This window comes from Blastopirellula retiformator (genome assembly GCF_007859755.1).
GTDB lineage: Bacteria > Planctomycetota > Planctomycetia > Pirellulales > Pirellulaceae > Blastopirellula > Blastopirellula retiformator.
Map to the genome: position 1 here is coordinate 1 of NZ_SJPF01000009.1, position 57,671 is coordinate 57,671.

Genomic DNA, 57,671 nt, shown 5'->3' on the forward strand with positions numbered 1-57,671 from the left:
GGCTGAAGTTGATGTCGGCGTTTCCTTTGCGGATGCGGCTTTGGTCCTCGCCGAACGTTACGTCGAGTTGCCAGTGGAGCGAATTCTCGATACCCCAGTGACCGCGGACCGCTTCGGCGAAGCGTTTTCCCGTGAGGTATTTGCTAACGATATAGTAGCGGACGTCGCTTGTCTCTTTGCCGTTTTGCTTGACGATGTTGATCGTCATGCCGATCGCCTTCAGGCTCTTCCACTTGCTCGCGTACGGAAAATCATCCGCATCGATCGGGCAGAGATAATAGTAGCGCGACTCCTCGCGGCCATGCCCTTTCTCGTGNGTNTCGTGACGATGAACTTTCAGCTTCTTGAAGTCGANTTCCATCGCGGCGACGAAGTGATCGCGAATCGCNTGNTGCAGNTANCGCTGATTTCCTTTGATCGCCAGGCAATAATCGCCGCCTGCGTCGACGATCTTGGCGGCGATNTCTTTCTGACAACCCATCGCGTCGATCGTCACCAAACAGCCGGAAACCTCGATGATTTCGAGCAATTTCGGAATCGCCGTGATCTCGTTACTCTTGGCGTCGGTCGCCACTTGACCGAGGCTCACATGATTAGCGGTCGCCCAGGCGCTGACCNTGTGAATCGCCGCCTTGCTGCTGGCGGCGTCGAAACCGCGCCGCAACGTCTTGNCGTCGATCGCGATGATTTGTCCGTCGGTGATCTCTTGCAGCGCCGTGATCCAACTCAGCAAACACTTNTCGAACTCGGCCGGCTTCAGCGCGCCGAGAATCGCGTTGAAACGATCATGCGAAGGGACGCCGCTGCTCATGTCGAGAAACTTCGAAAGCCACTCCTTCTTATCCTCCGCCCAATCGGCGATGGCGACGAAATCATCCGCCCCGCCGAGCACGGCGCAGAGCGACATCGTGACGATGTTGACCAGCGGATAAGTCACCTTCCGCGTGCGCGGATCGGTCAGGTCGGCAAAGTGCTGTTGAATCGAAGCGGCCGAAGAAGACATGCGGAAGACCTCCCTGCAAAGCGAACGCCTGGCGGCGAAACGGACGTCGCAAAAACGCCAAGACGTACTTGCCGGATTATTGCAGATTGCCCATCATGGCGCAATCGCCGTGCCACGAGAAGTCACATCACGCTATACGATCTTCAACTTGACTTTTTTAAAGTCCTTACATATGCGAGCACTATCAAATTTTGACGCATCCTTTAAAATAGGGATTACCCCATTCGTACATCTTTCATCTTGAATAAGGGTTCTGGTCATGTCTCGTTTCAATCTGGTCATTGGCGCCGTTCTCGGCCTTTCGGCCGTTCTATCGGGCGCCTTGCTGGATAAGTCGGTCAAATCGCAACTTGACGACGACCTGAAGGAGAAGGCGGTTCCGATTCCGGCGGTCTACGCGCCCGATGGCACGAAACTGCGTGACGCTTCGTCCGAAATCCCAGTGCTCGATCGTCGCGAAAGCGACGAAAAATGGGCCCAATACCAGAATGGCAATCGCTATCTGATGCTAAATGGAATCGCGTTGATCTCGCTCGGTCTGATCGGACGCTTTCCCAATGTTAACCCGCGGACTTCGGCGATCGGCGGAGGCTTGTTCGTCGTCGGCACGCTTTTGTACGCGGTCGGCATGACCGCTGCGATTCTGTTTAAGATGCCGATCATAGCGACATTCGCGCCGATCGGGGGAATCTTGCTTGCCGGCGGATGGGGATGCCTGGCTATAGCGGCATACCAAGCCAAGCAATAGAACTAATATCATTCACATGCAAACATAATAGCGGGGAGCGAATGCCAGGATTTGCTCCCCGCTATATTTTATTGCAAGCCAAGTTAGCGACGCCGCCGCGTGGATCGCGTCAGCTCAAAATTGACGTCAGTCGCATCTTCCGTCACGTTCGCGGTGATTTCCGAACCGGAAATGTAGTGAAACGGGATCGGCTTTTCATTGCCGGCCAGCCCCGCGAAGCGGACGTATTTTTCTCCGGGCAGGCTTTCGACGGCATAAGCGCCGTTTTCAATGCGTCCGGTTGCGATTTGGTCGGCGGTGCCGACCACCGGCGCAAACATGATCGTCGCCTTTTCGACCGGCATCCCATCGACGGTGACCGTCCCCGAAATGTCAAATTTCTGCGGACCGCGTGAGCAGCCCGACAACAGCAAAGCGGTCGTCGCACCGAAGCACGCAACCGCCACAGCGCGTTTAATTCGATTCATACTGGATATACCTCTTGGGCGAGAAGTCGCCGCTGAATGCTAAGGAGAAAACGATATTCCTGGGCCGCATCGCGCAGCTGGAACGTGCGCGATGCGTTTCGTTTTTCTTCGTACGCCAGCGCGCTTCCTAGAAAGCGCGAATAACGTTTCCGTCCTTACGGTTCCCCAAGTTCATCATCGTTTCGATGCTGACCGTGTCCGGCAGGAACGACACCGAGGCGTCCGCTCGATTGATCATGACGCCTCCCGGATGATAACTACGCATGCAGAAGATCGAAATCGTCGGCCCCGCATAGATGGCCGGCTTCTTGTCGGTCGACACGACATTTCCCGAGGCGTTCATGTCGGTCATGGCGCTAGGCCCGGTCGAGTTGATCGGCCAACTTCCAATCATGCACAGCGATTCGCCAGCGGTGCTGTTCCAGTAATTGCCAGTCGTATCCCAAGTCGAGGCGCTGGGACCATCCGCTTCCCCCTGCACGCATTCGGCCAACATGATGGTGTTGCTGGTTCCATCGGTGATGTCGCGAAACCTGATGTGCGACTTCGAGAAAAACAGGCCGGTCGCGATGCCGGGATCCGCGGTCAAGCCGGCGTGCAGCCCTTGATCGTTGCAGTTGCCCATGTAGTTTCCCTGGAAACCGTCATGACCAATCTTTCCGCCGTTCGGATCCGAAGGGCAAACGAAGGCGCTGACCGCCGTGCTGCGAACGTCCAGATCGACGTTTGCCATCGACATCGACAGCATGTCGGTCTTGATGGCGTCGTACATTGCCGATTGTTCGACAAACGGCAAGATGCCCTGGAACCAAGTGCCGTTCTGCGGGTATTCGTTCGGATCGTCTTCACCGACGCCCGGGATCTGAAACACCCCGTAGGTCGTCTGTCCCGGCGGCAACGATTTGTACGTGTCGTGATAGTTGTGCATCGCCAGGCCCAACTGCTTCATGTTGTTGGTACAGCTAATGCGACGAGCCGCTTCGCGGGCCTGCTGAACGGCCGGCAGAAGCAAGGCGATCAATGCGCCGATGATGGCGATCACCACCAACAACTCGACCAGAGTGAAGGCGCTGCGGCGATGACGACCGAACCATGAAAATTGCATTGTGAGCGTCCCCTAAGACTTGAGAAAAATGAATAATCCAACCTGTCGCACGTGCGCTAGGCGGTATTGGATTCACAAGCGCGGGCATGATGGGGAAGCGCTGTAAGTAGTGGGTGGGCAAGACATAAACTACGAATGACGCCGAAACACATCCATACTGCCCATTGGGGGCACGACCCTGCGAAACATGGCGCCCGCAAAATTCCATTGTTCTTTTAAAAACACGATCGCCACAGCAACCCAAGTCCGACTAGCATCGCCTGATGCCCCAATCTACTTACTCTGATTGGGTTTGCGACAATCACCCCGATCTGCGGGAGTAATCGAGGCGCGAAAGGCGAGTCGAAAGAAACGCTCAGTCATGCCTCTTTTTCCTAAGGCTACGAAGCAATTTAACTCGGGACAATTTCCATATTTTTTCCATCCGCCGACGATCCAGGTTTGAAGAAATTGAATTCGGCTCCCTTGCAGAACGTATTTAGCCGACTGAGGTGGAGAATCACCCAGCCGTAAGAAATCAGCCGCAACCCAACTTTTCGCTAGAGCGTTTTTCTGATAGCTGTAGCGTTTCTGGCGTTAGTGAGGCAAGCTGGTCAAGGCGACCGAAGCAGGCGAATCCTCAAGGATTCGTCAATGCAGGTCAACGCCGACCAGCGCGGCCGCAATCAGCCAGAACGATACAGATGGAAGAAAACCGCTCGAGACATGCCGCGATTGCACGCGAAACTCCGCAAGAATCTCTTGCGCCAGAGCGTGTCACCTCGATGCCCCTTACGGAATAAAGTGAGCGCCCAACGCGCGTGCGTCAGGCGGGTCTTTCGCAAACCCAGGCATGATAGGGGCGAGAAACTATTGTGTGCAAAGTTACGGGGTAGTGGCCCCTTACAACTTCCCGGCCGGCGTGTCCGCCTTTAGCGCCGCGATCATGTCGCTTGTCGCGGCGGCGCTCGCCTCCTGCCAACGGGCAGGTCCAAACGTCGTCTTGTACGGCTCTTTGGCGAACGCGAAGTTAATGCCGCGAGAGTTATTGATCAGCGCACCCAAACCATCGGCGTCAAACGACGCGGCGACGTCTTTCGGCCCGCCCCCTTGGCTGCCAAAGCCCGGCACCAAAAGCCAGGCCGACGGCATCACCTCGCGCAGCTCCGACAGTTGCGCGGGATAGGTCGCCCCGACAACCGCGCCGACGGCGCCATATTGTTGTCCCGTCGCCTTGGTCGCCGCGGCGAGCGACTCGACATGCTCGGCCATGCGGCGATAAATCGTCTTGCCGTCGATCGACAGGTCCTGCAGCGTGCCGCTACCTGGGTTCGAGGTCTTCACCAGCACAAAGATGCCCGAGTCGGTCGCCGTGCACTGATCGACAAACGGCGTCAGGCTGTCGTCCCCCAGATAGGGAGAAACCGTCAGGCAATCGGCGCCCCAGGCGCTCTCATCCCCCAGATACGCCTTGGCGTACGCTTCGGCCGTGCTGCCGATGTCGCCTCGTTTGCAGTCGAGGATTACCAGCAGCCCTCTTTCGCGGGCATAGCTGACCGTCTTGCCTAGCGCCGCCATGCCGAACGGCCCCAGCTGTTCGTAGAACGCCGCCTGCGGCTTGACGACCGCGACCTGATCGGCGACGGCGTCGATCAGCTCACATGAGAACTTCGCAAACGCGGTCGCTTGGCCCGACGGGGAGCTGTCAGTTTGCAGCGCCGGAGGAAGTTGCTCAAAGCGGGGATCGATGCCGACCAAGGCCGGAGTCCCTTTTTGCCGGACCGCCGCCGCCAATCGTTCTGCAAAGCTAGCCACTTTGAACTCCTTCCTCTCTTAGTTCTTTCTTCCAAGCCTGCAAGATTTGCAGCGCCTGCATGGGGGTCGTATCGTCGACATCGACCTCGCGGATTTTTTCTAACAGCGGATGCTCGTGCGGACCAAACAGACTCAGCTGCAGGTCGCTCTTCGGCCGCCGCTCCTTCTTGACGGTGATCTTCGCGTTTCCGTCCAGATGCTCTGATTCTAGCTGATTCAAGATCTGCTTGGCCCGCTCGTTCACTTCCCGCGGCACGCCAGCCAAACGGGCGACATAGATGCCGTAGCTCTTGTCGGCGGCGCCTGGCACGATCTTGTGCAGGAAGATCACCTTGTCGTCCCACTCTTTGACCGCGACGTTTAAATTGACGACGCCGCTGAGCGAACTCTTCAGGTCGGTTAGTTCGTGGTAATGGGTGGCGAACAGCGTGCGGCAGCCAATTCTGTCGTGTAGATACTCGACGATTGACCAGGCGAGCGAAACGCCGTCATACGTGCTGGTGCCGCGGCCGATCTCATCCAAAATCACCAGGCTGCGATCGGTCGCGGTGTTCAAAATTCGGGCCGTCTCGGTCATTTCGACCATAAACGTACTTTGCCCACGCGACAGTTCGTCGCTGGCGCCTACCCGAGCGAAGATGCGATCGACAATGCCGACCTGGGCTTCTCGCGCCGGCACAAAACTGCCCATCTGCGCCATCAGCGAGATCAGCGCCACCTGGCGAATGTAGGTGCTCTTACCTGCCATATTCGGCCCAGTGATCAAGCCGATGAAGCCTGACTCGTTGTCGAGCTGAGCGTCGTTTGGGACGAAGCCCCCTTCGATCTCTTTCAGATCGAGCACCGGGTGGCGACCGTCCAAGATCCGCAGCACGGTCGATTCGCCCACCTGCGGTCGGCAGTAGTTCCGCTCTCGCGCGAGTTCGGCCAGCGACAACAGGCAGTCCAGATTGGCCAGCACATCGGCCGTTTGCTGGATTCGCTTGGCGTCGGCCTGAACGGCGTCGCGCAGTTGGACGAAGAGATCGTACTCCAGGTCCTTCGCCTTCTCGTCGGCCGACAGCACCTTCTCTTCGTATTCTTTCAGCTCGGGCGTGACGTAACGCTCGGCGTTTTTCAGCGTTTGCTTGCGAATGTAGTCAGCCGGGATCCGCTCGCGATTGACGTTGGTCACTTCCAGGTAATAGCCAAACACCTTGTTGAAGCCGACCTTCAAGTTGGCGATCTCGGTCCGCTCGATCTCTTTCTGCTGGTACTCGGCGATCCACTGCTTGCCGCCGGCCGCCAGTCCGCGGAGATGGTCGAGGTCCGAGTGGAAACCATTCTGGATGACGCCACCTTCCCGGGGCGAAATCGGCAGGCTTTCGTCGAGCGCCGCGCTCAGCTGCGAGCGAATCTCGGGACAAAGATCGAGCCGCTCTTCCAGCAAGCGCAACATGCTGCTGCGGCGCGAGGTAATCTTGGCCTTGATATGCGGCAGTCGCTCCAGCGTGCGGCAGATGTATCCGAGGTCGCGAGGCGACGCCCGGCCTGTCATCACGCGAGCCAACAACCGCTCGAGATCGTAGACGTCCTTTAAACTGTCGCGCAGGTCTCGGCCAAGCGCCGGCTCTTGCACCAGTTCTTCGACCCCATCCAAACGCCGCTGAATCTCTTCCAGATCGGTCAGCGGGTTCGAGAGCCAATCGCCCAGCAGCCGCCCTCCCATCACCGTCACGCAGCGATCGATGGCGCCCAGCAGCGAACCATCGCGGCGCCCATCGCGCATCGTGCGGGTCAGTTCCAACGAGCGGCGCGTCGCCTCGTCGATTTCGAGCGTCGAGCTGGCCCGGTACGGCGTCAAACGCTCGATATGATGCAACGAAGTCCGCTGCGTTTCTTCCAGGTACTCGAGCACCGCCCCGGCGGCGCAGACCGCCAGCTGATCCTCGTCGCCAAACCCAAAGCCTTCCAGCGTCTTGGTCTCAAACTGCCGCTGCAGCACCTCTTTGGCGCCATCCTTGCCGAACGCCCAGCCGGGGCGATAGGTCATCAGAATCGCCTCGTGCAGGTGAGTCGGCACGACGTTCGACTCTTCCGGAACCAGGCACTCCGACGGCGCGATTCTCGCCAGCTGATCCCCCAGCCGAGCCGTCGGAAATACGCCGGCATAAAAGCGGCCGGTCGACATCTCGACCCAGGCTACGCCCACCTCGGCGGCGGTTTCCTTCTTGCCAGGCAGCGCGACCGCCGCCAGGTAGTTGCTTTCTCGCGGCTCCAGCAACGCGTCGTCGGTCAGCGTGCCGGGCGTGACGATCCGGGTGATCTCGCGCCGGACGATCCCCTTCGCCTCTTTGGGATTCTCGACCTGGTCGCAGATTGCGACCCGATAGCCCAGATGGATCAGCTTGCCGAGATAGTTGTCAAGCTGATGATGCGGAAAGCCGGCCATCGGGGTGGCGTTTTCCCCTTTGTCGCGGCTGGTGAGGGTCATCCCCAACACCCGCGCAGCGGTTTTCGCATCGTCATTAAACAGTTCGTAGAAGTCCCCCATGCGAAAGAAGAGGATCGCGTCGCCGCACGCTCCCTTCGCCTCGAGGTACTGCTGCATCATCGGGGTGACGTTCATCGCGACAATTTATCACGATGCGAAGCGAGCATGAAGGGGCGAGCGGGGAAAGAAATTGGGGGTGGGTTTGCGGATTTGGGAAGAGGTTTGGTTATCCCCCAGACAAGGGTCGAAGCTTAACCCCGGAAAAGCGCGCCTTTAGAGAGGATCATTTTTTGCTTTCGACTACCGCACCCACACGACGCTGGCCTATTGAGGCAGAAGTCAGGCATGCGATTGGAGGGTACAATAAGAACTCGCGCATCGATGCCGAAAGACAGGCGCCCATGTACGACAAATCCGATCTCGAAATCGTCACGTCGATTGAACACATCCGTGAGCGTCCCGAAATGTATCTGGCCGGCGGCGACGTCAGTGCCGACGCGTTGGCCAATCGCTTGCTGCTTGATCTTCAATCGATGCCGACTGCGTTGGTCGTCTACCAACAGTTTGGCGATTGGCGCATCTTGGGAAGTGATCGCAACTGGGTTGGCGATGTCGCGGAACCGCACGATGTTTTCGAGCGAATCGTCACCTATCATCGCAATCAGCGAACCAGCTTTCACGCCGAAGTGCTGCTCGCGGCGTTCGCGCGAGACGTCGTATTATTCTCTGGCAGCGAGCCTGAACGAATCCAAGGAAATGCGAAAATTCCCGCCGAATTGATCGAATTCACACGGCGGTATCCGCAACTTGTGCGATGCACTGTGTTTTCGTCGGAGGCGTAACGCTATACAGGCACGGCTCACAGAGCCGTGGCGCACTCACGTTAGTCCGGCACAGCCGCCTTCAACTGATGCTCAAAAAACGCCACCGTCTTCACTAGCGCCTGGATGGCAGTGCCGGCGCCGAAGCCGTGTCCGTCGTTCTCGTAGATCACCAGCTCTGACTGGCAGCCGGCGTTTTGCAGCGCTTCGTGCAGGGCTTCGACTTGCGATGGAGGAACAAGCTGATCTTTGCCACCTTGAAGAATCAGGAAGTTGGCGCTCTTGTCGTCGACGTGCAGCGTGGGAGAGGCCGCCTTTTGGTTTTCGACGTTTCCTTTGCCCAGGAAATTGTCGATCATCCCCTGCACGGCGACGTTGGCGTCGATGTCGTACTTCGTCCAATCTTTCGTCAGATCGCCGGGGCCGTAGATGTTGACGACTGCCTGAACGCGGGTCGAGGTTTCCCCTTCCTTCGCCACATCGGTCGTGCCAAGGAGCGACACCAGGTGCCCGCCGGCCGAATCTCCGGCGGCGCCGATCTTCGTCGCGTTGACGCTTAGCTTCTCGGCATTCTCGCGAATCCAACGCACCGCCTGACGGCAATCGTCGATCGCGGCGGGCCACTGGTTGGCGATCTTGCCGTCGCCAGCCGGTTTGACCAAGCGATAGTTGATACTGACGGCGACGAAGCCGCGCTGCGCGAGCCCATTGCCGATCGCCGTGACGCCGCCGGCATTCTTGCTGCCGCCGCGCCACCCGCCGCCGTGGATCAACAGGACCACGGGACGCGGCTCGTTCGACTCTTCGTCCGGCGAATAGACGTCAGCCAACAGTTTCTCGCCGTTGGCTGTGCCGTATACGACGTCCTTTTCGACCTTCGCCTGCGCAGCTTGGGAAGCGACTAGCGAAACGGATACAGCGACCAGGGCGAGCAGAAAGAACTTTCGCAACATGTTGGGGCCTTTTGCGAGGAGGTTTCGACAGAATGCGACGAGACGCACCCGACCTTCGATTGACGCGCCGTTGTCTACCACGGCTGCCGCTACATGCCGTACCAATCGACCAACCAATGTTCGACGCAACGACATCCAGAACTCATTAGAATTGGTCTCCCCGCCGTTTGCGACCAGTCTTCCCACCACTCTTGTCCACAAGCGGGGCAATACCAATGAAGCTTCGGTGGAGCGTCAGAACCGGGCGTCCACTGAAGAATTACGCCGCGAACGATACCGGCAACTTCCTCCGTCACCTGAACATACCTTCGCTTGCAGTTCTGTGGAATTCTCCAGCGACGAATGACTTGGTCTCGATCGATCCCGTAACCAACGCTCCGGCCATTGCGAACGGCCGTATAGAGCGTGAATTCTGTTGTTACAAGCTTTGACATAATCGCCGTGGACATCCACTGCGCCACAAGGTTCGCGCTGACCGGTAGATCATTTATCACCTCACGGCGAATCCCAACGAATGGAATCGACCACTACTTCAGCTTCCCGCTGGGATAGGCCATTTTCAGACGCAAGCGAGCGGCAGCGCGATCGATTCCTTCTCGCGTTAGACGGTCGACTACCATCGGCTGAATGGCGTCTTTGTCTTCGGTCGTGACCAGGAAGAAGCAGTAGAGCATCTCGTCGTTGGTCCCTTCGCCCCACGTGACCCGCTCTGGCGGAGAGCTGGGGTTGGACGGGTTATCCTCGGAGTTGTCATAGGTGGCGTACGAGACAATCTTCGTTCCCTTGGGCAGCTCGAACGGCTCGGCATAGACGTACTCGTCTTGCCAATTGAAGTCCCACTGCGGCATGTGCAGCAGATCGCGGGTCGAACCATCCGGCAATTCGGCGACGACGTTCATCGTCTGTCCCAGCAAATGCATGTGCGGGATGATGCTGAGCATCGTGACGTCTTCGGTCAACGTGTAAGCGGCCCGCAGCTTGTAGTCGTTTTCGCCCGGCGGAATGTCATGCAGGAACGAGGAAGTCCAAAGCGCGAACGCCTCTTGCTTCGGCTTGTCGACAAAGTAGATGCCGACCTTCGAGCGATCTTTCTCAACCTTGCCGCTGGGATGATAGTGGATCTGCATCACCAGGTCCGAGCCCTTGCCCAGCAAGCGTCCCAACCCTTCCGGCAGCTTGCGCGGCATCTTCCCCGGCGACCAGCCGCCGATGCTGCCGGTCGGTAAAAAGCCGGGTCCGCCAAAGGTGCCGTAGCCCGGCTCCGGCGTCTTTTCGTCGAGCTTACGAGCGGCGCCGTTCTTGTCCAGATAAAGCAGCGAGTGATGCACCACGCTGGCGGCGCCTGGCTTGAACTCGACGGTGGCGACGTATTTGTCTTCCGGAATGTCGATCGGGATGACGAAGTTCTGATAGAGATCGGGACCGTCGGCCGGCACTTCAAACTCGACCGGCATCTCGACAATCAGGTCAGGCTCGCCCAGGTACCATCCTTCGGGAAACTTCGGCAGCTCTGGCATCTCGGCCAGATCTCCCTTGGCGCGGTTCGTAGCGGCCCATTGTTTCAGTGTGGCGATCTGCTTGTCGGTCAGGGTTCGTTGGCCTTCAAACTCGCCGTGACGCTCGGCCACTTTCCACGGAGGCATCAGCCGCGAGTCGCAAACCCGCGCGATCTGCCGGGCCCGCTTAGCGGCGTCTTCGTAGGTGACCAGCGGAAACGGTCCCACTTCGCCTTCGCGATGACACTGCACGCAATTGGCGAACAGAATCGGCGCCACGTCGCGGGTATAGGTGATGTCGGCGACTTCGTCTTTCAGCGGCCCGTATGATTCGTAGTAGCAACCAATCGCGGCGACTTCGGCCGAGTTGACCGGCTGGCCCGCGACGACTGCCGCGACGGCCTCTTCCAGCGTGTTCTCGGTCGCTTCAGGACGCTTGCGGCCGATCTCGCGATACTTGTCATCGATGCGACCGCGGTAGACCAGTTGCCCTTCGCTATCGAGCACAAACGCCTCCGGCACGATCTTGGTGCCGAATCGCTGGCCCAGCTCTCCGTCGCGATCGACCAGAATCGGCAGATCGATCGAGAACTCTTGGGCGAACTTGCGAATCTCAGCCGGCGAGTCGGTCACGTCGGCCCAAACCGCCTGCAGCGAAACGGGACTGTCCGGCGTGTTCCACTTTTCATCCAATCGACCCAGCAGCGGAAAGTAGCTGCGAGAGATCGGGCACTCGCCGGTCACGAAAACGAAGACCCGAGCCTGTTTCTTTTTGGAAATCGTCGCCAACGAATGAATCTGACCGGTCGCGTCGAGCAGCGAGATATTTTCGGCCAGCGGCTTCGTCGGCTTGGTCTCGTCCGCATACAAGCCTTGCCCAACCAGGGCCAGCGAAAAGAGCGCCAGGGGGACGATGGCAATTCGGTCGGTACTCAAGATCTTCACTCCCTTATGCGACTGGCGAAACCTGCAATCAGCACCAGCAGGCTTGATCCTCTAGCGTTCACTATAGACTTACCCAGGCCCAGAGGGCAAAGGTTGCATCGCGCGGCGATTTTCCAGCAGATTGTCGCATTATACCGCGACCGCCATAACATGCGGAAAAGAGGGAGCGCCGACCTATGGACTTTCACGCCCGACGACGCCGCAAGCGGGGCAAGAAACGGAAGCGGCGCCCGCATTTGGCTAGGCGCCGCTTTGTCATTCAATGGTTGGCGGTGACGCGATTACTCGTCGTCAGCACGCATCCACGGGGTCAGGCTCAGCGTGCAGTCGCACAGTTCCGCCTCGGTGAAGTAGAGGGCGATCTCGCGAGCGGCGGCTTCGGCGCCATCGGAGGCATGCACCAGATTCATCTGGCGGCTGCTGCTGAAGTCGCCACGGATCGTGCCGGGGGCCGCTTTCAGACCGCTGGTGGCGCCCAGCATTTCGCGGACCACGCCAATCGCTTCCAGGCCTTCCAGTACCATCGCCACGACCGGCGAAGCGGTGATGAACGATTCCAGGCCCGGGTAGAACGGCTTGGAGACATGTTCGGCGTAGTGTTGTTTCGCCAGATCGGGGGTGATCTGCATCAGTTTCATCCCGACGATGTTCAGCCCTTTGTCTTCAAAGCGGCTGATGATCCGGCCGATCAGGCGGCGCTGGACGCAGTCAGGTTTCAGGAGAATAAGCGAGCGTTCCATATCTGTATTATCTCAAAAGGGTTTGGCTAAACCGGGCGATTTTAGAAAATCCTCGCCATCCGCTCAACCGCCAAACCCCAGCCAGAGGAAAGAAAATAGGCCAGCTGTGCGGGCTGGCCTATTGACATTTTTCAGCAAATTTCGTTAGTTCTGGCCGGCATGGTCGAAGTCGGCCTCTTCGCCCGCTTCGGTAACGGCGCCCGGGTCGCGGAAGCGATAGCCGACGCCGCGAACCGTTTCGATCAGTTCCGCTTCGTCCGCCATCTTGCGACGCAACGCGCGGATATGGACGTCGATCGTCCGCTCCATCACCACGGTGTCTTCGCCCAAGGCGGCGTCGATCAGCTCCGAGCGTTCAAAGACGCGGCCCGGCTGGCGGGTCAACGTTTCGAGCAGGCGGAACTCGCTGCGGGTCAGTTGTAGCGGGCGACCGCTGGCGGTGGCGCGATGACGGCGACGATCGATCGTGATCCCCTGGCTGGCGATCACGTCGTCGTGCGAGTTGTCCGAGCCCCGTTTGCGGCGAACCAGCGCCTTGATCCGCTCGAGCAGCACCTTCACGCTGAACGGCTTGGTGACGTAGTCGTCGGCGCCCAGCGAGAACCCGATCAGCTGATCCGACTCTTCCGACTTGGCGGTCAACATCAGGACCATCATGTCTTTGGTCGACGCGTCGGCACGCAGGCGGCGGCAGACTTCGTGCCCGTCGATGACCGGCAACATCAGGTCGAGAATGACCAAATCAGGCGTCTTGATCTGGGCCTGGGTCAGTCCGTCTTGTCCATCGTAGGCCGAGATCACTTCGTATCCAGCTTGACGCACGTTGTACGCCAAAACGTCGGCGAGCGAGCGATCGTCTTCGACGATCAGAACCTTCAAACGGGCCATCGGCAATCAATCCTCAACGTTACGTTGCAATCAAAAAGGTTGTAGGGAACGGCAGTCGTCTTAACTCGGGAGGCCCGGCTGATGCCGGACGATTTCGCCTTCGACCAGGTAAATGACGTCCTCGGCGATATTGCTGGCATGATCGGCGATTCGCTCGATATGGCGACTGGCCGAGAAGCAGTGCAAGCCCGGCTCGATTTCGGCCGTGCAGGCCTTCATCCGATCTTGCAACTCATGAATGATTTCGCGATTGAGCGTGTCAACGTCGTCGTCGAGATGACGGACGTTCATCGCGGCTTGACTGTCGAGCTGAACGAAGGCGTCAAGCGCCCCGGCGACCATCTTCCGCGTGACGTCGACCATCCGCTCCATGCGGCGCGGGATCTCAAAGTTGGGATATTGGCCCAGGCACTTGGCTCGCTCGGCGATGTTGACCGTCAGGTCGCCAATCCGCTCCAGGTCGTTGTTCACTTTCATCACCGTTGCGATCCGACGCAGGTCGACGGCGACCGGTTGGTGAAGGGCCAGCATCTTCAGGCACTCTTCTTCGATCAGCACTTCTTTCTGGTCGGTCAGCTCGTCAGCGGCGATCACCTCTTCAGCCAACGGAAAGCTCCGCTCGAAGAGCGACTGAATCGACTTCTCGATCATCTCTTCCACCAAGCCAGACAACGACAGAATCTCTCGGTGAAGAGAATCGAGGTCGCGTTGCAAGTGGCGGCTCATTCGGGGCGTTTCCAACCGGGGGATCGGTGACTTCACCAGCGGCGAATGCTGCTGATGGGTTAAAAATTAACCACCGATCATTAAGAATACATTAACTCCAGGTGAGCGAGATCGTTAATTTGTAAAACTCATCCCCGGGGAAGCCGCACCGTAAAGGTGCTCCCCTCCCCTACCTGACTTTGCACGGTCACCTCTCCCCCCATCGCCTGGGCGGTATGCTTGACGATCGACAGCCCCAGGCCCGTCCCGCCCATCTCTCGTGAGCGGGCCTTGTCGACCCGGTAAAACCGCTCAAAGATCCGCTCCAGCGACGCCTGCGGGATGCCGATACCGGTGTCTTTGACGGTGATCGCCACGTGCGAGCCCTCTTCGCCCCACGCCACGTCGACCGAGCCTCCCTCGATCGTGTACTTCACCGCATTGTCGATCAGGTTGCTCAAGATCGTCCGCACCCCTTCCTCGTCGCCCATCACCGAGATCTCCGCTTCCGGCGGATGAATCCGCAGGGCGATCTTGCGCGTTGCCGCTGACCCCCGCGCCGTCTGCAGAATCTTGTCGATGACGCCGGCGATCGACACATCGGTAATGTCGAACGCCTCTTCCCGCGACTCAATCCGGGCTAGATGCAGCATGTCATGAATCAGGTCATTCAGCCGTACCGACGACTGCATGATCTGCTCCAGGAAGTTATCCCGAATCGCGAGATCCTCGACCGCCCCCATCTGCAGCGTTTCGGTGCAGGCCTGCACCACGGCCAACGGCGTCTTCAGTTCGTGCGAGACGCTGCTGACGAACTCCCGCCGCATGCTCTCTAGCCGCCGCAATTCGGTCACGTCATGCAGCACCATCACGACGCCGGGGCATGGTTCGCCCGGCAAGCGGTTGGCGTGCAGACTCAGCGTCCGCCTGGGCGTGGTCGACACATCAAACTCGTGATGGTACGGCTCTTCGCTTTCGATCGCGGCGCGAAATGAATCGTCGAGCGAGCGATTCCGCGTCAGCTCGAGCAGCGGTCGCCCCACCACGTCGTCGGGCCGAATGGCGAGCAGCCGCCGCACCGCGCCGTTGGCCAACAGCACCCGCTGCTGTTCATCGACCGCGATCACTCCTTCAACCATGCTGCCAAGCACCGTCTTCAAACGATTCGACTCGGCCGTCAACTGATCGACCCGCAACTCGATTGCCGCCTGCATCCGCGTAAACTGCCGGGCGGTTTCTCCCAGCTCGTCTTCGGCGGCGGCCCAGACGTGCCCGGTATAGTCCCCCTTCTCGACGCCGGCACAGGCTCGCGTCAGTTGCTGCACCGGCGCGACGACCCGCTCTTCAAACCGGCGAGCGATAAAATAGGCGCCGATTAAGATCACCAGCCCCAGTGCAATCGAGCCGACCACCAAGTGGTACGAAGCGTACAAGCCTCCGGCGTCAATGTCCTGGCCGGCCCGCACAAACCCGACCCGCTCGCCATTCACCTCCAACGGCAGCACGATAAAGTGAAACGGCTCTCCCGGCAGTTGTGGGTCGCTCGACGCCTGGCCGACGCCGGTCTCTTCGGCCTGCTGAAACTCTGGCAGTCGCAAGACGTTTTCCATCCGCGCCGCTTCTTGCCGTGAGTCGATCAAGACGTTGCCGTCCTCGCTGGCGACGGTGATATATAATCCCGATTCACCCGCTTGCTGCTGCACCAGCTTGGCCAGCTTCGGCGAGTCGGGCGGTAGGTCGATCGTCTCCAACTCGCGACGAAACAGCCGCGCCGCCATCTGCAGCGATTCGAGTTGACGCTGACGCGAATGCTCCATGCCGTCGAGCAAGAACAGCGCGATCGCCCCGGTCGTAAACAGGAAGATGATCAGCCCAAGCCAAAAGAACAGGGCCCAGCCGATTCGAGATTGAAGCATTCCTGCCAAGGCCTTCGTGCGTCAGGGAAACAGGGATACGCGACCGACAGGAGATCGCCCCACCAGCCAAGCGTAATCTCGTAAGCTAGTCGCATCCGGCGAAATTGAGAAGTCTCTTCATCGTAACTTCTTGCCAGCGATGACGTAAAAAAGGGGCGCGTCCCGATAGGAACGGCCCCTTTTTTCGATGTTTACTGGTTGCGGCTGACGCCGAACTAGACCTTGACCGTCTTGCCCGGAATCGGGGTCGGGTACGGCGAACCGTCGACGCGGGTCGGCTTGCCGTCGGCGTTCGGCTGAACCGGAGCTTCGTTCTCTAGCGCCGTCAGCTTGTCGACGTCGGCCAGCGACTCTTGCGAGTTGAACGCTTCGTCCCAGCTCAGGTTCTTGCCGCTGTAGGTCGCCATCCGGCCGAAGATCGCGGTCATGGTGCTCATGGCGCCATATTCGCCTTCGTTCGGAATTTCGCCGCGACGCAGCGCCGCAAACAGGTCGTGGTGCTCTTCCTGGTGGCCGTTGCCGCCGCCGTTGCCATATGCCCAGGCGACTTCGCCGTTCGGCTTATAGATCTTGGCGCCGCTGATGTCGGCGTAGCCCTTGGTGCCGTGAGCATGTTCCGAGACGCTGCTCCAGACGTTCTTCTGGTGACGGCAGCAGCTCATCATCTTCGTCGCGTTACCTTGATCGCCGTAGGTGAACTCGATCATGTGGTGGTCGAAGATCTGACCGCTGTCTTTGCCAACGCGAACTTCGCGTCCGCCCATGCCTTCGGCCATCGTCGGATAGCCTTGCATCAACCAGTTGATCACGTCCAGGTTGTGGATGTGCTGCTCGACGATATGATCTCCGCAGAGCCAGTTGAAGTAGTACCAGTTGCGCATCTGGTATTCCAACTCGGTTTGCTTCGAGTCGCGAGCGTTCATCCAGACGCCGCCGCTGTTCCAGTAAGCCCGGGCGAAAATGATGTCGCCGATCGCGCCGTCATGCAAACGCTTGATCGTTTCGACATAACGCGGCTCATGGTGACGCTGCAGACCGACGGCGACCGCCAAGTTCTTCTGCTTGGCGACTTCGTTGGCGGCCAACACGCGGCGAATGCCCGGGGCGTCGGTCGCGACCGGCTTTTCCATGAAGACGTGCTTGTCGGCGTTGACGGCCGCTTCAAAGTGCAGCGGGCGGAAGCCGGGCGGAGTCGCCAGGATCACCAGGTCGATGTCTTGCTCGAGCACCTTCTTATAGGCGTCGAAACCGACGAACTGACGATCTTGCGGAACGTCGACCTTGTCGGCGTGACGCGACGTGACGCCGCGCAAGCACGATTGCAGACGATTGCCAAACGCATCGCCCATCGCGACCAGCTTGGTCGGGCCTTCGGTATTCATCGCCTGCGTCGCAGCGCCGGTACCGCGACCGCCGCAACCAACCAGACCGATTTTGATCACGTCGCTACCGAATACATGAGCGGCACGGGCCATCGGCAATGAACCTGCCATAGCGCCCCCGGCGATCAACAACGAGGAGCCGGTCTTAATAAAATTGCGCCGCGACGTCGAAGCGTCGTTGTTTTGTTCGGCGGGTGTGGCGTTCGACTCTTGTGACATGAGGCGGGTATCCTCCGGATCGTAGAGAAAGAAATGCAAGAGGTGAGCATCTTTGGGCAGGAGAGGGAACGTTCCCAAACCTACAGCCTAAACTAGTTTCTGCGACACATCAATCAGTTGTTACGTAGAAAAGCTCTCCCTAATCCGTTTTTTGCGTAATTGAAAAGCCCCATTAAATCGCCCGAAACGCCCCAATCGTCCCCATCCCGCCCACGACAAACAAGCGAAGCCGGGAAACACACCGTTAGGGGTGAATGACGAACGTCTAATGCCGGAACGTCTAAGGAAACCTATCCCCCGCGTGCCACGGCTCTAGGAGCCGTGCTCCTCGCCCAGCATTGGGAAATAACCAACCTCGAATAAGGACAAACCCGCCCCGACTCGCGAAACGGGGTCTGATCTCGTTTTCGCCACCAAGCGCACCACCACGAACAACCACCACCACGAAAACGCGACCTGACCCCTTTTCGCGCGCACCGCCAAGAAGTGGACCACCCAATTCGTTTTTTTCAAACCCAGGGTGGCCCGTACGGCATCCCCGGGCGGGTCACGAACCGACAAGATGCCTCACCATTCGCGCCGACCCACCAACCAACGGACCACTGAGGCTGTGAGTTTATTCTCCGGCAGTGTGCGTCGAGATGCACCACCAACCTGCCGCATCGGCGCTTCCAACACTCGCGTGGTAACGCAAACGCCAACTCGATTGCGTTGCCACGCGAAGGTATCGCTAGGCGACACGGCAGGTTCTCGGTGCGTCCAGACGCACCCTATCCCTTGGGGCTGCGAACTGGACCGGACCGATTCATTTTTTTCAAACGTAGTGGACTGGACCGCACACTTTTTTTTCTGCCCGCCGGCATCGCCTTGCGGCGAAAATCGACGCAACTTGTTATCGCCACAAACTTTCCGTTCCGCCCGGCGATCACCGGCGAAAAACCTCGCCCGCCGTACCCGACTAAAGCAGCGCATACATTCCAACAAACAACGCCCAAAAAACGTCGCCAAAGCAACAAGGCAACGAAGACCCAGCCGGTAAACAACCTGCAATTTGCAGGCGACTGATTCCGCTGCTCGGCTTACTTTCGCTCCACTCCTAGCTGAAGGAGCAAAGTCACCCAGCGGCAAGATCACTCCCCGTCTCCACGGGGTCGGTGAAAGGCAAATTCATGCAATTCACTCGTGGGAATTCACCCACGGCATGCCTGGACATATTTATACCAAAAATCGAGGCAATCGGGCAAGCACAAAAAGGGGAGCGGCGGCAATGACGAATGTCGAAGGAGGGAAGGACGAATCTGACTGGATAGCGGAATGTCGGGCGCCATGGCCAAGCAGTCCGTTGATTTTCTCGACGGACTGCGTGATCGCATGGATGCGATCCCAAAATAGCGACGTAAGTCGTTATTTTGCGAGCCGCGAAGAGCTACGCTCTGAGCCTGGCGAGGTTGGAAAATGCCACGATGGCATTTTTCAACAGGCAGTTAATCAAGCAAGTTTCGGATTGGTAGTCGCAAGTCCTTTTAACCGGTGTGAATGAAATGTCGGCCACGGCGATCGCACCATAAATCACGTCCCGAGCAGCACTTCCAGCAGGTACTTGTCATTCCTGCCCGCTTTTAGGCGTTTGTTCTTCATTCCTACCTTGGCAGTCTTGTTGTTCTTCAGCAGGCTCAGGCTCGTTCTTCTTGGCAGGCTGAAGGTCGGCGTGCCCTTTTCGGATGCGGCTTTGGTCTTCGCCGAACGTTACGCCGAGTTGCCAGTGGAGCGAATTTTCAATGCCCCAGTGTCCGCGAACCGCTGCCGCAAAACGTTTGCCGGGCAGATGCTTGCTCAGGATATAGTAACGCACGTCGCTCGTCTCTTTGCCGTTTTGCTTCACGATGTTAATCGTCATGCCGATCGCCTTCAGGCTCTTCCACTTGCTCGCGTACGGAAAATCATCCGCATCGATCGGGCAGAGATAATAGTAGCGCGACTCCTCGCGGCCATGCCCTTTCTCGTGTGTCTCGTGACGATGAACTTTCAGCTTCTTGAAGTCGACTTCCATCGCGGCGACGAAGTGATCGCGAATCGCCTGGTGCAGGTATCGCTGATTTCCTTTGATCGCCAGGCAATAATCGCCCCCTGCGGATCGGTCAAATCGGAGAAGTGCTGTTGAATCGAAGCGGACGACATACCGAAACCCTCCCTGCCAAACGAACGCCTGGCCGCGAAACGGAAGTCGCAAAATCACCAAGACGCACTTGCCGAATTATCGCAGACTGCCCATCGTGGCGCAATCGCCGTGATCGCATAGCGAATGACATCGTATTTCGGGCTACTACCGACAGCCAGTCAAGTTCGCCGCTAGATGGGCATTCTGGCCCCATTCGTATTGCGGAGACGGGTCTTCTGGGACTCAGGCTTGGATGCGGCCAGGGGTAAGGGCGCCGTCGCAGAAGGTCACGACGCTAAGAATCGTGCGCCATGGTCGCAATGAACGCCGGTCACAGAGAGCGTGGGCCGCTTTCGGAATAAAAAAAGCCCGGATGACCAGCGATGGCCAACCGGGCTCAATATGCGCCAAACGCCTACTGGGGCAGCACTTCCAACGTCGCCACATAGCTGAGGCGGCGGCCGGTCGCTTGCGAGACTTGCGACTTGTCGTCTTGGTGCGTCGTTTCGATCCAGTACATGCCGGGCTCTTTCCACTCGACGCTAAACTCGCCCTGTTCGTTGGTCGTCAGTTGGAGGTCTTCCTGGGCGTCGCGATATCGGGTGCCGCCACGGATGACTTCGACCGTCAGGCCGGGCATCGGCTTACCTTCGACCAACAGGCGGAACGTTCCCTTCTCGCCGGCATACAGATCGTTGGGATGCGTGACCGGAACCAGTTCGATTCCTTTGCCGGTTACCTCAAAAACCTTTTCGGTCGGGGCGCCGTTGGTGACGAACGTCTCAACGCGGCCGACGCTTTCGGTGACCTGCAGGTTCTTGGCGTCGGTCGGGACTTCCTTGGCAAACGTTTCGGGCGTACCTCGCCAACGACGACGCTCGCCGTTTTCTTCCCAGCTGCCAAACAAGCCATGATTGGCGATCGCGATACGATAGGTTCCCTCTTGCTTCAGCGGCACGTCAAACACGCTGCGATAGCGCAAGGTCGCCTGGTTCTCGGCTTCGACCTTCGAGCCATCCGGCGCGGTCACGACCAGGTTGTCGAGACGCAGCGGGAAATGGTTGAAGTAAAACAGGTCGTTCGAAACGGCCGCGTCGACCGTCACCAGCGGTTCGGCGCCAGAGAGGACCGTTTGGGACGGCAACAACCAAACCTTGTGCGCGAAGGCGGGCAGCGGCAGACAAACCAGCAGCGCGAGGGGCAGCATCAAGCGACGAAACATAGAGAAACTCCTACGGGGGAAATTGAAAGCAGTTGAGAAAATTGCAATGGGCGAGCGTTACGGCCGAAAGGTGAGGGTTACCTCGCCCAGTTCCGACTCGCCGTTGGCTTTGGCTTCAAACGATTCTTTCAGCGGCCAGGTGAATGGGATTTCGACCATTTCGCGTCCGCCGACTTCGCGGGCCGCTTCGACCACCAGCGTGTACTTACCCGGCTTGAGTTTGGTGAGCCGCTCGTCGGTCGAAGAGAACGTCAGATCGTGCTGGCCAACCGGTCGCGTTGCGCCACTGACGCCGTCGACCGGCAGATCGAGGGAACGCCCGGTTCGCCGCCACCATTGTCGCAGATCAGGCAGCCACTTGTGGCCCACTTCGTCTCCGGGCGATTTCATCTGGTACCAGACCGACAAATTGGCGGCGACCTTGCGGTTTTCATCTTGGATCCAGACGGCGACGTAGGGCCGATGATACTCGGCGACTTTCAGTCGCGGGATCTCGACGCCGACCTCCAGTTCGGCCGAACCAGCCTCGTTCACGGCCGCCCCACTCAGGCACAACGCAAGCAGCATCCAAGGTAGTTGTTTGGGCATCGACGTTTCGCTCCTTTACGAACAACGGGAACCTGGTTAGTGAATGAACAGCATCGCCAACAGCAACGGCAGAATCAGGCCGAGCGTCACCAGCGGCCAGGTCATCCGGCGATGACGAGCATGAAAATAAAGCAGCATCAAACCGGTGATGCAGAAGATCAGCGTCGCGACCGCAAACACGTCAATAAACCACCGCCACGCGGCGCCGGTGTTGCGACCTTTGTGCAAGTCATTGAAGTACGAGATCCAGCCCCGATCGGTCCGTTCGTACTCGATCTGCCCACTTTCGCGATCGATCGCCAGCCAGGCGTCAGAGCCAGGCCCCTGCATCGACAGATAGATTTCTTCTTCCGACCACTCGGCGGTTCGCGAGCCAATCGACTTGCCGATCTGCCCCCCCAACCAACGCGACAGATCGGCTGGCAGCGGCGCGTCGCCGTCGATCTCTAGTTTCGCCAGCGACTGCTGCAGGTCAGTCGGAATCTCGAGCGAAAGCGATGTCACCTCTGGCTCGACGGTCAGCTCCGCGGGGTGATTCAGCGTGATTCCGGTGACGGCGAACAGCAGCATCCCGACCAGACTGATCGCCGAGCTGATCCAATGCCACTGGATCATGGTCCGCATCCAGTAGGCCCGCAGCTTTTTGTCGCGGCTGGCCTTGGTCGCGGCGGCTGATTTTTCGGGCAGTTCTACTTCCGCCAACGGAGAAACCTTTGCAAAAAACAGGGCCGCCCAGCGAATGGCTCGGCGGCGAGGTAATCCTAAGACTCTTCCAGCACTTCGCCATCGTCTCGCAACAGCAAGTTGAGGAAGGTGTTCAGTTCGATGTCGGTACTGATAAATCGGGACGAACCGTCGCACAGGGCGATGCCGACGACGCCATTATGAAAACTGTAGGGCTGCCCGGCGTTGGTGTGGCCAATGAACTTGAAACCGCAGTCGTCGATCGCCGCTTCGTTGGCCGATGTGTGGGACGAGCAGTCGACGCTGAGCGAATCGTTGTTGGGCGTCAGAGGATCGCCGTTCACGCCGCGTCCCGAAGCCCGACTCGACGTGCTGGCGTCCAGGTTGTCCGCATGATAGGCGGTCATCTTATCCCCTTGGTTACCAGGCCACGATAGCGAATCGGTTCCGACGACCTGATGTTTGACGTAGCGGTGCGGGGCGCCGGCTCGTTCGTAAAACGAAATCGTGTTGCTGAAGCCGTCGGTGATCTGAGCCGCTCGGACGCCCTTCCAAGTCGGATTGGTACCGCGCGAGCTGGGCCTGCTGCACGGCAGGCAGCAACAGCGCAATCAAGACGCCGATGATGGCGATGACGACTAACAATTCAACCAACGTGAATCCCGCTGGGGCCGGTCGAATGGAGTTTTGTACGCGAAGTTTTGGGGTAGCTGCGTGCATAGCCGGAACAATCCAGGGGTCCAAAGGCGGGATGGAACCGAGATTAATCCATCCACCATGGCTGGAGGTAGATCTGGCAAAGCAAACGCTGCGATGCAAAGAATCGACAGCGAGAATCAATCTCAGTAGCAAGTGATTCCTATCCTAACGATTCACGAAAAGCGCACAACCCCCCCCCAAATCAACGGAGAGGATCCCCTTCTCCCCGAGAGTCTCCGGAAGTGCGGCGCCGCCAGAAAAGCCCTCCCTCTTACGGCTAAACCCATTGACGCACCTCTCGTCACTCTTAACATAGGGAACCCAGGAAGGCTTTCAGGGGCGCCTGTCCATACAGAGTCTGGAACTTCCTCCCGATGTACGAACACCTTGCGCGCTTCGCAAATCGTCTCTTCTTCCAGGTTGCCGCTCCCCAGAAACGACATCCTCGCCGCACGCTGCAGCTAGAGTCGGTCGAGCCGCGGGTGCTGTTGGCCGCCAACATCTTGGCGGACGCACCGAACATTGACTTCGAGATCACCAACAGTTGGAACTCCGGGCATCAGGCCGAGCTGGTGGTGATCAACGACGAGTCGACCTCCTATGCCGACTGGCAGTTGGAGTTTGATTACGACGGGTCGATCAACAATCTCTGGAACGCTCAAGTCGAGAACCTGGGTGGAGGCCGCTACCGGATTACCGCTCCCAGTTGGGACGCAAAGCTCGATGCCGGCCAGTCGCTGGCGATCGGGTTTGTCGCCACCGGCGCTGGCTCGACGCCGACCAACTTTTCGTTTCTGGCCAATGGCGTGACTTCTCCGCCCACCGATGGCGGTGGTGGAAACGACGGCGGCGGCGTTATCGGAACCGGCTCAATTCACATTGAAGGCGCCGATGCCAATGGCGAAGCGCTGCAGATCACCATCGACCAAGGAACGTCGGAGTTTGACCTCTCCGTCGTCGACAGCCAGGCGGCCAGTTTCACTGTGGCGACAAACAACGCCGCCGTCATCGCCGCCGAGATTGTCGGCGACGGCGTGCTGCGAATCACCGGCCTGACTGCCGGTCGGGCGTCGCTGAAGCTGACCGATGCGCTGAGCGGCGAAGTCCGTTACGTGGGAATCCGCGTACGAACCGCCGAGGGAGAGCTGCCGGGATTGCCGGACTATGTTTCGATCGGCTCGGTCAGCGAAGATACGGTCGGCGATCTGGCGTTCTGGCAAGACTACGACAGCGGCGATCCGTTGACCAACAAGTACGTCGACTCGCGGTACATCTATTTGCCTGGCGGCCCCTTCAACGGGTGGCGAAACTGGGGCGATCGCGTCGGCAGTTATATTCGCGAAAGCATGAAGCTCGGAATGGTTCCGCAGTTCGTCTACTACAACATTCCGGACAGCGGCGAAAGCTACGAGATCGACACCCAGCACATCAACAGCACAACCTATATGGAGGCGTATTTTCAGGATCTAAAATTCGCCCTCGACACGATCCACAGCGTCGCCGGGAATGAGTTGGTTCAAATGATTCTGGAGCCTGACTTCCTCGGCTACCTGATGCAGAACGCCGGAGCCCCGGCCAGCGAACTGTCGGCCGTGACCAACGCCATCTACAGCAGCGGCGTGCTGACCCGCGGCGTCGATCCCGATTTTGACGACAGCGTCACCGGGCTGATCCACGCGATCAATTACACCATCGGCAAATACGCGCCGAACGTCGAGTTTGGCTGGCAGTTCAACCTGTGGGCGTCGCCCGGAATTGAAAACCCGATCCCGTTCAACGGCATCGTTCACCTGACCGATACGCTGGGGATGGAAGCGGGGCGAGCCGCGATCGCCCGCGAAGCGGAGTTGATCGCCGAGTACTACATCGATGCAGGCGTATTGAGCTACGGCGCCGACTTCATTTCGCTCGACAAATATGGTCTGGATGCTGGCGCCGAAGCAGGCGCGGCCGCCAACCCGGCCAGCAGCACGTGGTTCTGGAATAGCGACCATTGGCACAACTATCTGTTGGTTGTGAAGACGCTGACCACCGTTACCGAAAAGGAGATGGTTCTGTGGCAGATCCCGGTGGGGCACATCAACAACAGCCAGGCCGCCAGCCCGTACGATAGCGACGGGCAGTTCGACTCGCTCGATAACACGTTCCAGCATTATGAAGACTCGGCGCCCTCTTTCTTCTTCGGCGACAGCTTCACCGCCAGCGGCAATCGGCTCGCCTATTTTTCGACCAATGACTTCGGCGACTCCGGTTTGACCATCGCCAGCAACACGATCACATGGGGTTCGCATATCGAGGCGGCCCGCGCGGCCGGGGTGCGGCAGATCTTGTTTGGCGCAGGAGTTGGGGCCAGTACCGACAGTATCGGCAGCGAGCCCACCGACGACTATTGGTGGATCACCAAGGTGCAGCAGTATTACCAGGATCCGGTGCTGCTACAGGACGACGGCGAGGTCGATCCACCAAACGAAGAGCCGCCGACGGTTGGCGTCAGCGGCGCCACGGTGCAGGAAGGAAATAGTGGATTTGCGTTGGCGACCTTCACGATTTCGCTTTCCGAACCGAGCAACGCGGCGGTCACCGTCAACTACCAGACGACCAGCGGAACGGCGACCGCTGGTGAAGATTTTGAGGCGGCCAGCGGCCAGATCACTTTTGCGGCCGGCGAAGTAACGCAGACGTTAACCGTCCGCATTTGGGGAGACCTGCTGATCGAGCCGGACGAAGAGTTCACGGTAACGCTGTCGGAACCGACCGGCGCGCTGCTGGAAGAAGACCACTCGCAAGCCGCCGGCGCTATCACCAACGACGATACCGCGACAACGACCGACATCGCCGTCTCTACGCCGTTCGAGACGGCGATCGAAATTCCGCTTGGCGATGGCGCGCTGCAGTCGTTGACGCAGCCGGCCCATGGAGAAGTGATCGACAATCAAGACGGCACGCTCACCTATCTGCCGGCAGATAGGTTCGCCGGCGACGACAGCTTCGTTTTCGAGACGATCACCGATTCGGGAATCGTCGTCACCGCGGTTTCGGTCGTTGTGCAGCCGGCCGTCACCGAAGACCCGCCGTCCGCGGGCGACGCCAACTTGACGGTCGTCAACGATTGGACCAACGGCTTTCAGGGGCAGATCGAGATCCGCAACGAAGGCTCAACCGCCTGGGACGGGTGGACGCTGGAGTTCACCTTTGCCGGCGAGATCACCAATATCTGGAACGCGGTGATCGTCTCGCACATTGGCGACACCTACGTGATCCAGGGAGCCTCCTGGAATAGCCGCATTGGCGCCGGCGGGCGAACGTCGTTTGGGTTCATCGCCAACCCTGGCGGCGAGGATGAACCGTTTGACGACTTGAAGGTAACTGGCGATCTGGTTTAGCGCGTCGGCCGAAAGAAAACGAGGGCTGGCGACCAGCGACTTGTCGCCGTAGTTCGTCTTGCGCTCGATGACGCTGCCGTCGTGGAAGAGGTGGACCAAGACGGGATCGATTTATCCCAGCCGAACCGCCGCCAGCCGGAAACCTCATGATCACGACCGCCTCGCACTCCAAGGCATTTTCCCCATTCCGCAAACCCCGTAACCACCTATCCCATAAGTCTTTACAAACCTTTTCCCGCTCGTTTTCCGACGCCAATAACCCATCACTTCGCTCACGCGCAGCAGCGATCTAGTTTTGAAACGACGCCCGTTTTCCAGTAGTGTAGGGATATTCGCCAGACGCATCTGTTGCGCCGAAGCCTACCTCGCAATCCACCTACCTTATTGCCCAGAGATCCCATGCCCCGATTTTCGCTGATCGTGTTGCTTGTGTTGGCTTGGACCAACGTTTTATCTGCTGACGATCGTCCCAACATTCTGTGGATCACGATCGAAGACTGGAGCCCCGATCTTTCGTGCTATGGAACCAAGGGGATCGAAACGCCGCACGTCGACAAACTCGCTTCGCAAGGGATCCGCTACGAGCGAGCCTTTACGACGGCCCCTGTCTGTTCTTCGTCTCGCTCGGCGATGATGACCGGCTTCCACCAGAACTACATTGGCGCTCAGCAACACCGCACCAACGATAAGAAGCCGCTGCCGTATGGGATTCGGCCGATCCCGCATTTGTTGGCCGACGCTGGTTATTTCACTTGCTTGATGAGCAACAAGACCGATTGCAACTTTTTGCCTGATTCGCGGAAAGACTTGTTCCAGGGCAGAGACTGGAAAGAGCGGAAGCCCGACCAGCCGTTCTTCGCGCGGATCACTTTCGGCGGAACGCACCGACCTTGGAAGCGCGATCCGGTTCGCCCGATCGATCCGGCCGATGTCGAGCTGCCGCTTTACTACGCCGACACCCCGTTCATCCGCCGCGACTGGGCCAACGGTCTGGAGCAGATGCAACTGGTCGATCGCGAAGTGGGAGCGATTCTGAAACGTCTTGAAGAGGAAGGCCTGGCCGATAGCACGCTCGTCTTTTTCATCGGCGATCATGGCCGTTGCCACATCCGCGGCAAGCAGTTCCTGTATGACGAAGGGACTCGCATCCCGATGATCTTGCGTTGGCCTGGTCAAGTCGATCCGGGCCAGGTCAACAGCGACCTGGTCTACTCCATCGACATCTGCGCCACCGTGCTAGAAGCGGCCGGCGTCAAACCCCCGGTTCCGCTGCATGGCAAGAGCCTGTTTAGCGACGATGTGAAAGAGCGGAAGTACGTCTTCACCGCTCGCGACAAGATGGACGACACGCACGACGCCATCCGGGCGATTCGCTCGCAGCAGCACAAGCTGATCCTCAATCTGATGCCGGAGCGAGCCTATTGCCAGCTGAGCTTCTACAAAGAAGGTTCGTATCCGCCGCTGGCCGAAATGAACATCTTGAACCTCGAAGGAAAGCTGACGCCGGAGCAAGCGGCATTCATGTCAGGCAGCAAGCCGCCGATCGAAATGTTTGATCTGACCAAGGATCCGCACGAAGTCCACAACGTCGCCGATGACCCCGCCTACGCTACCGTGAAAGCGGAACTGCTGGCCGAGTTGGACAAGTGGCGGAAAGAGGTGATCCACGACCAGGGGGTCTCCGACGAGTTTCGCGCCCTGGGCGTCTTCCCCGAATCGTGCCCGGCGCCGACTGTCGGCGAGTGGGCCTACAATCATGGCGACCAGTACGACTTCCGTAAGACCGGCCTGCCGGGCTGGTATCCGACGCGGACGCTGGAAGAGTGGAAAGAGGTGAAAAAGGCGTGGGAGCCGTACGTCTTCCGCGAGCCGAACGCCAAGGTCGCGCGTCCGAAAATCGCCCACACGACCAAGCCGAAAGTCCGCTCCGCCGCGAAGAAGTAAGGCGCCGTGTTTGCTAGATCCGCTGAAGTCGATTCGCCATGGAGCCACCAATGACGCGGGCAATCGTTGCTGCTCCCCTGTTTGTCGCGCTGCTTTGCGGAAACGTCTGCTCGCCGCTTTCCGCGGCGGAGACCTCACTGCCTGGGCCGGTCAGCTTGACCGCCCAGGAGATGTCGATCGCCGAGCAATTGGCCGAGACGTACGCGATCGACCATCTGCAGACCGACGCCATCCGTCACGAGCTATTCGGCGCCAGTGATTCGAAAACTGGCTACGGCCAAGCGATCTATCAGCCCGCCAATCGAGAGCTGGTCTACGATCACCTCTTCGCCGCCGCAGCCGAGCGACTACCGCAGGGGCAATCGGTGATAGTCGACGGCACATTCTTGTCCGCCGACCAGCGCCGTCGTGTGGTTCAGCTGGCTCACCAGCACCAGGCGAACGCGGCGGCGCTCGTCTGCCAATGTCCCGAGGAAACCGCCCAGCAGCGGATCGTACGCCGAGCCGCGGAAGGCGCCTCGCTTTCGGAAGCGAATCTGGAAGTCTTAGCCGCCCAAAGAGATCGCGAAGAGCCTGACCCGCCTAGCGTCGTTAACTGCCTGTTGGAAAATGCCATCGTGGCATTTTCCAACCTCGCCAGGCTCAGAGCATAGCTCTTCGCGGCTCGCAAAATAACGACTTACGTCGTTATTTTGGGATCGCATCCGTGCGATCACGCAGTCCGTCGAGAAAATCAACGGACTGTTAGCCACGCGATCGACGCCACAGCCAAGCTGGAACAGCAAGTGGCGGCGGCCGTCGCCGCCGTACGGGACGCCTGATCGTTCTACCTGCTTACGCGAATTAGCTGGTAGCAACGCGATCATGCTGATCGCCACGACGCCAGATCTCCTGCGAACTATTTGCTAGGACAGCTTAAAAAGAAAAACGACGGCCGCCGCAACCAGCGACATCCCATAAATAATCCAACCACAAATCCGCAGACGATCCGCTGGCTCGGGCCTGGCGTCGCTTTTGGCCGCCCAATTGCCGGCGATCCGATAGCAACCGGCATTCCAGACAATGCCGAACGCCACGATCCCCAATGGGATCACCGCAGTATGAAGCGCCCCTGATTCCATCAAGCCTCTCCGTTTTTCCACCCTGCAACGACAAGCGCGGCGCCACGCGATCGCCTCCGCTGGTCGGGTTCATTATTCACTCTGTCAGGTTAACCGGCGACTTCCGTGGTCGATTTCCAGCGTGAACTGTTCGACAAATGGCCGGGCTGGGGCTCTTCATCGACCACGGGAAGTCGTCCGGAGGGAAATTCCTGCCCGCTCGGCGCCAATGGCCTCCCCAATCTCCCCCAAGATTCATGGCGGCGGCGGATCGCGTCATCAGCCCCCAAATCCGCCTGCTATCTAGAAAAGCGAAAACGAGCTGGTCAGGTGGTCAAAAATTCTTCCGATTCCTGCCGCAAACAGGAGATTGGTCGTCGCCAACGGAGGAATCAACGGCCGAATGACGGGGCGCCGCCAAAGACGCTCGACCGGCTGAATGCCCCGGGACGATAGTCATAGGCCGGGTTCGGCCCGCGATAGAAGTTGCTGGAACGGAAATTCCGCGGCCCGTTGTACAAGTAGAAATTGTAGTAGTCAGGTCCGCTATAGCCGCTGGTCGAGTTGTAGGTCATCCCGCTGCCGCTCTTGTAGTAGCGAAAGCCGTTGTAGCTGAGCTGTGACCGGGAAGCGGCGTAGCTGGAATTACGGCTCGAGTAGAACGGGCTCTGTGCCTGGGCGACGCTAGCCCAGAGGAAGATGGCGAGCAGCGGTAAAGCTAGTCGTTGGATCATCGGGCGGACTCCTGTCTAGAGCGGTTTTCCTCCATCTGTATCGTTCTGGCTGGTTGCGGCCGCGCTGGTCGGCGTTGACCTGCATCGACGAATCTTGAGGATTCGCCTGCTTCGGTCGCCTTGACCAGCTTGCCTCACCGGCGCCAGAAACGCTACAGCTATCAGAAAAACGCTCTAGAAAACATGACGGAACGGCCGCAACAAATTGTACGCCTGCTATTGCGAAAAAACGGCAGCGACGCCGGGGCGTCGCTGCCGTTTTTGATTTCGCGTTGTCCGCCGCTGGTTTACGCCTCCAGCAGCATGCGGGCCGGTTCTTCGATGGCGTCGCAGATCCGCTTCAGGAAGAGAACCGCTTCGCGGCCGTCAACCATGCAGTGATCGTAGGTCAGCGCCAGGTACATCATCGGGCGGATGACGACTTCGCCGTTGCGGGCGACCGGGCGTTGTTCGATTGAGTGCATGCCGAGCACGCCGCTTTGGGGAGGGTTGACGATCGGAGTCGACAGCAGCGAGCCGTAGACGCCGCCGTTACTGATCGTGAAGGTGCCGCCCGACAGTTCGGCCGCGCTCAAACGGTTCTCGTTGGCGCGAGCGGCGAAGTCGGCGATCGCCAGTTCGATCTCGGCGAAACGCATCCGTTCGGCGTTCCGCAGCACCGGCACGACCAGGCCCTTCTTGCTGCCGATCGCGACGCCGATGTGATAGAAGTCGCGGTAGACGATCTTGTCGCCGTCACGGATCTCGGCGTTGAGGGCCGGCTGTTGCTTCAGAGCGTCGATCGTCGCTTTGACGAAGAACGACATGAAGCCGAGCTTGACGCCCCATTGATTCAGGAACCACTCGCCATACTTCTTGCGCAGGGCCATGACGTTCGACATGTCGACCTGGTTGACGGTCGTCAGCAGGGCGGCGTTTTGCTGGGCGCCTTTGAGCGTTTCGGCGATGCGACGGCGGATCAGCGGCATCGGCACGATCTTTTCGCCCGCCTGCGGCGCCGAGATCGAGTCGGCGGCCGAAGCGACTTGCTGCGTTTTCGCAGGCGCGGGAACTGGGGCCGACTTCTTCGGCTCGGGCGGCGCCGGTTTCGGCTTTGCGGCTTCCGATTCGCCATTGCTGCTCGGCTCGGCCTTGGCCGGGCTGGACGAAGACGAGATGATCTTCGGGCGATTGCCGCGCGGCGAAGGAGCGGAAGAGGCCGCGGCCGGTTGCGGCTCCGGAGCGGGCTCCGGCTTTTTCTCTTCGGCCGGGGCCGACTTGGCGGCGGGCTTTTCGGCCGGGGCCGAGGCGCCGTCATCCAGGATGCCGATCACTTCACCGACGGTGACCAGATCCCCTTCCCGTTTGAAGATCTCTTTCAACACGCCCTGGGCAGGCGCCGGCATTTCCATCGAAGCTTTGTCAGTCTCGAGTTCGACCAGGAACTCGTCCTCCTTGACCGCATCCCCTTCGTTTTTCAGCCAGCGGCCGATCTGAACCTCTTGGATCGACTCGCCCGGATCGGGCACTTTGAGTTCAATGCTCATTGGTTTCTACAGTAAACAAGTTGGCTAATAGGTGAGTGTACTAGTTGAATCGCAGCGGCGGTTAGTCGGCGAAGGCTCGCTCCAGCAAGTCCGCCTGTTCCCACAAGTGGGCGCTCTTGGAGCCGGTGGCCGGGCTGGCCGAACGGGGACGTCCAACCACATGCAACTCGTGTTCGCCGACGCGGTGCCCCGAGAAGCGAGTCGCCCAGTGTGGCCAGGCGCCCATGTTGATCGGCTCTTCCTGAACCCACGTGACGCGGCAGTCGCTGGGGTAGTCGCTCAGCGCTTCGACCACTTCGCCATCGCGAAGCGGGTGCAACATCTCGATCCGAAGGATCGCGATGTCGTCGATGCCATGATCGTGGCGATAGGAGTCGAGTTCGTAATAGAGCTTGCCCGAGCAGAGCATGATGCGCCGCACATTGCTCGGATCGACCGTCAAGTCGGGCAGGATGTTCTTGAATTCGCCATCCGACAGATCGGACAACGTCGAGACCGCCGACGGATGCCGCAACAGGCTCTTCGGCGTAAAGATCACCAACGGCTTCCGCCACTTGCGTAGCGATTGACGACGCAGCAAGTGGAAGTACTGGGCCGGCGTCGACGGGTAGGCGACCTGGATGTTGTCCTCGGCGCCAATCGCCAGGAAGCGTTCCAGACGGCCGCTGGAGTGTTCCGGGCCCTGCCCTTCGTAGCCGTGCGGCAACAGCATCACGATGCCGCTAAGGCGATCCCATTTGTCTTCAGCGCCCGAAATGAACTCGTCGACGATTACTTGAGCACAGTTGCCAAAGTCGCCGAACTGCGCTTCCCAGGCGACCAGCGCTTCTGGGAAGTCCAGGCTATAGCCGTAGTCAAAGCCCAGCACGCCGGCTTCGCTGAGCGGGCTGTTGACCAGCTCGACAGGGGCCTGATCGGCCGTCAACTTCGAGAAGATGTTGTGCGTTCGGCCAGTGACGACGTCATGCAGCACGCCATGGCGTTGGCTGAACGTACCACGTTGGGCGTCTTGGCCTGACAATCGAACGCGACGCCCGGCCATCGCCAGGCTAGCGAAAGCGAGCGCTTCGGCCGACGCCCAATCGAGCGAACGCTTGCCGGCCGCCATGTCGCGGCGAGCTTCCATCTGACGCGTCAGCTTGCGGTGCAGGTGAAAGCCTTTCGGAATCTCGGTCAGCTTGACCAGGATCTTCGACAGCTTGTCGCCGGGGACGCCGGTATCGGGATCGTCTTCGCCGATCGGCGGTTGCGGTCCGCCCAGGTAACCTTCCCAGGCGTTTTGCGGCTTGGGAGGACCAACGACCAGATCCTTGCCGATTTCGTATTCGGTCTGCAGGAAGTCGTGATGGCGGGTCAGCATCTCGTCCGCTTCCTGCACTTCAAACTGCCCCAGTTCGACCAGGTTGTCGAGGAAGCGATCGCGAATCGAGCGGTGATGCTCGATCGCCTGGTACAGCAGCGGCTGGGTGAAGCTCGGTTCGTCCGTTTCGTTGTGACCGAAGCGGCGGAAGCAGTACATGTCGATCACGACATCCCGCTGATGCGTCCGGCGGAACTCCAGCGCCAGCGAAACGACCTGCGACACCGCGGCCGGGTTCTCCCCGTTGACGTGGAAGATCGGCGACTGCAGCATCCGCGCAACGTCGGTCGCGTAGATCGTCGACCGCGAGTCAAGCGGCTGCGTCGTAAAGCCAAGCTGGTTATTGACGATCACGTGCAACGTACCGCCGGTGCAGTAACCTTCCAACTGGCTGAGATTCAACGTTTCCTGCACGACCCCTTCGCCGGCGAAGGCGGCGTCGCCATGGATCAGCACGACGGCGCCCAATTGGCGTTCTTTGTCGTCGCGGCGATCTTGCTTGGCCCGCATACGGCCAAGCGCGACCGGATCGACATATTCCAAGTGGCTGGGGTTAAAGCAGAGCGAGACGTGCACCTTTTGGCCCGAAGCCGCGATGTAATCGCCGCTGGCGCCCATGTGATACTTCACGTCGCCGCCGCCGATGTGCCGCTGCGGATCGGCGTCTTCAAACTGCGAGAAGATTTCGCGGGGAGGCTGACGGATCACATTGGCCAGCACGCTCAAGCGACCGCGGTGCGGCATCGCCAACACCAGCTCGCGGACCCCTTGCTCGGCAAAACCATGGATCGCCAGGTCGAGCAGCGGAATCAGAGTCTCGGAACCTTCCAGCGAGAAGGTCTTGGCGCCGAGGTACTTTTTGCGGACGAACTCCTCGAAGACCATCGCTTCGGTCAGCTTCTGCAAAATACGCCGCTGCGTGTCGCGATCAAGCGCCGTGTTACGATGATCCCCTTCGACCTGCTCGATCAGCCACCGACGAACGACATGGTCGTCGATGTGCTGCAGCTGAATGCCGACGTCGCCGCAGTAGACCCGCTGCAGACGTTCAAAGCACTCGCGAATGGTGGTCTGGCTCAACTCGCCGTCGCGGTCGACGTAGATGTAGCGATCAAGATCACTATCTTTGATGTCGAACTGGTCCGGCGTCAGCGGAGGCGCCGGCGTGGTGGTCAGCCCCAGTGGATCAAGCCGCGAGTGCAAGTGACCGTACGCGCGGAAACCGGTGATCATTCGGTCGACGCAATGCTGCAGCAGCGCGTCGCCCCCTGGTCCGGCGGCGGCTTGCGCTCCGTTCTTGCTGCCGTTAACTTCGACCGCAGCGCCGGTCGGGTTGAACATGCTGGAGGTGGTGATCGGCGGAGCCAGGCTTCCCAGGGCGTCGATGTCGCCATTGGCCTGCGGCAACTGCTCGAAGAATTCGCGCCAGTCATCCGGAACGCTGTGGGGATCCTCCCGGTAGGCGTCTAGCAGCTCCGCCGCATAGGCCATGTTATGAACATCAATGTCAACACGTTTCGAAAGTGGTGTGCGCATGGGTCGGGTCGTTCCCGTGTAGTTGTTGAAGCCTTAAGGAAGGTGCGCGACGAATTCGTAGGAAACTCGGGTCGTGAGAACCTTTGGTTCTTTGGGATGTCGGTCGTGTGCGGGTACTCAATCTCTTGGTGAAAAGGAATCTGCCGCGTCGGAGTACCAGACCCGGGGGGGATCGGAGGCGTGATTCGGAACCAGCGCGAACATCAGCAAAAGCAATCCTACGACAATCTCGTTTTGCATCCCTGGTCCCGGCGACCCTACCGATCCGAAACGCCCAAAGCCAATTAGCCAGATTGCTACGACCAACGTAAACAAATGTGCATGTCTCGTTGGTCGCCAATAGGATAACAGCGAGGCGCCGCCAACGCCGATGGCGGGCAGGAAATCATTCCACCAAAGTGCGCGTGCGCTATCTGAATAGTGAAATATAAACGGACTGGCCGCCAGCCAACAAGACAACATAAATTCAACAACACGGGCCCACATGATTGCCTCCGGGTAAATTGGACGGGTCGCCGGTCGGTTTTCGATCCGAAATCTCGCGTAACATTTCGAGCGCGGCCTCATCTGCGGCCGTCTCTGGCAGGCCCCATAGAGCTCGCCAAACGATTTTGCGACTTTTCGTCTTTTTCCAAACTAAGACGAGATACTTCAGCGAGACGTAGACCTCGTCGAACGCCATGTAGACGAGCACCAGCGAAATATTCGCCGTAACCAGGCAGAGAAAGCGCCAATTCCCAACGATTGTCGCTTGACAGATCACCAGGATCGCACTGACCAAGCCCAACGGAATCACGTCGATCCCAAACAGAATGACGAGCCAAGGGCGGTACTACCACCTGCGCGTCGATCCGGCCAAGCCGAAGATCGCGTTCCCCAAATACGCGATCGCCCCCAGGATCGCGTCTGGAACGCCGATCCACAGATGCATTGTCTTGGCGACGTCCGAGTCGAGCACCTTGCGGCTTTGCTCGCCGAATGCGGGATCCCACACGTCGTCGATCAGCCGCCATTGGTACAAACGCATATCAGTCCGTTGATTTTCTCAACGGGCTGCTGGATCGCGAAGTTGAAAAATGCCACGATGGCATTTTTCAACAGGCAGTTAGATTTCGTAGCAACCGGCGGCCGATCAAACCGGCCCCGCCAGTGACCAGGACCAGCGGGCGATTATCGCTGAGGTTCGTCTCTAGCGTCATTTTTCTTTTCCTTTCGCACCAAGGAACGAAGAATGCAAAAAAAGATTACCGTTTCCGCGATCAATAGCGTTGCAAGTTGGGCGCCGAAGAGGACGATTTGGCCCGCGGTTTGCGATTTCCGGCGGAAACAACCCTGGAGAATGAGGACCTTGACGATGAATACGGCGGAAACAAAATCTGAATTGCATCAGGCGCTCGAAGACTTTGAGAGCCAGCTAGAGACCCCAATCGTGCCAGGCGAACTGCCCGAGTGGTGTAAGTCCGCCAAGAAGGGTTGCGCCGCGGTGCACGCCGCCCTGCCCCCCAAGCTGAAAGATCACGAGATCATCTACAAGCAGATCAGCCGCGAAGATCCGTCGCTTCAACCCCGCGTCGAGAGCATGCAGGCGGAAGACGAGCGGCTCTCCGCCGAGGCCGAGTTTCTGGACGATCAGTTTGTGCTGACGGCAGCCGCCGCTGAGATTGTCGAGCCGAACGAACAGCCAGCCGAGTCGCTGGCTCAAGAACTCGCCGATCGGGCGATCCAGTACGTCATCGCCGTTCGGAAGCAGGAGCACGCCGTGCGGACCTGGTACATCGAGGCGCTAGAACGTGATCGCGGCGACAAAGACTAACAGTCCGTTGATTTTCTCGACGGACTGCGTGATCGCACGGACGCGGCTCGCAAAATAACGACTTACGTCGTTATTTTGCGAACCGCGAAGAGCTATGCTCTGAGCCTGGCGAGGTTGGAAAATGCCACGATGGCATTTTTCAACAGTCAGCTAGGTCGCCGCTCGGCTAGTCCGCCACATGCAGCACGATCTTACCGACCGCGTGGCCATCTTCGCTCTTACGATGCGCGTCGGCCGCGCGGTCGAGCGAGAAAACTTCGTCGATGATTGTGCGGAGTTTTCCTTCGCCGGCGAGTCCGTAGATCGCCTGCAGATCTTTCTTTCGCGATGAAGCGAGCACCATGCCGCAGCGGCGGCGCTGCAATTTTGAGAGAACCGTGAAAGCGGCGGTCTCTACCGAAGGCAACGTGGTCGCGAACCGACCATTGCGGCTGAGCACCTTGCAGCAGTCGCGGTACGACGCTTTGCCGACGGCGTCGAAGATGACGTCAAATTTGCGGTTGAGCTGCGTGAAGTCGACTTCGTGATAGTTAATCACTTCGTCGGCGCCAAGCTCGCGAACCAATCCTTCATTGCGTCCACTGCAGACGGCCGTCACCTTGGCGTGGTGAATCTTGGCGATTTGCGTGGCGAAGACGCCGACTCCGCCGGAGGCGCCGTTGATGAGCACGTTGTCGCCGGGGCGAAGCGAACAGATGTCGAACAGCGCTTGCCAGGCAGTCGACGCCGCCAAGGGAATCGACGCCCCTTCGATCAGCGACAGATTCCCGGGCCGGTGGACGACATGCTCGGCGTCGACCACCATAAACTCGGCATAGCCGCCGCCGGGCGGATGGGGCGCGTACGCACAAACCTGCTCGCCAATGGACCATTGGCTTTCCAGATCCATGCCGACCGCTTCAATTTCGCCGGCGACATCAAAGCCGAGCACCGCCGGAAACTTCAGCGGCACGACCCACCGCACCATGCCGCTTCGCAACTTCCAATCGATCGGATTCACACTGGCCGCTTTGACTTTGATCAAGAGCTGCTTTGGGCCGACCTCCGGCCGCGGTTGCTCCATCATCTGGAGCCGCGTTGGTGGTCCGTACGATTGAATCGCGATGCATCTCATGGCGGCTTTCCTTCATCAAGATGAACGAGTAAGTCCTTCTTGATCTTATTCTGCATTCGGGGGATTTTCTTTTCCCCAAATTGAAGATTGCTCGTTTTTTAGCCCGCAATCAAGCGAACCAGGTCGAGCGGGCCCTTCGCGTCGTAACGATCCGTCCCGGCGACCATCCGGTAACGCAACTGGTGATCGAGCGCCTTCATCTGGCGTTGGCCGTCACGACGACGTTGCGCCATTTCGTTGCCGCTCCATTTGCGACGGATCGCCTGACAACGCAGCGCGATTTCGGTGGAAGATAAATGCGGCAATTCGTTAAATACGGCGCTCTTCATGGCTTCGCTCCATCATTGGAAAAAGAAGAATCGCTGGGGGGCTAAGGAAACTCGGTGAATCCGAGCGACACCTCACCATCAAGCAACCAGCGTGCCAATTGAAAGCAGAATCGCACTTTGCCATGATTCGCTGGCAGTGCAGGCAATCTATGGAGTTCTAGAGACTTGCAGGCTGATTGTGGGGCATCCACAGCGGTTGGCGCGCATGCAACAATAAACTTCGCCGGCCTGCCCTTGGCTTCGTAACCGGCAATTGCTTTCTATTTACCCCATGCACACGGAGGATTTTGGAATGAAGTTGGCTAAGTCCCTTCAGCACGCTGTTCGAGTTTTCGGCGTCGTCGCCGCCACCATCGCGATGATCGTCGCTTTGACGCTTCCCACGGTGATGGCTGGTTCGTCCAGCTCGTCGGACGTCGCCCTGTTCGGCCGTCATCGTTGCCACAGCGGTGCGCGTCACTGCGGTCGTCGTTACCGCAGCAGCTGCTATCGCGGCGGCTGCAGCACTGGTAGCTGCTCGACCGGCGCTTGCACGACTGGTGGCTGCACGACTGGTGGCTGCACGACTGGTGGCTGCTACACCGGCGGCTGCTACACCGGCGGCTGCACCATCGGTGGCTGCAACTAAGCGCGTGTTGAACGCCAGTCGCACAGCATGAACGCTTAGCGACCAAGACTTGCCGCGGACGGACTCAACAGGCGGAAGAGGGAGAACAGGACTCATCTTGTTCTCCCTCTTTTTTTCGAAGCAAATTGGCCGCGACTTGTCGCACGCGACTGGGCCGTTGCCAAGCTCGCCTTGCATCGGCTGTAATAGGCGGATGAACGTCGAGCATTTAGAAACGATCCACGATCCGCGGCTCGCCCCTTATGGCGACTTGACCGGCAAGCGCGGTCATCCTGACGCCGGAATCTTGATCGCCGAAAGTCGCTTTCTGGTCGAGCGGCTGTTGGCCAGCACGTTGGCGGTGGAGTCGATCCTGGTCGACAATCCGGCCAAAGTTCCTGACTTACCGCCAGGACGCGAAGCGACGCCGATCTTCTGTCTGCCGCGTCCGCAACTGCAAAAGCTCGTCGGCTTTAACTTTCATCGCGGCGTGATGGCCTGCGGGCGTCGCCCTGATCTTACCGACTTGCGGCAAGTCGCTTGGCCCGATCAAGAGCGGCTGACGTTGTCGGTCGCGGCCCAGGTGGTCGATCCCGAGAATTTAGGCAGCTTGATCCGCGCCAGCAGCGCGTTTGGCGCCGATGCGCTGTTGGTCGACGATCGGTGCGGCGATCCGTTTTCGCGCCGGGCGCTGCGCGTTTCGACGGGGCATGCCTTCAAGATCCCGATCGTTGTCGCGACCGATCTGCTGGAGCAGCTAGAAAACGCCAAGTCGCTTGGCTTTCAACTGATCGCCACGGCACTAGACGAGACGGCGACGCCGCTAAAAAAAGAGACGGTGCGTGATCCACGCGCCGCCTTGCTGTTTGGCAATGAAGGGTTTGGCCTGGATGCCGACGTATTAGAGATCGCCGACCGCCGGGTGACGATCCCGATGGAGCGCGGCAGCGACTCGCTGAACGTTGCGATGGCTGCCGGGGTTTTTCTGTACCACTACTGCTACATGCTGTAGCACGCCCTTTGGTGGTATGCTCTTACGGCGTCTTCGACGGAAGAGCATGTCTTCAATGCGTTCTGCCAGGACCAAGACATGCTCTTCTCGCGAAGACGCGAGAAGAGCATGGCACCAGCGCAAACGCTCCTACTTCTCCCGCACTTGCTCAAACACAAAGACCCCCTGCTTGTTTGACGTCACCACGTCGAGCAAGCCGTCGCCGTTCATGTCGGCGACTTCAAACTGGGTACCGACGCCGCTGTTGTCGTCGAAGACGTGCGGCGTCCAGACCGCCTTGCCATCTTTCCGCGACAGCTCGTACCAGCACATCACCGCCGCTTCGTTGCCGCCGGGATCACGACCGCCGTGCGCCCAGTGACGCTTGCCGGTGACGTAGTCGGGCAGACCGTCGCCGTTCATGTCGACCAGGTGCGATGAGTGGGTCTGCGAGAACGTCTTGTCGATGATGTGACGCTGGAACCCTTCCGGCGTTTGCTCGTACCACCAGACGCCAAAGTCGTGGGCGCTGCTGCTGATCACGTCGTTGTCCCCATCGCCGTCAAAGTCGTAGACGTACATGTGGGCGCACTTTTCGCCAAAGTTGGCCGGGTGGAATTTCCACGGAGTCTGGCTGCGATCTTCCGGCGCTTCCCACCAGCCGGCGGTCACCAGGATGTCGGTCCGGCCGTCGTTGTTGACGTCGCCGGCGCCAATGCCGTGCGAGTAACGATCGGTACCAGGGGCGTTTTCTTCCGAGACGGCGGTGATGATCCACGGAGCGCTGGGATCTTCGGCCGGCGCGGCATAGCCCACCTTCTTCCCCGGATCAAAGGCAAACAGCAGCTCCTTTATGCCGTCGCCGGTGATATCCCGCATGTCGGGGCTTTCGTTGTTGGTCACCGGGACCATCTCGTGGCGGACCCACGTCTTTTCTTCTTTGCCGGGGTTCTCGAACCACCAGGTCTGCTTGCCGGGGAAGTCGACCACCAACACGTCAGTCCAGCCATCGTGATTGACGTCTTGGGCGAAGTTGCAGAACGAGTCGCTGTAACCTTTCGGATCGTACTCGTCCGCCTTGACGCGGATCAGGTGCATCTTCCAATCGGGCGATTCGTACCAGACGCTGCCGGCCGAGACGTCCATCAGCCCGTCCCGATTGAAGTCGCCGACGGCGCAACCTTCGCTACGGAACTTGGTTTCGATCTGAGTCTTCTTGAACTTCAATTCTTCTTCGCCGTGAGCGAGCAGCGGCAAAGCGAGCAAGAGCAGAGAACCTGCGGTGAGACAACGACACAGCATCGTGCGGGCCTTTCAGTCGAGGGACGGGCGTGGTGGAGGCGTGAGTAGCGCTAAAGCGGTTAAAGCTCTAGCAATAAGAGGCGTATCTATTTTGCGCGAGATTTTTGCGAATTTCTAGAACCGCGTCACCACGCCAGCCACGATTCGCTGAACTCCTCCTGGAGCATCGACCAGCAGCGCGCCGGAGTTGTCGATTCCCCCGCAAATCCCCACGATTGTCTGTTCGCCGGCTTGAATCTCCACCTTGCGTCCGAAGAGCAAACAACGACTGCGCCATGGATCGGCCAGCGGCGTTAGATCGGGAGCGCATAATTTGAAGTTAGCCTGCATCCGCTGCAGGATCGCCAGCAGCAAATCCGGCAAGAAAAACTCGCTGCCGCCGATCTCGACCAGCGAAATCGCCCGCTCACGAACTTCGGCCGGGGCGCCTTCCAGCGAGTTGTTGACGTTCACGCCAATCCCCAGATGCAACAGCGGGCGAGGCGATTCGGTTCGTTCCAGTAAGATGCCGCACAACTTGCGGCCGCGACTGTAGATGTCGTTGGGCCATTTCACGTAGATCGCTTCGTCGGGCAGCAGCGACTCCAGCGCTTCGGCTACCGCGACCGCCGTCATCAGCGACGCTTGCGGCCATCGCAACAGCGGAATCGGCAAGTGATCTTGATCGAAGACGGCGGTGAAGGTGAGCGCTCCGTCGGTCGCATGCCAGGCGTTTTCGCCCCGACCGCGTCCGGCGGTCTGCCGCTGTGCCGCGACGACGTAGGGAATGATATCGGAAATCGCGTCGGCGTTCTCTTTGGTGTAGCGACTGGTCGAGGGTAGCTCGGCGAACGCTTCGACCCGCGCTGCGCCGACGGTGCGAGCAATTTCATCCAGCGCCGCTTCAGGAAACGCGTCCATCGAATTCCAAATTCAAACCGTAGGATGGGTGGAGCAAGCGAGAAAAACGCTCCATCGCAAACGACGCTGATCGCTCGCGCAACCCACCTTCTTCTGCTTGCAACCGCATTGTTGGGCCAGCGCTGCGATGCACCCAACCTACGGCTGAACTGCCAAACCACTTTGAAGGCATGCTCAACGCTTACGACAACTTCACCAACAAGTCGCCGGTCTGCACCTGGCTGCCTGGTTTGACGACGACCTGTTCGACCGTCCCTTCGACTTCACTGTAGATCGTCGATTCCATCTTCATCGCTTCCAGCGACAGTAACTTTTGGCCCTTGGCGACTTTTTCGTCCGCCTCGACGGCGACCATGACCACCATGCCCGGCATCGCGGCGCCGACCTGCTTGGGATCGTCCGGATCGGCTTGCACCCGTTTCGGGGCGTCCGACTCGAGGCTGCGGTCGAGAATCTCGACTTCGCGCGGTTGACCGTTGAGCTCGAAGAACGCGACGCGAACGCCATCGACGTGCGGCTCGCCGATCGTCAGGAACTTGATGATCAGCGTCTTGCCAACTTCGATGTCGACCGAAATCTCTTCGCCAGGACACTGCGAATAGAAGAAGGCAGGCGTCGGCAACGTGCTGAGGTCGCCATACTTCTTCACATGCTTGGCGAAATCTTCGTAGACCTTCGGGTAGAGAAGATACGAAACGACTTCGCGGCGAAGCGGCTCACGACCGAGCATTTTCTTCACCGTTTCGGTGGCGGCCTCAAAATCGGCCGGCGAGAACTCGGCGCCGGGGCGATCGGTCATGATCGGCTCGTCGCGCATGATCCGCTTCTGCACTTCCGGCGGGAAGCCCCCCGGCGGTTGCCCCATTCGTCCGCCGATCAAGTCTTTCACCGATGCCGGGAAGGCGAGCTCCCGCTGCGGGTCAAGCACATCGGCGGTCGAAATGTTGTTGGCCACCAGGAACAGCGCCATGTCGCCAACCGCTTTGGAGGTCGGCGTCACTTTAACGATGTCGCCAAACAGTTGATTGACGTCGGCGTAAACCTTGCAGACGTCGGCCCACTGATCGGCCAGGCCCAAAGCGCGGGCCTGCTGGAACAGGTTGGTGTACTGACCGCCCGGCATTTCGTGACGGTACAGGTCGGCATTGGCCGGCAACACGACCGCCTCAAACGGCGTGTAGAACTCACGGACGGCTCGCCAGTATTCGGCGATGCCATCGAGGGCGTCGGTATCGAGGCTTCCGTCGCGGTCCGAATTCCGTAGCGCCTCGACCATCGTATTGAGATTCGGCTGCGAGGTTCCGCCCGACCAAGGCGCCATCGCGGCGTCGGCGATATCGAGCCCGACTTCGGCGCCTTTGAAGATCGAAGCGGCCTGCGTGCCGGCGGTGTCATGCGTATGGAAGTGAATGGGCAGGCCGACTTCTGCTTTGAGCGTTTTGACCAGCTTCTCGGCGGCGAAAGGCTTGCAGAGCCCCGCCATGTCCTTGATCGCCAGGATGTGGGCGCCCATCTTCTCGAGTTGCTTAGCTAGGTCGACATAGTACTGCAGTGAGTACTTGTCACGCTTTGGATCCGAAATGTCGCCGGTGTAGCAGATCGACGCTTCGCAGATGGCGCCGGTTTTTTGCACCGCCTCCATCGCGATCTGCATGTTGGGCGCCCAGTTGAGCGCGTCAAACACGCGGAAGACGTCGATGCCGGCCTGGGCCGCTTCTTCGACAAACGCGGTGACGACGTTGTCCGGATAGTTGGTGTAACCGACGGCGTTGGACGCCCGCAGCAACATCTGGAACAGCATGTTGGGCGCCTTCTCGCGCATGTCGGTCAGACGGCGCCAGGGGCACTCTTTCAAAAATCGCATGCTGGTGTCGAACGTCGCGCCGCCCCACATTTCGAGCGAGAAGAGCTGTGGGCAGAGTCGCGAGTAAGCCTCGGCGATATTGACTAGATCGCGGGTACGCACGCGAGTCGCCAACAGCGACTGATGCGCGTCGCGGAAGGTGGTGTCGGTAAACAGCAGCGGCTTTTGCTCGCGGATCCATTGACCGAACTTGGCGGCGCCCAGCTCTTGCAGCTTTTGGCGGAACCCAGCCGGCGAATCGCCTTTGGTGCTGTATTCTGGCAGCGGCGCGGGATCACGACGCGTCGCGACCGGACGACCTTCGACCAGTTCGTTGCCGTTGACGGCGACTTCGCCCAAGTAGGTGAGCAGCTTGGTCGCACGATCGCGGCGGACCAGCAATTTAAACAGATCAGGCGTTTCGTCGATGAACCGCGTCGTGCAGTCGCCATCGAGGAACGTCTTGTTCGACATCACGCGAATCAGGAACGGAATGTTCGTTTTCACGCCGCGAACGCGGAACTCTTGCAGGGCCCGCTCCATCCGTTTGACCGCAGCGGTGAACTTGCGTCCGCGAGCGCTCACCTTCACCAGCATTGAGTCATAGTAGGGATGAACGACGGCGCCCGAGAACGCACTACCGGCGTCCAAGCGAATGCCCATGCCGCTGGCCGAACGGTAGTGGCTGACCCGGCCGTAGTCAGGCAGAAAGCCGTTGGCCGGATCTTCGGTCGTTACGCGACATTGTAGCGCGAAACCGACCGTCTGAATCTTGCTTTGGTCGGCCAGATCGATATCGGGATGGCTGAGCGGCTCTCCCTGAGCAACCAGGATCTGCGTCTTTACGACGTCGACGCCGGTCACTTCTTCGGTGACGGTGTGTTCGACCTGGATCCGCGGATTGACTTCGATGAAGTAGTACTGGTTGGTTTGCTTGTCGACCAGGAACTCGACCGTGCCGGCGTTCTGGTAACCGACCTGCTTGCCGATCTTGATCGCCGCTTCGCAGAGCGCGGCGCGAACCTCAGGAAGCAAGTTGGGCGCCGGGGCGATCTCGACCACCTTCTGGTGACGCCGCTGCACCGAGCAATCGCGCTCGTACAGGTGGACCAGGTTGCCGTGGGCATCCCCCATCAACTGCACTTCGATGTGGCGAGCCTGCTCGATGTACTTTTCGATGAAGATGTCGGGGCTGCCGAACGCCGATTGCGATTCGCGGGTGGCCGACTCAAACGAGGCGTCAAATTCCTTCGCCTCACGAACGACGCGCATCCCGCGACCGCCGCCCCCTTTGGCCGCCTTCAAAATGATCGGGAAGCCGAGCTTCTCGGCCAGCGTGCGACCTTCTTCGGCACTGGCGATCGCTTTCTGGCTACCGCTGAGAACCGGTACGCCGGCTTGTTCGGCAATGGCGCGAGCCGCGGTCTTGTCCCCTAAACGCTCGAGACAGTCGACGCTCGGTCCGACGAAGATGATGCCGTTTTCTTCGCAAGCGCGGGCCAGATCGGGGTTCTCCGACATGAAGCCGTAGCCGGGGTGAACGGCGTCGATCTTATGCTCGCGGCAGATGCGAATGACGCTGTCGATGTCGAGGTAGGCGCGGACCGGTTCGCCTTGCGTACCAATCTGGTAGGCCTCGTCCGCTTTGAAGCGATGCAGTGCGAAGCGGTCTTCAAACGAATACATCGCAACCGTGCGGATTCCCAACTCGTGGGCGCTACGGCAGATGCGAATGGCGATCTCGCTACGATTCGCCACCAACAGTTTATTGATGCTCTTCATGATGCGGATTACGGCGCTAGAGGTAGGAAGGTCGGCATTCGCGCAGCAAAAAGCGGCCGCGCAAGAAACGGCCGCAGTATAGCAAAAGATCTCCCGCCAAGGGAGCTACGCCCCGTGAGTGGGCGACACGGCCGGAACCGGCTCGACCACGGGGGGTTGATCCAACAGCGGTTCGACCGAATCGTGCGGGATGGCTCGCAGCGCCGGCTGGCGGCAGCTGGGGCAATTGTCGGTCGGAATCGCTTCGGTGGGCGGAGGCATCAGCGGCAAATGCCATAAGCGAGGCAAATGATCGATTTGACCGGGTACGTAAACTTCGCCGGTGCTAACGCCATACTGAGACGACCGAATCGTCGCCTGGTTCCAGTGACTCCCCACCGAGTGATAGCCGTCGGACCACCCTTCGCCGACCCAGCGGCCGAAAAACGACCAGCCAGCCTCCGCCGATCCGGCCGATAAGGCGAAACAGGAAAACGCCAACAGCAAAGCGATAGGGCGAAACAGAACCATCGCGAAAGACTCCATGACCACTCGCGCAGAAAGAAACAAAGCTTCGTGCTAGCGATGTTTATCGCCGCCGCCGCGGCAAGAAGCCCAGAGAAAGGAGCGCGGTCAGCGCGAAATGCTGGCGCCGCGTTCCAGCAGAACGGGTCTTGTCGGTTCTAAGGCGAGACACCTGTAACGTACCGACTTTCAACACACTAACCCGAGGCGCGAGCCGAGGGAATGTGCGCGGGTCGATCGTGGGCGTATCCCGACTCAGTCGAGCCGCAAACTATCACTGATCCTTATAACGATCGCCATCCGCATTCCCTCGGCTTGCGCACTCGGGTTAGTGCCAGACTTGCTACCGTTATTATTGAGCCAGTTCCGCCAATGGGCCGATCGCCAGCGTATTGGCCTTCGAGAGCGGGTACTTCGTCAGCACGGCATGGACGTCATCCAGCGTCACGCTCTTGTAGGCGGCGACCGACTCGGCGACGGTGCTATACTTGCCCCGCTGAATCCAGCCATTGCCGACCGAGAACAACCGGCTGCTGGGGCGTTCGCTGCGCAGAACGGTGCTAGAACAGACCTTGTTCTTTGCCTGATCCAGTTCGGCCTGGGAGACGCCCTCCTTCTCGAGCTTGGCGACTTCTTCGTTCAAGATCGCCAGGTTGCTGGCCGCGTCGTCGGGGCTGCAACAGAGATAATTCATAAACACGCCGGCTGATTGATACTCGTACGGATCGCTCGATGCGAACTCGGCCAGGCCCGGATCCACCAGCGCCCAAAAGAGCCGACTGCCGGTGTCGTCCCCAAAGATCGTCGTCAACAAGCGTGCGGCAAAGCGATCTTCGTCTTCCGAAGCGGGGCAAGAGGCCAATTGAATCAGGTACTGCTGGGCGGCGGTCTCCTTGCAGACAACTTCAAACCCGTCGTTACCTACCGGGCGGGACAGATCACGCGACGTATCGAATCGCTCCCAGTCGCCGCAGTGCCGCTTGGCTTGTTCGACCAGGGCGTCAAAGTCGACCCGGCCCGACGCCGCCAAGACGATGTTGTGCGGGCTGTAGCGGCGCTCAAAATAGTGCATCATCTGCTCGGCCGTCAAAGCGCCGACCGTTTCGGCCGTGCCCAGCACGCTGTTCCCCAGCGGATGCTTGCCGAAGAACGAGGCCATGATCCGTTCGTGACCGCCAAACGGAGGCTGGTCGTCGTACTTCATGATCTCTTCCAAGATCACCTGCTTCTCGGTCTCAAAGTCGGCGACGCGCAGCGACGGCCGCATGATGTCGGCCAGCAGGTCGATCACCTGCTCTTGCAGCTCTGGCAGGACGACGGCGTAGTAAACGGTCTGCTCTTCGCTGGTATAGGCGTTGGCCTGCGAGCCCATTTCGTCAAGCTCGCGATTGACGTCGAAGGCCGAACGGCCCGGCGTTCCCTTGAACACCATGTGCTCGAGAAAATGGCTGACGCCGGCGATTTCAGGCGTTTCGTCGCGCGATCCCGTTTTGACGAAAAACGCCGAAGCGAGAGAGTAAGCGTTGGGATTAATCTCGGCGACGATCTCTAGACCGTTGTCGAGAACTTCATGACGAAACTGCAACGGGAATCTCCAATTTCTCAGCGCCGACCGTCGTGAAGCGAAAGTCGTGCGGCGGGTTGTCTTGCAAATAGCGGTTAATGGCGTCGCAGCTCAGACCATCCAAGATCGAGGTCAATTCGTCCACCGTGCGAATCCGGCCCAAGTGACGCCAATCGCTGGCCAGCGACGACGCCCGCGACGAACTTGACTCTTGCTGCATTACCAGCGAGCTTTTGATGCGGGCCTTCAGCCGCGTCAGTTCGCTCTCTTCGATCCCTTCGCGGATCCGGACCAACTCGCCGACCAACACGTCGAGCGTTTCTTGCGCCCGCTCGGTACTGGTGCCGGAGTAACAGAGGACGCTCCCCCGATCGAGCAAGGTGTGCATCGTCGCGAAGACGGTGTAACAAAGTCCGCGATTCTCACGCACTTCGGTAAACAGACGCGAGCTCATCCCGTCGCTCAGCACGCCCACCGCCGCCCGCGCCAGGAAGTAGTCGGCATGGCTATACGGGATCGACTGGAAGCCGACGCCGATATGGGTCTGGCTCGATTCGAACGGGATGTGACGATAGATTCCTTCGGGCGGGGTTTCGACGATCAGCGGCTCTTTCGCCTCTTTCCACTCGCCAAACAAGCGAACGACGTCGTCGCGGGTCGCTTGCCAGTCGACATTGCCGGCAATCGCCAGGATTGTGCCGTTGGGGCGATAATGCGTCTCGAAGTGGGACTTCGCGGTCGCGGCGGTCAGGCCGGTCACGCTTTTCACGTCGCCATACGATGCTCGGCCCCACGGATCGTGGTACATCTGCTTACGAAGCTGCAGCATCGACTGCTGATAGAGATCGTCTTCCAGCGCACGCAGCTCTTGCAGGCAAACCGCCTGCGACTCGTCGAACTCGTCTTCCGGCAGATGCGGCTCTTGCACCAGATCCGAGTAGATGGCCAGCGTGCGGGTCAAATTCTCGGCCAGCACAGCGCCGCCAAAGCTGGTGTGCGAAGTCGAGACTCCGGCGCCGCGCGAGACCCCCAGATTATCAAGATCTTCGATAAAGCGCCGGCTGTCGCGATTGCCGCAACCGCGCTGCACCCAGTCGCACAGCAGATTACTGACGCCCAGTTCCGACATCTTGTCCGAGGCGCTACCAGCAGGCGTGAGCAACGCGAACGCGGCCGACTCGAGCCACGGCATTTGCTCGACCACCAGCGTCATGCCGTTGGCCAGGGTTTCGTGATGGATCTTGGTCGAATCGCTCGAAGTCATACGCATTCCGCGGGACAGGGAAAACAAGCCCCATATTAGAGACGGAACCTGGGAATTGGACAACCTGGAGTGGGAAAAGACGCGGTTGGCGGAAATGTCAAATGTCTAAGCACGAATGTCCAATGCCGGAGAATTTGACTCTTCATTCGACATTTGGCCTCAGCAGTCCGTTGATTTTCTCGATGGACTGCGTGATCGCAGGGATGCGATCCCAAAATAGCGACGTAAGTCGTTATTTTGCGAGCCGCGAAGAGTTACGCTCTGAGCCTGGCGAGGTCGAAAAATGCCACGATGGCATTTTTCAACAGGCAGTTAGACATTCGTCATTGGCGGCCTCGCCGACGGCAAACCCTGCTCCGGCGCTAGGAACAGGCCGCCTCGACGGCTTTATAGACGGTGCGGGAAATTCGGAAGCCCAAGCGCTCATACAACCGAATCGCCCCTTCGTTTTGGGCGGTCACTTCTAAAAACGCGTACTGCAAACCGTCGTCGTAGAATCCCTGTAGCGCTTTCAGCAGCAAGCTGCCGCCAAGTCCGGCGCCGCGATGTTCAGGCACCACGCCCAGATTTTGGATCGAGCCGAGTCCCGAGCGGTCGACGACTCCTTGTACGGTGCCGACCGGGATCATCACGCCGGCCGTCTTGTCTTCGTATTCGGCCAGCCAGGTCGCGCCAGGGATGAATCCGTCACGATGCGAAATCTCGGTCATCAGGCGCCGGCAACCTTCGAGATCCCCCAAGCAGGGAAAGACATTGGCGTCGATTTCCCAGCGAAAGCTTTCGAACTTGCTGGTCGCATGCGCGGCCACCAGATCGGCGCGCCACGAGGTAAACCGATACCTTGGCGGCGGCGAAATCGGCTGAGCCGGCACCTCAGCCAGATCGATTTCCATTCGGTAACGTTTGAAGTACGTCAGAGTCACCGGCTCTACTACGTCAGTCGAAGCGTAGCGTCGAATTTGAGGATTCATCTCGGTCATCGTCCATCGAAGCGTTCTAGCAATTTATCCCGCTCGCTCCCTGGGGTCAATTTTCGACCCCGCTAGCACACCCGGACGAGACTACCTTTGTGGCTGACGATTACAGCGATTCCTCCGCTGAAACCCGCTGGAATTCCCCGAGAAAGGAATTGACGCCGTCGCCGACCGCCTCCTATACTTTTTGATGAATCAAAAAGTCCTTTCTGTGGATCAAAAACAATGCGAGGGCTTTCTGCGTCAGCGGCGATTCTGTTGGCGTTAACGTCGTATTCACTCGTTTTAGCGGACGAGCCAAAGCCGTTGGTCGTATGTTCCACCACGCAGGTGGCCGATTTCGCTCGCCAGGTCGTGGGGGACCGGATGGAAGTCCGTTCGATCCTGGCTGCCGGCCAAGATCCGCACGTCTACGAAATCAAACCGAATGACGCGGCTCTGGTTTCGCGGGCCCTGCTCTGCTTTGACAATGGCTGGCACCTGGAAGGCGCCGACTGGATGCGCAAACTGGCCGAGAACGCCAAAAAACCGATCACCAGCTGCGTCACCGGCGCGACCCCGCTCGAAATCCCCGGCGGCGCGGCGCACGATCCGCATGCCTGGTTCTCGCCCGCCAATGCGGCCGTTTATGTGCGAAACATTCGGGACGCCGTTAGCGAGCAAGATCCCAAACATCGTGACGAGTACCATGCCCGAGCTCAGCTTTACCTCGATCAGCTGCGCACGCTTGACGGTTGGATTCGCCGGCAACTGAACGTGATTCCGGTCGAAAAACGGATCCTGGTCACCAGTCATGATGCGTTCAACTACTTCTGTCGCGACTATCAGTTCAAAGCGGCCACGCCGGTCGGTTGGTCAACCGGATCGGAAGTTGGCGGCGGCGTCACGCCCGAGCGACGCAGCGAGACGGTCAACTCGATCCGCCAGTTCGGCGTCCGCTCCATCTTTGTCGAAACCTCGGTCAGCCCGCAGCTGATTCGCCAGATCGCCGACGAAGCCGGCGTCTCTATCGGCGGCGAGCTCTATTCCGACTCGATGGGCCCCGCCGGTTCGGCCGGCGAAACCTACTTCGGCATGATGCGCGAGAACGTTTTAACGATTGCGTCGGGATTGAGATAGACGGCCATGCGTATCATTGCGGCACTTGCGGCGGCGGCCATCGCCCTGCTGATGGTTCAGGCTTACTTAAGTCTTGATCAACCACGGCCTGCCGCTGCGCTCGACGTCAACCAGCTGGAAACCGCCGCCGGCACGTTCCGCCTGGAAGTGGAACTGTCGTTCGACGCGGGACCCGATCGTTTTGCTGCGGACCTCAGCAACTCCAGTTCGCTGACCATTCGCTTTGCTGGCGAAGCGATCTATCAAACCGACAAGCCGGTCGCGGCGGGTCAAAAGGTGGAGGTCGCCGACATTGGCGATGTGGTCCATGGCCGCAATGAATTTCTGATCGAAGCGACGCCGCAGAATCCGGGGCCGCCGCTATTCGCCAAAGTGGCGATCTACTCCAGCGAGCGTCACGAGCCGCTAGCCGAACGTTTCGTCTGGGCGCCAGCCGGATCGACGCAACTTTCTGGCGTCGCCAATTTCTCAACGATCGAAACGCCGGTCGCAGGAGACGCGCCATGATCGCCCCTCCCAGACGCAACGGCCCACCGCCAGCGGTGCAAGTCGACCACCTGACCGTCAGCTATGGCCCGGCGCCGGTGTTGCTTGATATTTCGTTTCAGATCGAACCGGGACAGTTGGTCGGCGTGATCGGGCCGAACGGTTCCGGCAAGTCGACCTTGATCAAGTCAATCCTCGGTTTCGTGAAGCCTGATCTGGGGGAAGTTCGTCTGTTCGGCGTGCCGAGCGAAAAGGCCCGCAAACGAGTCGCTTACGTTCCGCAGCGGGGCGCCGTCGACTGGGACTTTCCGGTCACGGTCGAACAAGTCGTGATGATGGGACGCTATGGACAGATCCCGTGGTGGGCCTGGGGACCGTCGCACGATGATCGCCTGGCGGTCGACGACGCGCTGGAAACGGTCCGCATGACGAAGTTCCGCCGCCGGCAAATTGGCCAGCTCTCGGGCGGGCAGCAACAGCGGGTCTTTATGGCCCGGGCCCTTGCCCAAGGCGCCGACATTCTGCTGCTCGACGAACCGTTCGCCGGCGTTGACGCGGCCACCGAACGGGCGCTGCTTGAAGTGCTCGACAGCACCAAAGGGGCCGGTCGCACGCTGATCGTCGTACATCACGACCTGGCGACGGCGGCCGAGTACTTTGACGCACTACTCTTGATCAAACAGCGGCTGTTCGCGTTTGGCTCGCCGCAACAAGTGCTGCAGCCAGAACTGCTGTCGGAAGTTTACGAAGGATCGCTAAGGGCGTTCGAGCACCTCCGCGACGTTTCGACCGGAGGGACGCGATGAACTTTCTGTACGATCTCTTTGTCGAGCCGCTCGCTTCCGGCGGTTATTTGTTGCGTGCGATGTTCGCCGGTTCGTTGGTCGCGATCGCCTCAGCAATGATCGGCTGCTTTATCGTCTTGCGGCGGATGGCGTTTCTAGGGGATGCAATCTCGCACTCGATGTTGGCCGGCGTCGTCGGCGGCTATCTGGTCATGAAAGTGATCGCCGGCGAAGAAGCGCACTTTGGCGCGATGATCCTGGGCGCGTTGCTCAGCGGTTTTGTAACCGTGCTGCTGATCGGCTTCGTCTCTCGCGCTTCACGCGTGAAAGACGACACCGCGATCGGAATCATGTACACCGGCATTTTTGCCTTCGGCGGCGCGATGGCGAGCGTTTTCTCCAGCGAGATCCACGTCGATCTGATGCACATGGTGATGGGAGACGTCCTGGTGGTCGACTCGCAGCGACTGTGGATGATGGGAACCGTCACCGCGATCGTGCTGTTTGTCGTGATCTTGTTTTACCGCCAGCTGCAACTGACCAGCTTTGACCCAATCATGGCGGCGTCGGTTGGCGTTTCGGCAACGCTGGTTGGCTACCTTCTGACTGCCTGCACTTCGCTGGTGGTCGTTTCGGCCGTTTCGATCGTCGGCATCATTCAGGTGGTCGGCCTATTGATCACGCCGGCGGCCGCCGCCTATCTGCTGTGCGATCGGTTGTCGCGAATGTTGATGCTGTCGGCGGCGCTCGGCGTCAGTAGCGTGGTACTTGGGATTTACGCATCGGCCTGGTTCAACATTGGCGCCGGTTCTTCGATCGTCATGGCGGGGACGGTGCAGTTCATGGCGATCCTGATTCTGGCGCCCCATAACGGACTGTTGGCAGGCACGATCCGCCGCTGGCGTCAGGCCCCACAACACATTCTGGAAGATGTCCTCGGCTGTTTGCGCCGTGATGAAACGCACGCAACGCGGTTCGAGACGATTCGGGCTTATGTGCACGCCCATCCCTCGGTTCTGCGTCGCGTATTACAGCGGATGCTGTCTTTGGCGCTGCTCGACAAAACGCCTGATGGCTATATCCTGACCGAAGCGGGGCAATTGGAAGCGCGGCGATTGATGCGGGCACACCGCATCTGGGAAACCTATCTGCAGCGCGTCGGCATGCCGGAAGACTCGCTCCACGACCGCGCCCACCTGCTGGAACACTTGAACGACGAAGCGACGGTCGACTATCTCGATGATCGATTAGGACACCCGATCCGCGATCCACATGGACAGGAAATCCCGGAAGACTTCGTCGACCTGGTCCCGGGCGCCGAAGTGAAGGCGAGCCTGTTGCGTGACGGCCATCGCGCCGCAGTCACGGCGATTCTTGACGACCTGAATACGGACGAGGTCGCGGTCGGCGATATGATCGTTGCAGGACCGCGGGAAGCGGACGACACGATCTGGACGTTTCATCTGCCGAACGGCGAACAGCTGAAATTGGATCACGACTTGGCCGACCTGCTGATCGTCCGCTTGGCCGATCCGCTGCAAGCCCCCCCGTTCCACTAACTGCCTGTTGGAAAATGCCATCGTGGCATTTTCCAACCTCGCCAGGCTCAGAGCGTAGCTCTTCGCGGCTCGCATCCATGCGATCACGCAGTCCGTCGAGAAAATCAACGGACTGCTAACCGTTCTTCTTTTTCGATCCAATGCCGAACAAGACGCGATTCATCGTTTCGTTCTTGCTTCCCTTGTTCAATTGCCGCTGCATAAAGCCGGCGGCTCGTTCGGCGGCGACCAAAAAATCGCGGACCTCTGGATGATGATAGGCGACAGCGAACTGCAGCGGGCGGAGTCCGTTGGCGTTGTTCATGTCGAGGTCGGCGCCTGCTTTGACCAGCACTTGCGCGACGTCTAAAAATCCCTTCCGCGCCGCCCAGTGCAGCACGCCGCAGCCGTCGGGATCCTGCGTATGCAGATTCGCCCCTTTGTTGAGCAGCATCGAAGTCGCCTCGGCGTGCCCTTCGCGTACGGCGTACAGCAGCGGAGTTTGCATCGTCCGCGTCGCTCGAATCTCGAGCTTCGCACCGCCGACCAACAACTCTTGCAGGGCATGCAGCTTGCCATGCAAACTGGCGATGTGCAGCGGCGTGTGCCCATCTTTGGGCGCCTGCACATCGAGTTCCCCCTCTTCTCTGGCGAACTCGCGGATCACCTCGCCGTCATTACGACGCGCGGCGAACAAGACGCCTAGCTTCATCCGTTCTTCGACGCTTTTGTCGGGAATGAAAAAGCTGCGCCGGCATTTTAGACAGAGAACCTCATGACCGCGCGCCTCGTTCGGCACCACGCCCATGGTCTCACAAAGCGGACAACGATAGTTCATCTGGAGCAGTCCCCCAACCGCCGCCAATCGCCTTCGTCACGAAGAATTCCAGCCCATTGCCGGCTGATCATATCGCTCGTTCTTTAAGATTCGGCGCGTGTTTGGCGCAGCCGATGAAGAGATTTCCGAGACTTCATCATCGCTTCATCAAACGCCATCACATCGGGGGTACGATACCGCCAAAGCGCAGGCGAGCGTTTATGCTTTCATCAACCACTGGAGGGTCGCCAGATTGCGGGAGTCGAACGTCTCTCCCTTTTCTTCTCCCTTCGGCGTCTCCAGATACATCGGCATATTCTGAAAGCGGGCGTCGTTGACCAGCAGCCGAAACGGCTCTTCGCCCAGACAACCCTGGCCGATATGTTCATGCCGATCGACGCGCGAACCGAGCGGTTTCTTGCTGTCGTTCAAATGAATCGCCTTCAACTTGTCGAGCCCGATCAGCTCTTCAAACTGCTTCCAGGTCGCTTCGTATTCCTGCTTCGTCCCCAGCGGATACCCGGCCGCAAAGATGTGACAGGTATCAAGACAAACCGCGACGCGATCGCGCTGCTTAACGCCATCCAACATCGCGGCGATATGCTCAAACTTGTGCCCCAGGCAGCTCCCCTGCCCTGCCGTCGTTTCCAACAGACAGATCGAATCAAGATCGGCCGTCGCGGCGATCACCTCGTCGAGCGCCTTGATAATCGCCGCGATCCCCTCTTCTTCGCAGCTGTCGACGAAAGCGCCAGGGTGCACGACGACATACGGAATCCCCAGCATGTCGGCCCGCTGCAGTTCGACGATCATCGCATCGCGCGACTTCTCCCACAGCTCGGTTTTCGGCGAGCCCATGTTGATCAGGTAAGACGCGTGCGACAGCGGATGCCCGATCTTCTTCTCCGCCAAAGCGTCTTTGAATAGCTTGACGTCTTTGTCGGTAATATCCTTGGCCCGCCACTGGTTGTTATTCTTGGTGAATAACTGCACGCACCCCATCGCCTCGTCCGCAGCGGCGTTGACGGCTTTGTAATAGCCACCGGCAATCGACATGTGGGCTCCGAAAATGGGCATGGCGCTAATCCTTTTCCTGTTAGCTTCAACGCAAACGGCGACTTGCGTTCTTCGTCTAGAGCGTTTTTCTGATAGCTGTAGCGTTTCTGGCGTTGGTGAGGCAAGCTGGTCAAGGCGACCGAAGCAGGCGAATCCTCAAGATTCGTCGATGCAGGTCAACGCCGACCAGCGCGGCCGCAACCAGCCACAACGCTAAAGATTGAAGAAAACCGCTCTAATGAGCGCGGATGCGGGGCAAACTTCCAAATCTACCCTTTCAGCCGCGATTCCGACACCCTAGCGACTTGGATCTCGGCCAGCGTCTTTCCTGGATGTGTAATACGAATCGACCGCCGCTTGTCCCGTATAATTCGGTCCGGCGGAATCATCCGCTCCCAGATACGCCAGAGGCAAATCCAGCTCACAGGGGCCCTGCAGTTCGAGTCGCTTCATACGTGGTGAGTATTGAAAACCCGCCGTGCGCAGATACTTGAAAATCAGATTCGACGTCCGCCGTCCCTCCAGTCGCAGATTCTTGGCGTCAAGATTCGCGACGAATCGACCGCCTGACGTCAACCACCGGGCCGCCTTCGCGATAACGCCTAGCTTGTCCCCCAAGTAGTGCAAGCCATGCACGGATGTGATCAGATCAAACGGCAAGGCCGGTTGATAATCGTCGACCGATGCCGCGATCAGTTGCAATCCCTCCTGCTCGCACCGGGCGTCAAACATGTCCACCAGATCGATGCCAACGATCTTCAGCAATAGCGACTCTTCCTTGGCGATGGCAGCCGCTTCGATCAACGCTTTGCCTGAACCGCAGCACAGATCCAACCACGCGGCATGACCATGTTGCCGACAAACGTCGCGGAGAATATCAACCGGATCGCAACCAAGTTCGCGCTGGTAACTGTTCGCGTCAGTCAGCCCACGCCGACGATTCATTTGGCTGTTGGCGACAATGTCAGAGCGTTCGAGCGCCTTTCGCTCTAAGAGGCTCTTCTTTCTCATGACGTTCTTCTCCGACTCCGGGCCGACCCTAGCAGTGCGTTGATTTTCTCAACGGGCTGCTGGATCGCAGGGATGCGATCCCAAAATAGCGACGTAAGTCGTTATTTTGCGAGCCGCGAAGAGCTATGCTCTGAGCCTGGCGAGGTTGGAAAATGCCACGAGGGCATTTTTCAACAGGCAGCTAGATCAAGAGCTGATGAAATAGAATCATCAGCACCATTCCCATGATCAACGTCGCCCAGGTAGTTGCGCCGAAGACGCCCAGGAAGTAGCCAATCTGCGTGATCAGCGCCGACCGCGCATCGAGTCGCCCCTGGCGATGCGCCTCAAGATCGGCGGCGCCCATTCCCCAAGCCATGACGGCGAACACCGGGCAGCCAACCCACCCCAAGACGCCAAATAGCACGATCATCACGCCACGTTCGGATAGCCGCGGACCTTTCGCGGCCTGCGCAAGTACCTGGGGCGCCGCCTTAAACGGGTTGCCGGCGCTTACCGCTGGCGGCAGTCGCAACGCTGGAAACGCGGCCGCCGCCCCTTGCCACGGTCCGTCTGGCGTCAGCTGCACATCGCATTTATCGTCAATGCGTCCCTGACAGACCCACTCCTCCAGTTGATCGACCGGCATCGGTCCATACGTCCGTCCTTCCGGAATCCGCACCGACGCGACCGCCGCCGCCAAAGGCGCCTGATCCTGGTCATCGGCGCGAAATTGTTCCCCGCATGCCGGACAGCAGATATTGCCGCTCGGCGAACCATCCAGTTCGAGCAAGCAGCGGCAATGGGGACAATGGAGAGAGATCGTCATGAACAGCCACGTGGAGAGGAGAATCGAGCGAAGTCGACGAGAATACGGGACTTACGCATCAAAACTAGTTTGCTGCCCTTCAGTTTACCGCCAAATGGTTGATTTTCTGCGCTCTGCGTCAGTAAAATCAAAGGATCATGTGTTTCCCCTTGGCGCATTAGCTGAGCAAGTGGCCCGATGGATGCCGCCTCTCTTTATCTTGCCTGCGGTCTCGCGGTGATCGGCGTCGCCGCCATCGCCCTGGGAATCTGGCTGCGCCGCCGCAGTCAGAGCAGGCATGCCCGCGTCGATTTTGTGTCGGCCCGCCAGCAATTCACCATGCGACGCGAGTTTCTCGAAGCGAAGTTCGAGACGATCGCCAGCCAATCCGGCCGCCCCCGCGGGCTGATCTGGAAGAACTGCGATTTCCAGTCGGAGGTCCAATTTGCCCGCGACCCCGCCAACGACCAACTACGGGCCTTCGTCGGCGTCACCA

The 57,671-nt window shown here is 59.3% G+C and carries 49 protein-coding genes and 2 pseudogenes (1 of these 51 running past the window's edge); 14 read left to right on the forward strand and 37 right to left on the reverse strand.

Going from position 1 to position 57,671, the window contains the following annotated elements; genetic code table 11:
* Nucleotides 1-1,003, reverse strand: a 1,003-nt coding sequence (locus tag Enr8_RS24870; protein ID WP_146437058.1) for an ISAs1 family transposase, incomplete at its 3' end; no start/stop codon positions are given.
* 259 nt (nt 1,004-1,262) lie between these two features.
* On the opposite strand from Enr8_RS24870, the gene Enr8_RS24880 reads away from it, so the two are divergent.
* On the forward strand, nt 1,263-1,751 hold the full coding sequence (locus Enr8_RS24880) for a DUF423 domain-containing protein (protein WP_146437064.1): 489 nt from the start codon (nt 1,263-1,265) through the stop codon (nt 1,749-1,751).
* Between the two features lie 83 nt (nt 1,752-1,834).
* Here Enr8_RS24880 and Enr8_RS24885 read toward each other — a convergent pair whose 3' ends face one another.
* The 4 genes from Enr8_RS24885 to mutS all read right to left on the reverse strand — a co-directional run bounded on the left by Enr8_RS24885 (nt 1,835) and on the right by mutS (nt 7,725).
* On the reverse strand, nt 1,835-2,218 hold the full coding sequence (locus Enr8_RS24885; protein ID WP_146437066.1) for a hypothetical protein: 384 nt from the start codon (nt 2,216-2,218) through the stop codon (nt 1,835-1,837).
* A 127-nt stretch (nt 2,219-2,345) separates the two neighbouring features.
* Nucleotides 2,346-3,323, reverse strand: a complete 978-nt coding sequence (locus Enr8_RS24890; RefSeq protein ID WP_146437068.1) for a DUF1559 domain-containing protein — start codon at nt 3,321-3,323, stop codon at nt 2,346-2,348.
* 882 nt (nt 3,324-4,205) lie between these two features.
* Entirely contained in the window at nt 4,206-5,117 is a 912-nt protein-coding gene (gene pyrF / locus Enr8_RS24895) for an orotidine-5'-phosphate decarboxylase (RefSeq protein WP_146437070.1), read from the reverse strand.
* Nucleotides 5,110-7,725, reverse strand: coding sequence for a DNA mismatch repair protein MutS (mutS, locus tag Enr8_RS24900; protein WP_146437072.1), 2,616 nt, complete (start codon nt 7,723-7,725; stop codon nt 5,110-5,112). The genes pyrF and mutS overlap by 8 nt, the downstream gene beginning before the upstream one ends.
* Before the next feature lie 266 nt (nt 7,726-7,991).
* Here mutS and Enr8_RS24905 point away from each other — a divergent pair, with 266 nt between their 5' ends.
* A complete protein-coding gene (locus Enr8_RS24905) occupies nt 7,992-8,432 on the forward strand; it encodes a hypothetical protein (RefSeq protein WP_146437074.1) in 441 nt (146 codons plus the stop codon).
* A 41-nt stretch (nt 8,433-8,473) separates the two neighbouring features.
* Here the strand turns inward: Enr8_RS24905 and Enr8_RS24910 are convergent, their stop codons facing one another.
* The 7 genes from Enr8_RS24910 to Enr8_RS24940 all read right to left on the reverse strand — a co-directional run bounded on the left by Enr8_RS24910 (nt 8,474) and on the right by Enr8_RS24940 (nt 17,655).
* Nucleotides 8,474-9,364 carry an alpha/beta hydrolase gene (locus Enr8_RS24910; RefSeq protein ID WP_186767882.1) on the reverse strand — a complete coding sequence of 297 codons (891 nt, stop codon included), beginning with the start codon at nt 9,362-9,364 and terminating at the stop codon, nt 8,474-8,476.
* 527 nt (nt 9,365-9,891) lie between these two features.
* Nucleotides 9,892-11,796 (reverse strand): redoxin domain-containing protein, encoded by a 1,905-nt coding sequence (locus Enr8_RS24915; RefSeq protein WP_146437078.1) that lies wholly within the window; start codon nt 11,794-11,796, stop codon nt 9,892-9,894.
* A 290-nt stretch (nt 11,797-12,086) separates the two neighbouring features.
* Nucleotides 12,087-12,545, reverse strand: coding sequence for a nucleoside-diphosphate kinase (ndk, locus tag Enr8_RS24920; RefSeq protein ID WP_146437080.1), 459 nt, complete (start codon nt 12,543-12,545; stop codon nt 12,087-12,089).
* Between the two features lie 144 nt (nt 12,546-12,689).
* Nucleotides 12,690-13,433, reverse strand: coding sequence for a response regulator (locus Enr8_RS24925; protein ID WP_146437082.1), 744 nt, complete (start codon nt 13,431-13,433; stop codon nt 12,690-12,692).
* Between the two features lie 60 nt (nt 13,434-13,493).
* Nucleotides 13,494-14,159, reverse strand: a complete 666-nt coding sequence (gene phoU / locus Enr8_RS24930) for a phosphate signaling complex protein PhoU (protein ID WP_146437084.1) — start codon at nt 14,157-14,159, stop codon at nt 13,494-13,496.
* Between the two features lie 128 nt (nt 14,160-14,287).
* The gene (locus tag Enr8_RS24935; RefSeq protein ID WP_146437086.1) at nt 14,288-16,054 is read right to left on the reverse strand and encodes a sensor histidine kinase; all 1,767 of its coding nucleotides are present in this window, start codon (nt 16,052-16,054) and stop codon (nt 14,288-14,290) included.
* Between the two features lie 215 nt (nt 16,055-16,269).
* Nucleotides 16,270-17,655 (reverse strand): Gfo/Idh/MocA family protein, encoded by a 1,386-nt coding sequence (locus Enr8_RS24940; RefSeq protein WP_146437088.1) that lies wholly within the window; start codon nt 17,653-17,655, stop codon nt 16,270-16,272.
* A gap of 753 nt (nt 17,656-18,408) precedes the next feature.
* On the opposite strand from Enr8_RS24940, the gene Enr8_RS24945 reads away from it, so the two are divergent.
* On the forward strand, nt 18,409-18,720 hold the full coding sequence (locus Enr8_RS24945) for a hypothetical protein (RefSeq protein WP_146437090.1): 312 nt from the start codon (nt 18,409-18,411) through the stop codon (nt 18,718-18,720).
* A 504-nt stretch (nt 18,721-19,224) separates the two neighbouring features.
* Here the strand turns inward: Enr8_RS24945 and Enr8_RS24950 are convergent.
* The 6 genes and pseudogenes from Enr8_RS24950 to Enr8_RS26690 all read right to left on the reverse strand — a co-directional run.
* Nucleotides 19,225-19,789 (reverse strand): annotated as a pseudogene (locus Enr8_RS24950) (ISAs1 family transposase); the annotation flags it as partial.
* Between the two features lie 439 nt (nt 19,790-20,228).
* Entirely contained in the window at nt 20,229-21,035 is an 807-nt protein-coding gene (locus Enr8_RS24955) for a DUF4198 domain-containing protein (RefSeq protein ID WP_146437092.1), read from the reverse strand.
* A 57-nt stretch (nt 21,036-21,092) separates the two neighbouring features.
* The gene (locus Enr8_RS24960; protein WP_146437095.1) at nt 21,093-21,623 is read right to left on the reverse strand and encodes a DUF2271 domain-containing protein; all 531 of its coding nucleotides are present in this window, start codon (nt 21,621-21,623) and stop codon (nt 21,093-21,095) included.
* Between the two features lie 36 nt (nt 21,624-21,659).
* Nucleotides 21,660-22,262, reverse strand: coding sequence for a PepSY-associated TM helix domain-containing protein (locus tag Enr8_RS24965; protein WP_390620217.1), 603 nt, complete (start codon nt 22,260-22,262; stop codon nt 21,660-21,662).
* Nucleotides 22,263-22,384: 122 nt separating this feature from the next.
* Complete coding sequence (locus Enr8_RS24970) at nt 22,385-22,918, reverse strand: DUF1559 family PulG-like putative transporter (protein ID WP_146437097.1); 534 nt, start codon at nt 22,916-22,918, stop codon at nt 22,385-22,387.
* 16 nt (nt 22,919-22,934) lie between these two features.
* A pseudogene (locus tag Enr8_RS26690) lies at nt 22,935-23,027 on the reverse strand (prepilin-type N-terminal cleavage/methylation domain-containing protein); the annotation flags it as partial.
* Nucleotides 23,028-23,380: 353 nt separating this feature from the next.
* On the opposite strand from Enr8_RS26690, the gene Enr8_RS24980 reads away from it, so the two are divergent.
* The 3 genes from Enr8_RS24980 to Enr8_RS24990 all read left to right on the forward strand — a co-directional run bounded on the left by Enr8_RS24980 (nt 23,381) and on the right by Enr8_RS24990 (nt 28,986).
* Nucleotides 23,381-26,389 carry a cellulose binding domain-containing protein gene (locus tag Enr8_RS24980; RefSeq protein ID WP_146437099.1) on the forward strand — a complete coding sequence of 1,003 codons (3,009 nt, stop codon included), beginning with the start codon at nt 23,381-23,383 and terminating at the stop codon, nt 26,387-26,389.
* A 399-nt stretch (nt 26,390-26,788) separates the two neighbouring features.
* Nucleotides 26,789-28,333, forward strand: coding sequence for a sulfatase family protein (locus Enr8_RS24985; RefSeq protein ID WP_146437101.1), 1,545 nt, complete (start codon nt 26,789-26,791; stop codon nt 28,331-28,333).
* A 50-nt stretch (nt 28,334-28,383) separates the two neighbouring features.
* Nucleotides 28,384-28,986: an AAA family ATPase gene (locus Enr8_RS24990; RefSeq protein WP_186767883.1), complete on the forward strand. Its 603-nt coding sequence runs from the start codon at nt 28,384-28,386 to the stop codon at nt 28,984-28,986.
* Nucleotides 28,987-29,825: 839 nt separating this feature from the next.
* On the opposite strand, the gene Enr8_RS24995 is transcribed toward Enr8_RS24990, so the two are convergent.
* From Enr8_RS24995 to Enr8_RS25020, 6 genes are all read right to left on the reverse strand, one after another.
* A complete protein-coding gene (locus Enr8_RS24995) occupies nt 29,826-30,167 on the reverse strand; it encodes a hypothetical protein (RefSeq protein WP_146437106.1) in 342 nt (113 codons plus the stop codon).
* A 287-nt stretch (nt 30,168-30,454) separates the two neighbouring features.
* Complete coding sequence (odhB, locus tag Enr8_RS25000) at nt 30,455-31,693, reverse strand: 2-oxoglutarate dehydrogenase complex dihydrolipoyllysine-residue succinyltransferase (protein WP_146437108.1); 1,239 nt, start codon at nt 31,691-31,693, stop codon at nt 30,455-30,457.
* A 61-nt stretch (nt 31,694-31,754) separates the two neighbouring features.
* Nucleotides 31,755-34,589, reverse strand: coding sequence for a 2-oxoglutarate dehydrogenase E1 component (locus Enr8_RS25005; protein WP_246120257.1), 2,835 nt, complete (start codon nt 34,587-34,589; stop codon nt 31,755-31,757).
* Nucleotides 34,590-34,706: 117 nt separating this feature from the next.
* Nucleotides 34,707-35,156, reverse strand: coding sequence for an SPW repeat domain-containing protein (locus Enr8_RS26725; protein ID WP_456236739.1), 450 nt, complete (start codon nt 35,154-35,156; stop codon nt 34,707-34,709).
* A gap of 265 nt (nt 35,157-35,421) precedes the next feature.
* Nucleotides 35,422-35,616: a hypothetical protein gene (locus Enr8_RS25885; protein WP_222434947.1), complete on the reverse strand. Its 195-nt coding sequence runs from the start codon at nt 35,614-35,616 to the stop codon at nt 35,422-35,424.
* Between the two features lie 67 nt (nt 35,617-35,683).
* Nucleotides 35,684-35,788 (reverse strand): NAD(P)-dependent oxidoreductase, encoded by a 105-nt coding sequence (locus Enr8_RS25020; protein ID WP_146437112.1) that lies wholly within the window; start codon nt 35,786-35,788, stop codon nt 35,684-35,686.
* 155 nt (nt 35,789-35,943) lie between these two features.
* Between Enr8_RS25020 and Enr8_RS25025 the strand changes: the two genes are divergently transcribed.
* The gene (locus tag Enr8_RS25025) at nt 35,944-36,402 is read left to right on the forward strand and encodes a hypothetical protein (RefSeq protein WP_146437114.1); all 459 of its coding nucleotides are present in this window, start codon (nt 35,944-35,946) and stop codon (nt 36,400-36,402) included.
* 166 nt (nt 36,403-36,568) lie between these two features.
* On the opposite strand, the gene Enr8_RS25030 is transcribed toward Enr8_RS25025, so the two are convergent.
* Both Enr8_RS25030 and Enr8_RS25035 read right to left on the reverse strand, forming a co-directional pair.
* Complete coding sequence (locus Enr8_RS25030; protein ID WP_146437116.1) at nt 36,569-37,516, reverse strand: NAD(P)-dependent alcohol dehydrogenase; 948 nt, start codon at nt 37,514-37,516, stop codon at nt 36,569-36,571.
* A gap of 98 nt (nt 37,517-37,614) precedes the next feature.
* A complete protein-coding gene (locus tag Enr8_RS25035; protein WP_146437119.1) occupies nt 37,615-37,845 on the reverse strand; it encodes a hypothetical protein in 231 nt (76 codons plus the stop codon).
* Nucleotides 37,846-38,137: 292 nt separating this feature from the next.
* Between Enr8_RS25035 and Enr8_RS25040 the strand changes: the two genes are divergently transcribed.
* Together Enr8_RS25040 and Enr8_RS25045 are read left to right on the forward strand one after the other, a co-directional pair.
* Nucleotides 38,138-38,473 carry a hypothetical protein gene (locus tag Enr8_RS25040; RefSeq protein ID WP_146437121.1) on the forward strand — a complete coding sequence of 112 codons (336 nt, stop codon included), beginning with the start codon at nt 38,138-38,140 and terminating at the stop codon, nt 38,471-38,473.
* A 193-nt stretch (nt 38,474-38,666) separates the two neighbouring features.
* Entirely contained in the window at nt 38,667-39,464 is a 798-nt protein-coding gene (locus tag Enr8_RS25045) for a TrmH family RNA methyltransferase (protein WP_146437123.1), read from the forward strand.
* 129 nt (nt 39,465-39,593) lie between these two features.
* Here the strand turns inward: Enr8_RS25045 and Enr8_RS25050 are convergent, their stop codons facing one another.
* From Enr8_RS25050 to Enr8_RS25080, 7 genes are all read right to left on the reverse strand, one after another.
* On the reverse strand, nt 39,594-40,745 hold the full coding sequence (locus Enr8_RS25050) for an FG-GAP repeat domain-containing protein (protein ID WP_146437124.1): 1,152 nt from the start codon (nt 40,743-40,745) through the stop codon (nt 39,594-39,596).
* 114 nt (nt 40,746-40,859) lie between these two features.
* Nucleotides 40,860-41,645 (reverse strand): biotin--[acetyl-CoA-carboxylase] ligase, encoded by a 786-nt coding sequence (locus Enr8_RS25055; RefSeq protein WP_146437126.1) that lies wholly within the window; start codon nt 41,643-41,645, stop codon nt 40,860-40,862.
* A 181-nt stretch (nt 41,646-41,826) separates the two neighbouring features.
* Entirely contained in the window at nt 41,827-45,270 is a 3,444-nt protein-coding gene (locus tag Enr8_RS25060; protein ID WP_146437128.1) for a pyruvate carboxylase, read from the reverse strand.
* A gap of 105 nt (nt 45,271-45,375) precedes the next feature.
* Entirely contained in the window at nt 45,376-45,795 is a 420-nt protein-coding gene (locus tag Enr8_RS25065; RefSeq protein WP_186767884.1) for a hypothetical protein, read from the reverse strand.
* A 331-nt stretch (nt 45,796-46,126) separates the two neighbouring features.
* Nucleotides 46,127-47,359: a M16 family metallopeptidase gene (locus Enr8_RS25070; protein ID WP_146437132.1), complete on the reverse strand. Its 1,233-nt coding sequence runs from the start codon at nt 47,357-47,359 to the stop codon at nt 46,127-46,129.
* Complete coding sequence (locus tag Enr8_RS25075; RefSeq protein WP_246120258.1) at nt 47,343-48,602, reverse strand: M16 family metallopeptidase; 1,260 nt, start codon at nt 48,600-48,602, stop codon at nt 47,343-47,345. The genes Enr8_RS25070 and Enr8_RS25075 overlap by 17 nt, the downstream gene beginning before the upstream one ends.
* 362 nt (nt 48,603-48,964) lie before the next feature.
* Nucleotides 48,965-49,573, reverse strand: a complete 609-nt coding sequence (locus Enr8_RS25080; protein WP_186767886.1) for a GNAT family N-acetyltransferase — start codon at nt 49,571-49,573, stop codon at nt 48,965-48,967.
* A gap of 228 nt (nt 49,574-49,801) precedes the next feature.
* Between Enr8_RS25080 and Enr8_RS25085 the strand changes: the two genes are divergently transcribed.
* Genes Enr8_RS25085 through Enr8_RS25100 form a run of 4 tightly spaced genes read left to right on the forward strand, consistent with a single transcriptional unit; the run spans nt 49,802 to nt 53,525 of the window.
* Entirely contained in the window at nt 49,802-50,695 is an 894-nt protein-coding gene (locus Enr8_RS25085) for a metal ABC transporter solute-binding protein, Zn/Mn family (RefSeq protein WP_146437135.1), read from the forward strand.
* Nucleotides 50,696-50,701: 6 nt separating this feature from the next.
* The gene (locus Enr8_RS25090) at nt 50,702-51,202 is read left to right on the forward strand and encodes a hypothetical protein (RefSeq protein ID WP_146437137.1); all 501 of its coding nucleotides are present in this window, start codon (nt 50,702-50,704) and stop codon (nt 51,200-51,202) included.
* Nucleotides 51,199-51,987, forward strand: a complete 789-nt coding sequence (locus Enr8_RS25095; RefSeq protein ID WP_146437140.1) for a metal ABC transporter ATP-binding protein — start codon at nt 51,199-51,201, stop codon at nt 51,985-51,987. The genes Enr8_RS25090 and Enr8_RS25095 overlap by 4 nt, the downstream gene beginning before the upstream one ends.
* A complete protein-coding gene (locus Enr8_RS25100; RefSeq protein ID WP_146437142.1) occupies nt 51,984-53,525 on the forward strand; it encodes a metal ABC transporter permease in 1,542 nt (513 codons plus the stop codon). Before Enr8_RS25095 ends, Enr8_RS25100 begins: the two co-directional genes overlap by 4 nt.
* A gap of 115 nt (nt 53,526-53,640) precedes the next feature.
* Here the strand turns inward: Enr8_RS25100 and Enr8_RS25105 are convergent, their stop codons facing one another.
* The 4 genes from Enr8_RS25105 to Enr8_RS25120 all read right to left on the reverse strand — a co-directional run bounded on the left by Enr8_RS25105 (nt 53,641) and on the right by Enr8_RS25120 (nt 57,196).
* Nucleotides 53,641-54,342 (reverse strand): ankyrin repeat domain-containing protein, encoded by a 702-nt coding sequence (locus tag Enr8_RS25105; protein WP_146437144.1) that lies wholly within the window; start codon nt 54,340-54,342, stop codon nt 53,641-53,643.
* Nucleotides 54,343-54,540: 198 nt separating this feature from the next.
* A complete protein-coding gene (locus Enr8_RS25110) occupies nt 54,541-55,398 on the reverse strand; it encodes a deoxyribonuclease IV (protein WP_246120259.1) in 858 nt (285 codons plus the stop codon).
* A gap of 276 nt (nt 55,399-55,674) precedes the next feature.
* Nucleotides 55,675-56,388, reverse strand: a complete 714-nt coding sequence (locus tag Enr8_RS25115; protein WP_146437146.1) for a class I SAM-dependent methyltransferase — start codon at nt 56,386-56,388, stop codon at nt 55,675-55,677.
* 181 nt (nt 56,389-56,569) lie between these two features.
* Nucleotides 56,570-57,196, reverse strand: coding sequence for a hypothetical protein (locus tag Enr8_RS25120; protein ID WP_146437149.1), 627 nt, complete (start codon nt 57,194-57,196; stop codon nt 56,570-56,572).
* 177 nt (nt 57,197-57,373) lie between these two features.
* Here Enr8_RS25120 and Enr8_RS25125 point away from each other — a divergent pair, with 177 nt between their 5' ends.
* Nucleotides 57,374-57,671: the 5' portion of a hypothetical protein gene (locus Enr8_RS25125; RefSeq protein WP_146437151.1), read on the forward strand. It continues 197 nt past the right edge of the window; only the first 298 of its 495 coding nucleotides appear in the window; the start codon lies at nt 57,374-57,376; its stop codon lies off the right edge, out of view.

Bases quoted from the DNA above. Each gene is read 5' to 3' on its own strand.
- Enr8_RS24880 (WP_146437064.1), top strand. From the start codon at position 1,263: ATGTCTCGTTTCAATCTGGTCATTGGCGCCGTTCTCGGCCTTTCGGCC.
- Enr8_RS24885 (WP_146437066.1), bottom strand. From the start codon at position 2,218: ATGAATCGAATTAAACGCGCTGTGGCGGTTGCGTGCTTCGGTGCGACG.
- Enr8_RS24890 (WP_146437068.1), bottom strand. From the start codon at position 3,323: ATGCAATTTTCATGGTTCGGTCGTCATCGCCGCAGCGCCTTCACTCTG.
- mutS (WP_146437072.1), bottom strand. From the start codon at position 7,725: ATGAACGTCACCCCGATGATGCAGCAGTACCTCGAGGCGAAGGGAGCG.
- Enr8_RS24905 (WP_146437074.1), top strand. From the start codon at position 7,992: ATGTACGACAAATCCGATCTCGAAATCGTCACGTCGATTGAACACATC.
- Enr8_RS24910 (WP_186767882.1), bottom strand. From the start codon at position 9,364: ATGTTGCGAAAGTTCTTTCTGCTCGCCCTGGTCGCTGTATCCGTTTCG.
- ndk (WP_146437080.1), bottom strand. From the start codon at position 12,545: ATGGAACGCTCGCTTATTCTCCTGAAACCTGACTGCGTCCAGCGCCGC.
- Enr8_RS24925 (WP_146437082.1), bottom strand. From the start codon at position 13,433: ATGGCCCGTTTGAAGGTTCTGATCGTCGAAGACGATCGCTCGCTCGCC.
- phoU (WP_146437084.1), bottom strand. From the start codon at position 14,159: ATGAGCCGCCACTTGCAACGCGACCTCGATTCTCTTCACCGAGAGATT.
- Enr8_RS24935 (WP_146437086.1), bottom strand. From the start codon at position 16,054: ATGCTTCAATCTCGAATCGGCTGGGCCCTGTTCTTTTGGCTTGGGCTG.
- Enr8_RS24940 (WP_146437088.1), bottom strand. From the start codon at position 17,655: ATGTCACAAGAGTCGAACGCCACACCCGCCGAACAAAACAACGACGCT.
- Enr8_RS24955 (WP_146437092.1), bottom strand. From the start codon at position 21,035: ATGTTTCGTCGCTTGATGCTGCCCCTCGCGCTGCTGGTTTGTCTGCCG.
- Enr8_RS24960 (WP_146437095.1), bottom strand. From the start codon at position 21,623: ATGCCCAAACAACTACCTTGGATGCTGCTTGCGTTGTGCCTGAGTGGG.
- Enr8_RS24980 (WP_146437099.1), top strand. From the start codon at position 23,381: ATGTACGAACACCTTGCGCGCTTCGCAAATCGTCTCTTCTTCCAGGTT.
- Enr8_RS24985 (WP_146437101.1), top strand. From the start codon at position 26,789: ATGCCCCGATTTTCGCTGATCGTGTTGCTTGTGTTGGCTTGGACCAAC.
- Enr8_RS24990 (WP_186767883.1), top strand. From the start codon at position 28,384: ATGACGCGGGCAATCGTTGCTGCTCCCCTGTTTGTCGCGCTGCTTTGC.
- Enr8_RS24995 (WP_146437106.1), bottom strand. From the start codon at position 30,167: ATGATCCAACGACTAGCTTTACCGCTGCTCGCCATCTTCCTCTGGGCT.
- odhB (WP_146437108.1), bottom strand. From the start codon at position 31,693: ATGAGCATTGAACTCAAAGTGCCCGATCCGGGCGAGTCGATCCAAGAG.
- Enr8_RS25005 (WP_246120257.1), bottom strand. From the start codon at position 34,589: ATGCGCACACCACTTTCGAAACGTGTTGACATTGATGTTCATAACATG.
- Enr8_RS26725 (WP_456236739.1), bottom strand. From the start codon at position 35,156: ATGAGGCCGCGCTCGAAATGTTACGCGAGATTTCGGATCGAAAACCGA.
- Enr8_RS25885 (WP_222434947.1), bottom strand. From the start codon at position 35,616: ATGCGTTTGTACCAATGGCGGCTGATCGACGACGTGTGGGATCCCGCA.
- Enr8_RS25020 (WP_146437112.1), bottom strand. From the start codon at position 35,788: ATGACGCTAGAGACGAACCTCAGCGATAATCGCCCGCTGGTCCTGGTC.
- Enr8_RS25025 (WP_146437114.1), top strand. From the start codon at position 35,944: ATGAATACGGCGGAAACAAAATCTGAATTGCATCAGGCGCTCGAAGAC.
- Enr8_RS25030 (WP_146437116.1), bottom strand. From the start codon at position 37,516: ATGAGATGCATCGCGATTCAATCGTACGGACCACCAACGCGGCTCCAG.
- Enr8_RS25035 (WP_146437119.1), bottom strand. From the start codon at position 37,845: ATGAAGAGCGCCGTATTTAACGAATTGCCGCATTTATCTTCCACCGAA.
- Enr8_RS25040 (WP_146437121.1), top strand. From the start codon at position 38,138: ATGAAGTTGGCTAAGTCCCTTCAGCACGCTGTTCGAGTTTTCGGCGTC.
- Enr8_RS25045 (WP_146437123.1), top strand. From the start codon at position 38,667: ATGAACGTCGAGCATTTAGAAACGATCCACGATCCGCGGCTCGCCCCT.
- Enr8_RS25050 (WP_146437124.1), bottom strand. From the start codon at position 40,745: ATGCTGTGTCGTTGTCTCACCGCAGGTTCTCTGCTCTTGCTCGCTTTG.
- Enr8_RS25055 (WP_146437126.1), bottom strand. From the start codon at position 41,645: ATGGACGCGTTTCCTGAAGCGGCGCTGGATGAAATTGCTCGCACCGTC.
- Enr8_RS25060 (WP_146437128.1), bottom strand. From the start codon at position 45,270: ATGAAGAGCATCAATAAACTGTTGGTGGCGAATCGTAGCGAGATCGCC.
- Enr8_RS25065 (WP_186767884.1), bottom strand. From the start codon at position 45,795: ATGGAGTCTTTCGCGATGGTTCTGTTTCGCCCTATCGCTTTGCTGTTG.
- Enr8_RS25075 (WP_246120258.1), bottom strand. From the start codon at position 48,602: ATGACTTCGAGCGATTCGACCAAGATCCATCACGAAACCCTGGCCAAC.
- Enr8_RS25080 (WP_186767886.1), bottom strand. From the start codon at position 49,573: ATGAATCCTCAAATTCGACGCTACGCTTCGACTGACGTAGTAGAGCCG.
- Enr8_RS25085 (WP_146437135.1), top strand. From the start codon at position 49,802: ATGCGAGGGCTTTCTGCGTCAGCGGCGATTCTGTTGGCGTTAACGTCG.
- Enr8_RS25090 (WP_146437137.1), top strand. From the start codon at position 50,702: ATGCGTATCATTGCGGCACTTGCGGCGGCGGCCATCGCCCTGCTGATG.
- Enr8_RS25095 (WP_146437140.1), top strand. From the start codon at position 51,199: ATGATCGCCCCTCCCAGACGCAACGGCCCACCGCCAGCGGTGCAAGTC.
- Enr8_RS25100 (WP_146437142.1), top strand. From the start codon at position 51,984: ATGAACTTTCTGTACGATCTCTTTGTCGAGCCGCTCGCTTCCGGCGGT.
- Enr8_RS25105 (WP_146437144.1), bottom strand. From the start codon at position 54,342: ATGAACTATCGTTGTCCGCTTTGTGAGACCATGGGCGTGGTGCCGAAC.
- Enr8_RS25110 (WP_246120259.1), bottom strand. From the start codon at position 55,398: ATGCCCATTTTCGGAGCCCACATGTCGATTGCCGGTGGCTATTACAAA.
- Enr8_RS25115 (WP_146437146.1), bottom strand. From the start codon at position 56,388: ATGAGAAAGAAGAGCCTCTTAGAGCGAAAGGCGCTCGAACGCTCTGAC.
- Enr8_RS25120 (WP_146437149.1), bottom strand. From the start codon at position 57,196: ATGACGATCTCTCTCCATTGTCCCCATTGCCGCTGCTTGCTCGAACTG.